This window comes from Loktanella sp. F6476L (assembly GCF_023015725.1).
Lineage (GTDB): Bacteria > Pseudomonadota > Alphaproteobacteria > Rhodobacterales > Rhodobacteraceae > Yoonia.
Genome location: NZ_JALKAR010000001.1, coordinates 908,251 through 965,044, shown reverse-complemented (window position 1 = coordinate 965,044; position 56,794 = coordinate 908,251). Strand labels below are relative to the sequence as shown.

59 protein-coding genes, 2 tRNA genes and 1 other RNA gene (2 of these 62 running past the window's edge) are annotated in these 56,794 nt (G+C 53.8%); 25 read left to right on the top strand and 37 right to left on the bottom strand.

Going from position 1 to position 56,794, the window contains the following annotated elements; genetic code table 11:
- The 5 genes in view from MWU61_RS04865 to MWU61_RS04845 are tightly spaced (at most 51 nt apart) and all read right to left on the bottom strand, a layout consistent with a single transcriptional unit that may run on beyond the window.
- A protein-coding gene (locus MWU61_RS04865; RefSeq protein ID WP_247127114.1) for a DUF3772 domain-containing protein crosses the window boundary here: on the bottom strand, window positions 1–490 show its beginning. Its footprint begins 1,985 nt before the window's first position; the window shows 490 of its 2,475 coding nt (coding positions 1–490); its start codon is at window positions 488–490; the stop codon falls past the left edge of the window.
- Window positions 487–1,536 (bottom strand): cysteine synthase A, encoded by a 1,050-nt coding sequence (locus tag MWU61_RS04860; protein ID WP_247127113.1) that lies wholly within the window; start codon window positions 1,534–1,536, stop codon window positions 487–489. The genes MWU61_RS04865 and MWU61_RS04860 overlap by 4 nt, the downstream gene beginning before the upstream one ends.
- A gap of 51 nt (window positions 1,537–1,587) precedes the next feature.
- On the bottom strand, window positions 1,588–2,706 hold the full coding sequence (locus MWU61_RS19850; RefSeq protein WP_247127112.1) for an NUDIX domain-containing protein: 1,119 nt from the start codon (window positions 2,704–2,706) through the stop codon (window positions 1,588–1,590).
- Window position 2,707: 1 nt separating this feature from the next.
- Entirely contained in the window at window positions 2,708–3,148 is a 441-nt protein-coding gene (locus MWU61_RS04850; protein WP_247127111.1) for a TrgA family protein, read from the bottom strand.
- 42 nt (window positions 3,149–3,190) lie between these two features.
- Window positions 3,191–4,402 carry a cyclopropane-fatty-acyl-phospholipid synthase family protein gene (locus MWU61_RS04845; RefSeq protein WP_247127110.1) on the bottom strand — a complete coding sequence of 404 codons (1,212 nt, stop codon included), beginning with the start codon at window positions 4,400–4,402 and terminating at the stop codon, window positions 3,191–3,193.
- A gap of 252 nt (window positions 4,403–4,654) precedes the next feature.
- On the opposite strand from MWU61_RS04845, the gene MWU61_RS04840 reads away from it, so the two are divergent.
- Window positions 4,655–5,788, top strand: a complete 1,134-nt coding sequence (locus tag MWU61_RS04840) for a hypothetical protein (protein ID WP_247127109.1) — start codon at window positions 4,655–4,657, stop codon at window positions 5,786–5,788.
- Here the strand turns inward: MWU61_RS04840 and MWU61_RS04835 are convergent.
- The 7 genes from MWU61_RS04835 to MWU61_RS04805 form a co-directional block, all read right to left on the bottom strand.
- Window positions 5,785–7,206 (bottom strand): deoxyribodipyrimidine photo-lyase, encoded by a 1,422-nt coding sequence (locus MWU61_RS04835; protein WP_247127108.1) that lies wholly within the window; start codon window positions 7,204–7,206, stop codon window positions 5,785–5,787. The genes MWU61_RS04840 and MWU61_RS04835 overlap by 4 nt on opposite strands.
- 167 nt (window positions 7,207–7,373) lie before the next feature.
- On the bottom strand, window positions 7,374–9,053 hold the full coding sequence (locus MWU61_RS04830) for a BCCT family transporter (RefSeq protein WP_247127107.1): 1,680 nt from the start codon (window positions 9,051–9,053) through the stop codon (window positions 7,374–7,376).
- A gap of 280 nt (window positions 9,054–9,333) precedes the next feature.
- Window positions 9,334–10,317, bottom strand: a complete 984-nt coding sequence (acuI, locus tag MWU61_RS04825) for an acryloyl-CoA reductase (RefSeq protein WP_247127106.1) — start codon at window positions 10,315–10,317, stop codon at window positions 9,334–9,336.
- Between the two features lie 75 nt (window positions 10,318–10,392).
- The gene (locus MWU61_RS04820; RefSeq protein WP_247127105.1) at window positions 10,393–11,493 is read right to left on the bottom strand and encodes a dimethylsulfoniopropionate demethylase; all 1,101 of its coding nucleotides are present in this window, start codon (window positions 11,491–11,493) and stop codon (window positions 10,393–10,395) included.
- A 4-nt stretch (window positions 11,494–11,497) separates the two neighbouring features.
- Entirely contained in the window at window positions 11,498–12,001 is a 504-nt protein-coding gene (locus MWU61_RS04815; RefSeq protein WP_247127104.1) for a DinB family protein, read from the bottom strand.
- Window positions 11,998–12,705: a DUF1326 domain-containing protein gene (locus MWU61_RS04810; protein WP_247127103.1), complete on the bottom strand. Its 708-nt coding sequence runs from the start codon at window positions 12,703–12,705 to the stop codon at window positions 11,998–12,000. Before MWU61_RS04810 ends, MWU61_RS04815 begins: the two co-directional genes overlap by 4 nt.
- Window positions 12,706–12,718: 13 nt before the next feature.
- The gene (locus tag MWU61_RS04805; RefSeq protein ID WP_247127102.1) at window positions 12,719–13,468 is read right to left on the bottom strand and encodes a DUF2182 domain-containing protein; all 750 of its coding nucleotides are present in this window, start codon (window positions 13,466–13,468) and stop codon (window positions 12,719–12,721) included.
- A gap of 63 nt (window positions 13,469–13,531) precedes the next feature.
- Between MWU61_RS04805 and MWU61_RS04800 the strand changes: the two genes are divergently transcribed.
- Together MWU61_RS04800 and MWU61_RS04795 are read left to right on the top strand one after the other, a co-directional pair.
- On the top strand, window positions 13,532–14,284 hold the full coding sequence (locus tag MWU61_RS04800) for an FCD domain-containing protein (protein WP_247127101.1): 753 nt from the start codon (window positions 13,532–13,534) through the stop codon (window positions 14,282–14,284).
- Window positions 14,285–14,335: 51 nt separating this feature from the next.
- Window positions 14,336–14,680, top strand: coding sequence for a DUF4345 family protein (locus tag MWU61_RS04795; RefSeq protein ID WP_247127100.1), 345 nt, complete (start codon window positions 14,336–14,338; stop codon window positions 14,678–14,680).
- 6 nt (window positions 14,681–14,686) lie between these two features.
- Here the strand turns inward: MWU61_RS04795 and ssrA are convergent.
- Window positions 14,687–15,040: a transfer-messenger RNA gene (ssrA, locus tag MWU61_RS04790) on the bottom strand.
- A gap of 279 nt (window positions 15,041–15,319) precedes the next feature.
- Between ssrA and MWU61_RS04785 the strand changes: the two genes are divergently transcribed.
- On the top strand, window positions 15,320–16,003 hold the full coding sequence (locus MWU61_RS04785) for a Crp/Fnr family transcriptional regulator (protein WP_247127099.1): 684 nt from the start codon (window positions 15,320–15,322) through the stop codon (window positions 16,001–16,003).
- 14 nt (window positions 16,004–16,017) lie between these two features.
- Here the strand turns inward: MWU61_RS04785 and MWU61_RS04780 are convergent.
- The 10 genes from MWU61_RS04780 to MWU61_RS04735 form a co-directional block, all read right to left on the bottom strand.
- Window positions 16,018–16,094 (bottom strand) — tRNA-Arg (locus MWU61_RS04780).
- Between the two features lie 82 nt (window positions 16,095–16,176).
- Window positions 16,177–17,400 carry a cysteine desulfurase gene (locus tag MWU61_RS04775; protein ID WP_247127098.1) on the bottom strand — a complete coding sequence of 408 codons (1,224 nt, stop codon included), beginning with the start codon at window positions 17,398–17,400 and terminating at the stop codon, window positions 16,177–16,179.
- Window positions 17,397–17,990, bottom strand: coding sequence for a Yip1 family protein (locus MWU61_RS04770; protein WP_247127097.1), 594 nt, complete (start codon window positions 17,988–17,990; stop codon window positions 17,397–17,399). The genes MWU61_RS04775 and MWU61_RS04770 overlap by 4 nt, the downstream gene beginning before the upstream one ends.
- Window positions 17,980–18,489: a hypothetical protein gene (locus tag MWU61_RS04765; RefSeq protein WP_247127096.1), complete on the bottom strand. Its 510-nt coding sequence runs from the start codon at window positions 18,487–18,489 to the stop codon at window positions 17,980–17,982. Before MWU61_RS04765 ends, MWU61_RS04770 begins: the two co-directional genes overlap by 11 nt.
- Complete coding sequence (locus MWU61_RS04760) at window positions 18,489–19,778, bottom strand: SufD family Fe-S cluster assembly protein (RefSeq protein WP_247127095.1); 1,290 nt, start codon at window positions 19,776–19,778, stop codon at window positions 18,489–18,491. Before MWU61_RS04760 ends, MWU61_RS04765 begins: the two co-directional genes overlap by 1 nt.
- The gene (gene sufC / locus MWU61_RS04755) at window positions 19,778–20,533 is read right to left on the bottom strand and encodes a Fe-S cluster assembly ATPase SufC (protein ID WP_247127094.1); all 756 of its coding nucleotides are present in this window, start codon (window positions 20,531–20,533) and stop codon (window positions 19,778–19,780) included. The genes MWU61_RS04760 and sufC overlap by 1 nt, the downstream gene beginning before the upstream one ends.
- Window positions 20,534–20,623: 90 nt before the next feature.
- Complete coding sequence (locus MWU61_RS04750) at window positions 20,624–21,136, bottom strand: hypothetical protein (RefSeq protein ID WP_247127093.1); 513 nt, start codon at window positions 21,134–21,136, stop codon at window positions 20,624–20,626.
- Window positions 21,137–21,254: 118 nt separating this feature from the next.
- Complete coding sequence (gene sufB, locus MWU61_RS04745) at window positions 21,255–22,778, bottom strand: Fe-S cluster assembly protein SufB (RefSeq protein WP_247127092.1); 1,524 nt, start codon at window positions 22,776–22,778, stop codon at window positions 21,255–21,257.
- Between the two features lie 14 nt (window positions 22,779–22,792).
- Window positions 22,793–23,833, bottom strand: coding sequence for an aminotransferase class V-fold PLP-dependent enzyme (locus tag MWU61_RS04740; RefSeq protein ID WP_247127091.1), 1,041 nt, complete (start codon window positions 23,831–23,833; stop codon window positions 22,793–22,795).
- Window positions 23,834–23,927: 94 nt separating this feature from the next.
- On the bottom strand, window positions 23,928–24,386 hold the full coding sequence (locus MWU61_RS04735; RefSeq protein WP_247127090.1) for an Rrf2 family transcriptional regulator: 459 nt from the start codon (window positions 24,384–24,386) through the stop codon (window positions 23,928–23,930).
- 175 nt (window positions 24,387–24,561) lie between these two features.
- Here MWU61_RS04735 and MWU61_RS04730 point away from each other — a divergent pair, with 175 nt between their 5' ends.
- The 8 genes from MWU61_RS04730 (at window position 24,562) to MWU61_RS04695 (ending at window position 31,220) form a co-directional block, all read left to right on the top strand.
- A complete protein-coding gene (locus MWU61_RS04730; RefSeq protein WP_247127089.1) occupies window positions 24,562–25,215 on the top strand; it encodes an alpha/beta hydrolase in 654 nt (217 codons plus the stop codon).
- A gap of 3 nt (window positions 25,216–25,218) precedes the next feature.
- On the top strand, window positions 25,219–25,494 hold the full coding sequence (locus MWU61_RS04725) for a hypothetical protein (RefSeq protein WP_247127088.1): 276 nt from the start codon (window positions 25,219–25,221) through the stop codon (window positions 25,492–25,494).
- Window positions 25,491–25,925 (top strand): hypothetical protein, encoded by a 435-nt coding sequence (locus tag MWU61_RS04720; protein ID WP_247127087.1) that lies wholly within the window; start codon window positions 25,491–25,493, stop codon window positions 25,923–25,925. The genes MWU61_RS04725 and MWU61_RS04720 overlap by 4 nt, the downstream gene beginning before the upstream one ends.
- A gap of 9 nt (window positions 25,926–25,934) precedes the next feature.
- Window positions 25,935–26,531 (top strand): HD domain-containing protein, encoded by a 597-nt coding sequence (locus MWU61_RS04715; RefSeq protein ID WP_247127086.1) that lies wholly within the window; start codon window positions 25,935–25,937, stop codon window positions 26,529–26,531.
- The gene (locus MWU61_RS04710) at window positions 26,528–27,337 is read left to right on the top strand and encodes a methyltransferase (RefSeq protein WP_247127085.1); all 810 of its coding nucleotides are present in this window, start codon (window positions 26,528–26,530) and stop codon (window positions 27,335–27,337) included. The genes MWU61_RS04715 and MWU61_RS04710 overlap by 4 nt, the downstream gene beginning before the upstream one ends.
- A 30-nt stretch (window positions 27,338–27,367) precedes the next feature.
- Window positions 27,368–28,228 carry a CPBP family intramembrane glutamic endopeptidase gene (locus MWU61_RS04705; RefSeq protein ID WP_247127084.1) on the top strand — a complete coding sequence of 287 codons (861 nt, stop codon included), beginning with the start codon at window positions 27,368–27,370 and terminating at the stop codon, window positions 28,226–28,228.
- An 85-nt stretch (window positions 28,229–28,313) separates the two neighbouring features.
- The gene (locus MWU61_RS04700; RefSeq protein WP_247127083.1) at window positions 28,314–30,470 is read left to right on the top strand and encodes a DEAD/DEAH box helicase; all 2,157 of its coding nucleotides are present in this window, start codon (window positions 28,314–28,316) and stop codon (window positions 30,468–30,470) included.
- Window positions 30,471–30,896: 426 nt separating this feature from the next.
- Window positions 30,897–31,220 carry a TfoX/Sxy family protein gene (locus MWU61_RS04695; protein WP_247127082.1) on the top strand — a complete coding sequence of 108 codons (324 nt, stop codon included), beginning with the start codon at window positions 30,897–30,899 and terminating at the stop codon, window positions 31,218–31,220.
- On the opposite strand, the gene MWU61_RS04690 is transcribed toward MWU61_RS04695, so the two are convergent.
- Window positions 31,196–31,783 (bottom strand): hypothetical protein, encoded by a 588-nt coding sequence (locus MWU61_RS04690; RefSeq protein ID WP_247127081.1) that lies wholly within the window; start codon window positions 31,781–31,783, stop codon window positions 31,196–31,198. The two genes, MWU61_RS04695 and MWU61_RS04690, sit on opposite strands and share 25 nt — an antisense overlap.
- Window positions 31,784–31,872: 89 nt before the next feature.
- Between MWU61_RS04690 and MWU61_RS04685 the strand changes: the two genes are divergently transcribed.
- Together MWU61_RS04685 and MWU61_RS04680 are read left to right on the top strand one after the other, a co-directional pair.
- Window positions 31,873–32,280 (top strand): DUF4112 domain-containing protein, encoded by a 408-nt coding sequence (locus tag MWU61_RS04685; protein ID WP_281501937.1) that lies wholly within the window; start codon window positions 31,873–31,875, stop codon window positions 32,278–32,280.
- Complete coding sequence (locus MWU61_RS04680; RefSeq protein WP_247127079.1) at window positions 32,281–32,457, top strand: YqaE/Pmp3 family membrane protein; 177 nt, start codon at window positions 32,281–32,283, stop codon at window positions 32,455–32,457. It abuts the gene before it with no gap.
- 51 nt (window positions 32,458–32,508) lie between these two features.
- On the opposite strand, the gene ndk is transcribed toward MWU61_RS04680, so the two are convergent.
- Entirely contained in the window at window positions 32,509–32,931 is a 423-nt protein-coding gene (gene ndk, locus MWU61_RS04675) for a nucleoside-diphosphate kinase (protein WP_073141126.1), read from the bottom strand.
- 126 nt (window positions 32,932–33,057) lie between these two features.
- On the opposite strand from ndk, the gene abc-f reads away from it, so the two are divergent.
- The 3 genes from abc-f to MWU61_RS04660 all read left to right on the top strand — a co-directional run bounded on the left by abc-f (window position 33,058) and on the right by MWU61_RS04660 (window position 36,204).
- Window positions 33,058–34,905 carry a ribosomal protection-like ABC-F family protein gene (abc-f, locus tag MWU61_RS04670; protein ID WP_247127078.1) on the top strand — a complete coding sequence of 616 codons (1,848 nt, stop codon included), beginning with the start codon at window positions 33,058–33,060 and terminating at the stop codon, window positions 34,903–34,905.
- A gap of 74 nt (window positions 34,906–34,979) precedes the next feature.
- Complete coding sequence (locus tag MWU61_RS04665; RefSeq protein ID WP_247127077.1) at window positions 34,980–35,612, top strand: MarC family protein; 633 nt, start codon at window positions 34,980–34,982, stop codon at window positions 35,610–35,612.
- A gap of 34 nt (window positions 35,613–35,646) precedes the next feature.
- Window positions 35,647–36,204 carry a TIGR02281 family clan AA aspartic protease gene (locus MWU61_RS04660; RefSeq protein ID WP_247127076.1) on the top strand — a complete coding sequence of 186 codons (558 nt, stop codon included), beginning with the start codon at window positions 35,647–35,649 and terminating at the stop codon, window positions 36,202–36,204.
- Between the two features lie 104 nt (window positions 36,205–36,308).
- Here MWU61_RS04660 and MWU61_RS04655 read toward each other — a convergent pair whose 3' ends face one another.
- Entirely contained in the window at window positions 36,309–37,073 is a 765-nt protein-coding gene (locus MWU61_RS04655) for an HpcH/HpaI aldolase/citrate lyase family protein (protein ID WP_247127075.1), read from the bottom strand.
- Window positions 37,074–37,246: 173 nt separating this feature from the next.
- Here MWU61_RS04655 and MWU61_RS04650 point away from each other — a divergent pair, with 173 nt between their 5' ends.
- Complete coding sequence (locus MWU61_RS04650; protein WP_247127074.1) at window positions 37,247–38,578, top strand: GH1 family beta-glucosidase; 1,332 nt, start codon at window positions 37,247–37,249, stop codon at window positions 38,576–38,578.
- Window positions 38,579–38,586: 8 nt separating this feature from the next.
- Window positions 38,587–39,558: an ROK family protein gene (locus MWU61_RS04645; protein ID WP_247127073.1), complete on the top strand. Its 972-nt coding sequence runs from the start codon at window positions 38,587–38,589 to the stop codon at window positions 39,556–39,558.
- On the opposite strand, the gene MWU61_RS04640 is transcribed toward MWU61_RS04645, so the two are convergent.
- From MWU61_RS04640 to guaB, 3 genes are all read right to left on the bottom strand, one after another.
- Window positions 39,555–41,696: an ATP-binding protein gene (locus tag MWU61_RS04640; RefSeq protein WP_247127072.1), complete on the bottom strand. Its 2,142-nt coding sequence runs from the start codon at window positions 41,694–41,696 to the stop codon at window positions 39,555–39,557. The two genes, MWU61_RS04645 and MWU61_RS04640, sit on opposite strands and share 4 nt — an antisense overlap.
- Window positions 41,697–41,965: 269 nt before the next feature.
- Window positions 41,966–43,141, bottom strand: coding sequence for an RsmB/NOP family class I SAM-dependent RNA methyltransferase (locus MWU61_RS04635; protein WP_247127071.1), 1,176 nt, complete (start codon window positions 43,139–43,141; stop codon window positions 41,966–41,968).
- Between the two features lie 57 nt (window positions 43,142–43,198).
- Complete coding sequence (gene guaB, locus MWU61_RS04630; RefSeq protein WP_247127219.1) at window positions 43,199–44,647, bottom strand: IMP dehydrogenase; 1,449 nt, start codon at window positions 44,645–44,647, stop codon at window positions 43,199–43,201.
- A gap of 80 nt (window positions 44,648–44,727) precedes the next feature.
- On the opposite strand from guaB, the gene MWU61_RS04625 reads away from it, so the two are divergent.
- From MWU61_RS04625 to MWU61_RS04600, 6 genes are all read left to right on the top strand, one after another.
- Entirely contained in the window at window positions 44,728–45,465 is a 738-nt protein-coding gene (locus tag MWU61_RS04625; RefSeq protein ID WP_247127070.1) for a hypothetical protein, read from the top strand.
- Window positions 45,466–45,569: 104 nt separating this feature from the next.
- On the top strand, window positions 45,570–47,609 hold the full coding sequence (locus MWU61_RS04620) for an ASKHA domain-containing protein (protein ID WP_247127069.1): 2,040 nt from the start codon (window positions 45,570–45,572) through the stop codon (window positions 47,607–47,609).
- Window positions 47,610–47,752: 143 nt separating this feature from the next.
- A tRNA-Gly gene (locus MWU61_RS04615) sits at window positions 47,753–47,826 on the top strand.
- Between the two features lie 196 nt (window positions 47,827–48,022).
- Complete coding sequence (locus tag MWU61_RS04610) at window positions 48,023–49,072, top strand: hypothetical protein (RefSeq protein ID WP_247127068.1); 1,050 nt, start codon at window positions 48,023–48,025, stop codon at window positions 49,070–49,072.
- A gap of 127 nt (window positions 49,073–49,199) precedes the next feature.
- Window positions 49,200–49,553, top strand: a complete 354-nt coding sequence (locus MWU61_RS04605; protein WP_247127067.1) for a RidA family protein — start codon at window positions 49,200–49,202, stop codon at window positions 49,551–49,553.
- 1 nt (window position 49,554) lies between these two features.
- Window positions 49,555–50,025 carry a thioesterase family protein gene (locus MWU61_RS04600; RefSeq protein WP_247127066.1) on the top strand — a complete coding sequence of 157 codons (471 nt, stop codon included), beginning with the start codon at window positions 49,555–49,557 and terminating at the stop codon, window positions 50,023–50,025.
- Here MWU61_RS04600 and pgi read toward each other — a convergent pair whose 3' ends face one another.
- The 8 genes from pgi to MWU61_RS04560 form a co-directional block, all read right to left on the bottom strand.
- Complete coding sequence (pgi, locus tag MWU61_RS04595) at window positions 50,026–51,624, bottom strand: glucose-6-phosphate isomerase (RefSeq protein ID WP_247127065.1); 1,599 nt, start codon at window positions 51,622–51,624, stop codon at window positions 50,026–50,028.
- Between the two features lie 4 nt (window positions 51,625–51,628).
- Window positions 51,629–52,300 (bottom strand): 6-phosphogluconolactonase, encoded by a 672-nt coding sequence (pgl, locus tag MWU61_RS04590; RefSeq protein ID WP_247127064.1) that lies wholly within the window; start codon window positions 52,298–52,300, stop codon window positions 51,629–51,631.
- Window positions 52,301–52,304: 4 nt separating this feature from the next.
- Window positions 52,305–53,756, bottom strand: a complete 1,452-nt coding sequence (gene zwf / locus MWU61_RS04585; RefSeq protein WP_247127063.1) for a glucose-6-phosphate dehydrogenase — start codon at window positions 53,754–53,756, stop codon at window positions 52,305–52,307.
- A 91-nt stretch (window positions 53,757–53,847) separates the two neighbouring features.
- The gene (locus MWU61_RS04580; RefSeq protein WP_247127218.1) at window positions 53,848–54,432 is read right to left on the bottom strand and encodes an HNH endonuclease; all 585 of its coding nucleotides are present in this window, start codon (window positions 54,430–54,432) and stop codon (window positions 53,848–53,850) included.
- A gap of 162 nt (window positions 54,433–54,594) precedes the next feature.
- Complete coding sequence (locus tag MWU61_RS04575) at window positions 54,595–55,182, bottom strand: GGDEF domain-containing protein (RefSeq protein WP_247127062.1); 588 nt, start codon at window positions 55,180–55,182, stop codon at window positions 54,595–54,597.
- A 230-nt stretch (window positions 55,183–55,412) separates the two neighbouring features.
- On the bottom strand, window positions 55,413–56,081 hold the full coding sequence (locus tag MWU61_RS04570; protein ID WP_247127061.1) for an alpha/beta fold hydrolase: 669 nt from the start codon (window positions 56,079–56,081) through the stop codon (window positions 55,413–55,415).
- Window positions 56,078–56,704 (bottom strand): DNA-3-methyladenine glycosylase 2 family protein, encoded by a 627-nt coding sequence (locus MWU61_RS04565; protein ID WP_247127060.1) that lies wholly within the window; start codon window positions 56,702–56,704, stop codon window positions 56,078–56,080. The genes MWU61_RS04570 and MWU61_RS04565 overlap by 4 nt, the downstream gene beginning before the upstream one ends.
- Window positions 56,697–56,794: the end of a cobalt-precorrin-6A reductase gene (locus tag MWU61_RS04560; protein WP_247127059.1), read on the bottom strand. Its footprint extends 634 nt past the window's final position; only the last 98 of its 732 coding nucleotides appear in the window; the start codon falls outside the window, past its right edge — the gene reads right to left on this strand; it ends in the stop codon at window positions 56,697–56,699. The genes MWU61_RS04565 and MWU61_RS04560 overlap by 8 nt, the downstream gene beginning before the upstream one ends.

The following is a 56,794-nucleotide window of genomic DNA, read 5'->3' as shown; positions in this document are numbered from 1 at the left end:
CGCTCATCATACCGACCGCGCGTGCGTGCGCCTCAGCGGCAAGCAATCCGGGTGCCGCGAGTTCATCGCGGAAAGCAATCAATTCTGTCCTGCGCGCGGTCACAGCCGCTGCTTCGGTTTCATCCTCGGCAGGTACTGTGCCCAATGCCGCGATCTGACTTTCAACAGTCGCGAGACGCGCTGCGTTTTTTTCCTTGGCATCAGCGAACACGTCGCGCCAAGTTGTCAGTTCCGTACGGACACGATCCAAACCAAACGCAGACGTGTTGTTTCGCAGCAATATACCTTCAGTACGCGTCGCGACCTTTGACCAAGATTCAATGTCGATCCCTAACAGGTCACCAATCGTTTGATGTCCGGCGTCCGCAATCGATGTCTCGGTATCATCTAACGTTTGGCCGAACGAAACAGAGCCAATCCAAACGCATAGAATAAAGGCTACAATTGCCCAAATCAGCCGCCTGTCTGACTGTTTTGGTGGTGTGCTCATACGTCTTCAAACACCGACGGGATATCTGCGGGCGCGCGTTCCAGCCAAGATGGGACTGGCAGGCCCTTTTCTTTCAAAAACGCCGGATTGTAGAGCTTGGATTGATACCGCGTTCCATAATCACACAGGATCGTTACAATCGTATGTCCCGGCCCCATGTCGCGGGCCATACGCATTGCGCCAGCGACGTTCACACCAGATGACCCGCCGAGACATAAGCCTTCGTTTTCCATGATGTCAAAGACAACAGGTAGCGCTTCAGCGTCGTGAATATTGTAGTTGAAATCGGGTTTCAGACCTTCGAGATTCTTGGTGATCCGCACCTGACCGATGCCTTCATTGATGGACGACCCTTCGGTCATCGTCAGTTCACCCTTGGTGTAATAATTATAAAGCGCTGCACCATCCGGATCGGCCAAACCGATCTTCACGCCTTTCGGCTGCAACGCTTCGGCCACGCCCGCAAGCGTCCCACCGGAACCTACCGCACAGATAAAACCATCTACCTTCCCGTCAGTTTGATCCCAAATCTCGGGACCTGTGGTTTCAATGTGGGCTTGGCGATTAGCGACGTTATCGAATTGGTTTGCCCAAATGACGCCTTCGTTCGTCGTCCGCTCCAACGCCTTGGCCAGACGTTCGGAATAGCGCACAAAGTTGTTGGGATTGCGATACGGCGCTGCTGGCACCTGAACAAGTTCCGCGCCGGCCAGCCGCAACATGTCTTTCTTTTCTTCGGACTGAGTTTCTGGGATCACGATAACCGTTTTGAACCCCATAGACGCGCCAACCAAAGCCAGCCCAATTCCGGTATTGCCAGCCGTGCCTTCAACAATCGTGCCGCCTGGCTTTAAAAGCCCTTTTGCAACGGCGTCTTGGATGATGAACAAAGCCGCGCGATCCTTGACGGATTGACCAGGGTTCATGAACTCAGCCTTGCCAAGGATGGTGCAACCAGTTGCCTCTGAGGCGCCGCGCAATTTGATCAGTGGCGTGTTGCCTACAGCAGCGGCAAGATCGGACTTAATGGGCGCGAATGAGGACATGTCAAAGCTTTCGATTGTGTTGTCCCTAAGTAGGCCTGTCAGGGCGCAAACTCAAGCGGTGCCGCGCAAACGGCTGCGATTCTGCGCAAGCCACAAAAGCATCGAAACAATGGCGGCGTTTTCGGCCTCTCCGGTTTCGATTAACGAGAACGCCGTATCGAATGGGATCACATGCAGCCGCAGATCTTCAGCCTCAGTTGCCAAGCCACCGGTATAGGTCGTGGGTTCCGGCAAATCGCACAGTCCCAGATAGCAATAGAAGTAATCTGTGGAGCTACCAGTCGACGGATAATAGGAAAACATCTTCTGCAGTGCGACGCCCTGCAATCCCGCCTCTTCTTCGCTTTCGCGTTGCGCGGCTTCTTCCGGTGTCTCGCCTGCGTCGATCATCCCCGCGATGGGTTCAAGCGCCCATGGGTTTGCAGCCCCGCGCAACATCGGTCCCATCCGGATTTGTTCGACCAGAAGGACGTGATCGGTCACCGGATCATAGGGCAAGAGAAGCGCAGCATCCGTCCCAATGAAAACTTCGCGTGGCAATGGACCAGCGGTGTCGTCCTGAAATGTGCGATGGGTCACTTGCAACTGCGCCAGTCGGAAGAAATCACCAGAGAGCGGGCCGCTGTGTTCCGCTGCAAAATCAGAGGGTTGCGCAGCAGTTCTCACCCTTGTCGGAGCGTCTTGTTCTTGTGCCCGCAAGCGTACCGATGCCCGCAAAGCAATCATGTTCCACTGCCTACGCAACGCATCACCAGCCAAGGGCGGATCGTAGCTGCCAATCTCGACGGCCATTTCACGGCTTAGTCCACCTGATTGATCCTGCCAACGTTCCAAAGACCATTCGCGATCCGAGATGTCGACAGACGGTCCGGGAAGATAGACCTGCGCCTCAACGCTCAGACCTTCTACATTAATCGCCGCCGGTATGGGGTTGTAATCAAATGGCAATTCATAGGCGTCTAGTTTCGCAACTTCCTGCGCTGTGAGATCGTCCAACAAGAGACCGGAAATGATAGTGCCAAATTGAGCAACGATAGCAGGCAGCGGGGCTGACTTTTGTTCGCGCAAAACATAACCCGACAGCGTCGCCGCTTTTGCGGATACATTCCGCCCCAGCAAACGACATCGCAGTGTCGCGTCTAGCAGCGTTCCGTAGATGAAAACGCTCACGTTAAGACCAACGCGCGGCGACGAATTCGATAATCAAACCAGAAACGACCGACCCAACAAGCATCAATACCCCAAGATCCACTTGTGCGAACTGAACGGCATAGTCACCGATCAATTCAAAAATCCCAACGACCGCTTCGACTGGCCCATCATAAGCGTTGCGCATTGATTTTTGGATCATGTCGACGAATGAGACGAAGAAGAAAACCCAGAACAGCAATGCGACACCGGCCGTGATGCCGTTTCCGATACCTGCCCCTGTTCCATTGCCGGCGCGCGTTCCCGCAATAACCCAGCCAACAATTAGGCCAATTCCGCCGTTTAATGGGAACCAGTAACTGGGTTGTCGGGCCTCTGCGAAGTACGTTGTGGCTGCGTAAGCGAATGCAAGTCCAAGTGCGCCAAAGCAAATGGCGGCAATTAGGCGGGCGGCGGTTGGCATATCATAGCTCCCTCTGCGCACCCTGCCATGTTTGTCGCGGTCTTAGGCCGCCTTGGTCAGGGTAATCTGCGTCACGTCACAGTTTCCGCTATCAAAGGTCGCAGCACAAGAGGTCAGATAAAAGTTCCACATCCGCCGGAACCGATCATCAAAGCCCATTGCAGCGACCTGATCCCACTTTGCGTTAAAATCATCGTACCAACGGCGTAACGTGATCGAATAGCTGTCACCAAATTCGATCGACTGTTTCACGCCTAAACCGTGTTTTGTGGCAACGTCGCGCAAGATCTTCGGACTTGGCAGCATGCCGCCCGGGAAGATGTATTTCTGGATAAAGTCTGGGCGGCTGCGATATATCTCCCAACGCCTGTCAGCGACCGTGATAATTTGCAGCGTCGCGTTTTTACCGGGCTTCAACCGTTCACGCACAGTGTCAAAGTACACGGGCCAATATTGTTCACCGACGGCTTCGAACATCTCGATACTCGCAATCCCGTCGTAGGTGCCTTTTTCATCGCGATAGTCCTGCAGCTTGAACGTCACTAAATCCGAAAGACCTGCTTTTTCAATACGATCCACAGCGTACCTAAACTGTTCCTCACTGATCGTCAGGCAGGTCACCTTCAATCCGCGTTCCTTGGCAGCGTATTCGGCGAAACCGCCCCAACCGCAGCCAATTTCAAGAACATGATCGCCAGGTTGGACACCCATTTCGTCAACCATGGATTTGTATTTTTCGGTCTGCGCCGCTTCCATGCTTTCCTGACCCGTCAGAAATTTCGCTGACGAATAGGTCATGGTATCGTCCAACCACAGTCCGTAAAAATCGTTTCCAAGATCATAATGGTAGGAGATGTTTTTGCGGGCCTGGGACTTTGAGTTCCGCTGCATCCAGAACCGCATGCGTTCGTATGCTCGCACAAAGAATTGGCCCGGAAAACCATCGTAGATATCTTCCGCGTCGTCGTCGTGGATCAGATCCATGAAAGCCATCAGATCAGGTGTGGACCACCACCCATCCATGTAAGCTTCGCAGAAACCCATATCACCTTCGCGGATCGTCCGCGCAAAAGTATCGGGATTATGAATGGTGACCTCGGCAACGTGCCCCGGTTCTTCGCCTTCGATCCGAAAAACCCGACCGTCCGGCAATGTAATATCCACACGACCCCGCTTCATTTTTCCCATCACATCAAAGATGGACGCAAAGTAGCGCGGTAAGTCTTTTTGGCCTTGGGTCGTCGTCAGGATCATCGTGCAGGGTCCGTTTCTTGTCATGATGCGCAAGGCTGTCCCCGACGCTGTTGAAAAGATTAGTGTTTTGTTAACAAGAGTCACGCACGTCGAAGAAATTAGTTTCAGCGCTGGCTAGTCATATCAGACCCAGCAGCTCTCAAACGTTGATTGCAACTAAAATTGATGCTTCACTACCGCATAGGCTTAGTTGAAAAATCTTAATCCCCTTTGCCGAGCAATCCATTTCTGAGTTCAAACAAGGCCATTTTCATGACAATCAAATTACACGACTTCCTGAAAGCGACACCTTACACGCAGAAAAATATAGCCGGTTTTTTAGACGGCGATGTGTTCCACTATTGGGAATCCTCAAACCCGCGTCTTCCAGCTTACATCAACTGTAGCCAATCATGCCCGATGACTGTTCGGAAGATCTACACAAACTACACCAATTCAAAAACGTCTTGGGTGCGGTTTGGATCGCCTAGCGTCAAAGGATTGACGTCATTGCAATCTGAAACTGGGGATGGCGCAAAACTAGTGACACTTGAAAAACATGATCCACGTATCTGGCCGCTGAGTATGCGTGCCAACGGTGGCAGCGCCCCGTTCCCTGAGGGCGGATTACATGCAGCCGCTGTTGAAGTCGCATCCCGCGATCCCGACACTTACGTGCGGGGGGGTGCCAAGGACGGGTCGCACAAGACCGGTGTTACACGATCATTGCGTTATTATATGCTGGCTGCTTACGGCCTGCTTGATAAAAGTTCAGGGGACGCGTTTGCGGGTCTTGGAAATTATGTCGCGACTTTACTAGTCAGCGACACGGGCACCATCTTGGCTGCGGGCATCAACACAGGCTCTTACCGTCACGCCGAAGTAAGCATGTTGATCTCATACTTCCGGCAAAACCCCACGGCCCAGCAACTACCAGCAAAGTCTGTTGTCTTTTCAACACTTACGCCGTGCGAACAATGCACGGCCTATCTCAAGGAAGCACGCGCACCCGATACGCAAATCTATTTTGGACAATTCGACAGCGGCAAATTCGGCAAAGCAGGTGCCGAGATCTCAAAACGGTTGGCGGATCAGATGGATGGCCCCAAGGCGATATTGGACAAGGCCATCGATGAAGCTGCGGGAGGTGTGGCGTCCGATGCTGGTGCCGGTGCTGTATACAAGACGGTTATCGCAAATGGGTTAACGAGCTGTATGGGTAGTGGGTCAATTGCTAGTCAAATCTCGGATTCAGAAGAAGCCCGTAGGATCCTGAAAGGTGCAAACGCTGCGCTTATGGAAAAGGCGACCAGAGTTCGTTCCGACATCGCTGAAGAACAGGCAAAGGGCGCAGCACTGACTTATCTGACAACTTGGTTAAGCCGCGCGTCGCAATCCTACCTTTAGAAATCCCGCGACTGATAGGCATCTAATGCACGCTTGCGTCCCACATCTGGGGCAACGATGGCGTCGGGATATGGATCATCTGCGGACATGTTCCATTGCTTAGGGATCGCATCGAAGTAGGATAAAGCGGTGTCAGGTGGATCATTTTGCCCCTCCGCAATCCAGCGGTTCGGGTAACGGTGATCCTTGTCGAACTTGTCCAGTTGGGACACCGGATTAAACACGCGGAAATAGGGAGTGGCGTCCGGGCCCGAGCCTGCTGACCACTGCCAGCCCATTGCATTTGACGCAGGATCCCAATCAATCAAACAATCGGCGAACCAATCACTTCCGATTTTCCAATGACACATCAGATGTTTCGTCAGGTAAGACGCCACGATCATGCGACCACGGTTATGCATCGTCCCGGTCACATACATTTCCCGCATCGCCGCATCGACAAACGGTAGACCTGTGCGCCCCTGCTTCCATGCCTTCACTTCCGCCCGCCGTTCATCCGTATTCCATGGGAATGCGTCCCAATCCTCTTTCCAATTATCCGTCTCGATACGGGGCGTGTGATGGGACAGGTGGTAAGCAAATTCGCGCCAGACGAGTTCTTTCAAGAAAATCTCTGCATCGGATTTACCATCGTGTAGCGCCTGCCATCCTGCATGCCAGCAAACAAGCGGGGAAATCTCGCCATAGGTCAGATTTTCAGATAGCCCTGATGTTCCTTTGACGGCGGGCAGATCCCGGTTCTTTTGATAAGTCTCGACACGCTCCGCAATAAAGGTGTCCAAACGGTCCCGCGCGGCCGCTTCACCAACCGTGCAATGTGGAAGCAACACGTGGTAGGCACGGTTCATGTCGCCCCCCATGTTCCAGTCATCAAGCGCGACAGACTTTGGCCAATTGTCAGGCTGGGCGAGCTTCGATGGTCGGGCCGACGGAGTATCGAGTTCACGTCCCCGCACGGTTTTCCACATGGGCGTGAAAACCTTGTAGAAGCCGCCGGTCTTGGTTTCCACGGTCCATGGTTCGAACAGCAAATGCCCCGGAAAGCTTTGCACGGTGTGTCCATCCGCTTTCAGCGCGGATTTGACATCTGTGTCGCGCGCTTTGGCTGCAACGTCATATTGCCGTGACCAAAGGACCGTGTCCGCGCCTGTTTCCGCAATAACGTCCCGCAAGACAGTCAGAGCATCCCCGCGCCGCAAGATCAGTTTGCTTCCAATCCCTTCAAGGTCATCAGCCAAAGCTTTGACCGAAAGCCCCAGCCGCATGCGTGGGGCCGCACCCTGTTTTTCGGTCACCTGATCGTAAATAAAAAGCGGAATGACCGGCCGTCCCAATTTGCAGGCATCCGTCAATGCGGGGTGATCGCCGAGGCGTAAATCTCGGCGGAACCAAACAATAATCGGGCTGGTATCGGTCACAGCAGTTGTCCTTCTTTTAATCAGACATAGCCCTACGTCGCAGAGGTCAACAACCGTTCGTAGCCAATTTGCCTGATACTATAAGTATCAGCCAACATCACAGCGGGCCGAAACGAAAAAGGGCCACGGCGTTACCGCCGAGGCCCTCTTCATTCAATCGAATTTGCTTATTCAGCAGGCATCGCATCCGGAATGTCGTCAGACAATGTCGGAATGCCTGCAGCTTCGCGACGTCCATCGTTGTAGATCGCCTTGATCAGCGCGATACACATCAACACCATCACGATCGAGAACGGTAAGGCCCCGATCACCATCGCTGTTTGGATGGCTCCTGTCCCGCCAGAGATCAGCAAGCCCCCCACAACAAGCGCAAGCGCGGCCCCCCAGAACAGGATGTGTGGGCGTGCCTTTGGACCCTCGTCACCAGCTGCGTTGATCGTATTTACGATCAACACTGCGGAGTCAGCGGACGTCACCAAGAATGTCATCAACAAGACCACAATCATAACAGCCATGGCCCACGACAGAACCTGACTGATCGGTTCGAGCATATACGCAGTCATCGCGAAGATTTTGTCGCCATTCGCCGCGCCCAAGATCACGCCATCCGCGCCGCCATTTAGTTCTAGGTCAATGGCAGTACCACCAGCCCAAGCGAACCAAACAAAGCACATCAATGATGGAACGATCATCGCGCCCAACACGAATTCGCGGATCGTCCGGCCACGTGAAATACGCGCAAGGAACAAACCTACGAACGGCGCAAAAGCGATCCACCACGCCCAGTAGAACACAGGCCACCAGCCCTGCCACTGCGCCAGTTTGAATGCTTCGGATCCTTCAACGCCGTCAGATGCGTAAACATTGATGCTTAGCCATGGCAACGCAACGAGATAGTCAAAGATCCCCACAAAGAACGCGGTCGCACCAAAGAACGTCGCACCAAACAGGATGAAGAAGCCGAGCAGAACAATCGACAAAACCATGTTGATGTTCGACAGCCATTTGATCCCTTTACCAACACCGGACAATGCAGACAGTGTCGATGCCCCCATGATCACCAGCAAGGCAACGACGATACCCAGCGATGTGGCAGAACCATCTTCTAGCGCAAGTCCGCTGATTCCAATGCGCGACAGACCCGCCACGAATTGCTCTACGCCGAACCCAAGTGTCTGCGCCACGCCCAAAATGGTGGCAACAACAGCGACGATATCAATGATATGCCCCAACACACCGGACAAGGATTTCCCAAACAATGGTGTTAGTGACGACCGGATCGTCAGCGGCAAGCCGCGTCTGTAGCTAAAGAAGGCAAGTGCGAGACCCGCAATTGCATAGCACGCCCATGCACCCAGTCCCCAGTGCAGGAATGACCACACATATGCGGTCCGCACGTTGTCTGCTTCAAGTGCAGTTGTGACGCCTTGGATAACAGACGGGTTGTTTTGGAAATGCGCGACAGGTTCGGCAACCGCCCAGGTCAACATCCCCACACCGATACCGGCACCAAACATCATCGAGAACCACGAGAAATTCGAGAACTCCGGTTTTTCACCGTCTTGGCCCAAATTCAGCCGGCCAGCGGTCGGCCACAGCGCAAGGCCAAGGCAGACGACGACAAACAATGTCACTGTCCAAATGTACCACGCAGCAAAATTGCGCAGGATCACCTGGTTCCAAGCCCCAAGCACTTCGCCAGCCCATTCGGGCCAGACGATCGCCCAAACGACGAGCACGCTGATGATGATCTTCGAAATAATCGTAACGTTTAAGCTAAAGCCCCGATAAAAACCGCTGTCTGCGGTATTAATCGGGAGATCCGATAATGGTGGTTTAAGCGCCATTGTAGTTCCCCTGTTCCCTGTTCTTTTGTGTCGATCAGTATGTGGGTAAAACGCAGGCCAGATAACCCCAATTTGCGTCATTCTGTCGCATATGAGAGACCGAAACGACAGTTTGTTAAGCAAATTTAGCCCGAACGGCGTCGTAAGTCCTTTCAACTGCGAATTGAGCCGAAATTCACATCAAAGGTGTAGTGCTTCGACTCGGTACAATCATCGCAATAAAAACGGGCTCACGCGTGCAAACGCGTAAGCCCGGATTTTTAGTTGTGACTGGTCCCATTTAGCCGTTCACATCAACGACGACGCGCCCTTTGACCTGACCTTTCAAAATGTCGCGCCCCAACGCGGGCAGGTCAGACAATGTGGCTGGCTGAACCATGGCTTCTAGCTTATCCATCGGCAGGTCATTTGCGATCCGTTCCCAAGCCCGTACCCGGTTGTCATAGGGCTGCATCACACTGTCGATCCCCAACAGGTTTACGCCGCGCAACAGAAACGGAATAACAGTTGCAGGAAGACCCGCCCCACCCGCAAGACCGACAGCACTGACCGACGCGCCGTATTTCATTTGGCCAAGAACACGTGCGAGCATTTCACCGCCAACTGCATCAACGCAGCCGGCCCATGTTTCAGCTTCAAGCGGGCGTTTGGTCGTTTCGTTCAGGTCCTCACGAGGGACAATCTGTGTGGCGCCCAATGATGTTAGATAATCAGCCGTTTCAGGGCGCCCGGTTACTGCTGCAACGTCATGGCCGAGCTTTGCCAGAATTGCGGTCGCAACTGATCCAACACCACCGGCAGCACCGGTCACCAGTACAGGTCCATCCTTGATGCCATGATCTTCAAGCGCCATGATAGCCAACATCGCTGTGAAACCAGCAGTCCCCACGGCCATTGCCTGACGTGTGTCCAATCCCGCAGGCAAAGGGACAAGCCAGTCCGCCTTCACACGAGCCTTTTGGGAATAGCCACCCCAGTGCGCTTCACCCACGCGCCAGCCAGTCAGAACAACTTTGTCGCCTGCTTTGTAGCGCGGATCATCGGATGCCTCGACCGTGCCTGCAAAATCGATCCCCGGAATATGTGGATAGTTCCGCACAAGACCGCCACCCGGCCCAATGCAAAGCCCGTCTTTGTAGTTCACAGTCGAATATTCAACGGCGACAGTCACTTCACCTGCAGGCAAATCAACCAAACCCAACTGCTTGACCGCAGCGGATGTTTTTCCTTCATCGTTTTTGTCGACTACTAATGCGTTAAACATCTTCTCTTCCTTTCAAGCTGGGCGAACCGCCCACATTCTTTTGGTTATAAATATCTCCGCCGACAGCCCAACGCGCTAAATCCAGAAATTTTCGCGTACTATTGCGTCAAGCATCCCATCCGGTGTTTGAACTTGCAGCACCGTCTCAGGGTCCCAATGCGTCATCTTCACCATCCCGATACCAACACCGGTGCCAAAATCAGGGCTGTTAGCCGCAGACGTCATGCGCCCGACCTGCTTTCCATTGGCCAAGATCGGCCAGACGCGGTCACATGCAGGGACTTTACCCGCGATCTCAATCGGGCGGAGCTGCTGTGTCGGGCCTTCCTTCGCCACCCGCAGCAGGGCATCACGCCCAACGCACCCGATGGCTGTTTGCGTCGAACAAAACCGCCCCAGCCCGCATTCATGTGGTGTATTTTCGCGGTTCATGTCGTTCCCGTAGGACAACAGACCACCTTCGATCCGTTCGATCAGATTGGGGCACCCTGCCCGCACGTCCAGATCGGCACCAGCTTCCATGAGCGTGTTCCACAACGGCATCCCTAGCGCTGATCCTTCGACGTAAATCTCGTAGCCACCTTGTTTAGAATAACCAGATCGCGCCACGACAAGGCTTTGTCCTTGGAAATCAAACCACCCGAAACGGAAGAATTTGACGTTCCTTACCGCTTCACCAAAGACGCGCGCCATCAAATCTTCTGCTTGCGGACCTTGAACGGCTAAGGGCGACACATCCGGTTCATCTACCAGAACGTCCAAGCGGTAACCGTATGCGAGCCCCTTCACCCAGAATAGCAAATCGCTGTCAGCGATCGATATCCACCAGCGATCCTCGGATAGCTTCAAAGCCACAGGATCGTTCAACATGCCGCCCGTTTCATCAACGATCGGCACGTAGTAACATTGCCCCGCTGTCATTCCGCGCAGATCACGCGGCGTCAGCATCTGCATCAAGCGTGCTGCATCCGGACCGCGTAATTCAACTTGGCGTTCCACAGAGACATCCCAAATCTGCACATGGTTTTTCAGATGGTGGTAGTCATCTTCCACACTCTCAAACACCGTCGGCAGCAACATATGATTGTAAATCGTATAGGCTTTGACGCCTGCCGCTTCGACACCATCGCTAAATGGTGTGCGGCGCAGGCGCCGAGATTGAGAGATCATCGCCATTTCGTCAGGTCTCCGGCATGAAAACAAGATCAGTTGGCTGTGGATTTGCGCCCGCAGCGGTGAGCATCGCGTGAATTTGACCGCGATGGTGGGTTTGATGGTTAAAGAAATGCGTGATGCACATCGCCCGTGGGCGGCTGACCTCGGCTTGGATTGAACCTGAAAACCACGTCACATCGCCAGTCAGGTCCACGCTTTTCAGACTTTCGGCCCATAACTGAATGCGCCCGTCCATGCGAAACCGCTGTGTGGCCCATTCGGCTGGCGTTGGCGTTAGGTTTTCGCTACCTTCAATCACGTTCTCAGGACTTTCACCGCCATCGAAACGAGACATCCAGATCATGTCGCCCCAGAGCAAATGGTTCAACGTACCAAAAATTGAGTCGAAGAAAGCACCGCGATCCTGTCGCAGTGTATCTTCGTCCATTTCCGCGACAACCTTGCGCAATCCGTCGTTTTGCCACGCGTTGTAGCACGCCATTGTACGGCAGAACTCTGGCGTGATCACGGACGTGGACCTTTCCAGTCGATCGGACAGATCTCTGCAGATTTCCCACCAAAGTCCCAAACACGACCGTAGTCACGGACACGCGATTTGGTGCCTTGAGCAGCAATAATTTCGGAACCCATCCAGTATTTCGAATTGGTGACCATCACCGGTTCTTCTTTGTTTTTGCCGGTGATCATTTCGATTTCACCTTGGATTTTGCGTCCAATGTAGATGCCGCGTTTGGTCCCATCGCGCACGATTTCGACCTTTTCACGTTCGGCCCCGATAATGTCAGACACCAACATCGTGAACAGGCCTGTCGTGCCGCCAGCTTGGCCGGAGAAAATCTTGAGCAAGCCGTTGTAGGCCTTTTGCGTTGCACGTTCGTCAACATAGGCGGCAACGCGCCAGCCGCCTTCGGCCATGCGTCCCGGAATATCAACAAGCAGACCAATATTCAGACCCGCAAGATCTTCGCCCTCGAAATGCCCTTCATCAATCGCAATCGCCATCCATGCGTGGCAATGCCCTTCAGTTGGCGGATGCGCACCAAGCGACACAACGCATGGACAGAAGGTCGTGCAAGAGCAGTTCAAGAACAATTCCCCCTTGATCGCCCAATCCGTCGGGGACATTTTGCGTCTGCCGGGATTTGGCATTCGCTGGTCAATCCGCTGCGAAATCGCAATCTGATCCGCTGGAAGTCTCGTCTTTTCCGCCATGTCCATCCCTTTCCTAAAGTACGGCGAGCAAAAGGCCCGCACCAATCAAGACCACACCCGCCGGTTTCGTCAGCCGGTGCCCGATCTGCGGTAGTTTTTCAAAAATCATAAAGAGTGTCGCCAGTCCCATCCAAAGCAGGCTCATCACGCCACCCACGAACCCCAAGGCCATAAAGCCCCAGCAGCAGCCAACGCAGAACGCGCCAAGGCCAAGGCCCATTCGCAGCCCGCCGCCAAATCCGGTTTTCCAATGTCCAAGGAAATAGGTCATCGGGCTGTGGCAAACACCGTGGCAAATCTCCTTCGCGCGGGTGAATTGGAACGCCCCAACAACGATCAACAAACCGGCCGCGAACCAACCGGTTGTCGAAATGCCAAGGCTGTCAACGACATTCCACTGGATCAAAAGGACCTGCACGATGCTGATGAGCGCCGCAAAACCGACCCAAGTGATGAAATAACCGATTAGAACACCGATCCACCCTGCCCGTGTGCCATCCGCGCTTTTCATCAAGGCTTCGTAGTTGCGCAATGTCGGCACCATCGTAGGCAACATCATCGCTGCCATCATGATCGCCCACATCGGGAACAAGGCACCGAAGCTGGTCATCGGCATCATATTCATGCCCACAGCCCGCCCGATCACATCCACGCCAGACATCCGCGCCATCATGAACATGAATGCCCACGCGCCTAGAATGGCCGCAAAGAACAGCACCCACAGGATCGACCGCAATGGAAATTGAACGGGTGAAGTTGTCACGTCTTACGCCTCCCAACGCAAACACTTGCCAAATCATATGTCAGACGTTTAATTGTCTGACAAATGAAAATTGATCCAGATAGCAAAATTGATCTCTCTGCCCAGATCGCAAAAGCAATCCGCGACGGGATTATTGCAGGTAGCTTACCTGTCGACGAACGCCTGCCGTCCGAAGCGGAACTAGCTGATCAGTTCGACGTGTCGCGGCCCACGGTCCGTGAAGCATTAAAACGATTGGCCGCGCAAAGTCTTATCCGGACGCAACGCGGCGCAACAGGCGGCGCTTTTGTTAACCGGTTGCGGTTCGAAGACGCCTATGGACAGCACGTGACTACGTCGACGCTACTATTGTCGATGAACTCGGTCAGTTTTCAGACCGCCTGCGAAGCCCGCTATGCGCTTGAACGGGCCTGTGCGCCCCTATCGGCGCAGCGCAGGACCGCAGATCATTTGGCCACCATGCGCGCAGAGACACACCGCCAAGCCCAGCCGGGTCTCAGCGATGAAGCGTTCTGCGCATCTGACGTCGCCTTCCATCGTGCGTTGGTTGATGCGGCTGGCAATCCGGTTCTATCGTACCAACTGGCCGGTGCCGTTGAAGCCATGCAACCGCTGATGAACATGATCACATTTACGGCCCGCAACCGCGAAACAATTGTACAAATTCATACCGACATCGCAGATGCCGTCGCTGCGAACAACGCAACGGCCGCAGATGCACTGCTTTGTAAACTGGCCGAATATACGGAAACCCTTGCGCAAAGCGTGTTCGCGAAACGAGATGCGCAGAAGGCTGGTACCGTGCCGCAGAGTTGACTTTGTCCGGAACGCGGCCATGTCTTGTGGCACGCAATAAGGACAGATCACATGGACATTCTTAATATTATCTTCGCCTTTGCCAGCATCGGTCTTGGTGCGTTTGGCTGGCTTGCACCGCGTTACACGATGGATGTGCTGAATCTGTCCGGCCACACCGATACGATGGGCATGTCTGAAGTCCGCGCGAGTGCTGGCTGTTTGTTCATCGGGATGGGGCTTGGTGCGCTGCTGATTGGCAGTCCTGACTCATATCTTATGCTGGGCTGCTGTTGGACAGGTGCTGCAGTTGGCCGCCTGACATCGCTATTACGCGATGGGCGAACATCCAAGAAATGGGGATACTTCGCCGTTGAAGCCGCCGTCGGCGTTCCAGCCATTCTGATCAATCTGTAGGGTGTAAGTGCAGGTTTCTGTTGCCAGGTACCTGCGAACCCCGCCCTAAGACGCTAATCCTAGGGAGTTAAGTTTCGATAGTTAGGGCTGCTTACGCAGCCATCGCCATCGGAGCACGATTGTCATTTGCAATTGTACAGTTTGTACCGATATCGGTGGTAACTCACCGAGATAAAGACACGCCCGTTCACAGTCCGTCGATCCTAATTCAGCCCCATAGTCCTTCAAATGAAAGGATTTTTGGTGGAGCTGCGGGGAGTCGCACCCCGGTCCGGCCCAGCTAATAACACGCTCGTTTATATCCATAGTCCCCGAAGAGACATCTTAGATATGGGGCTTTGATCCACCAAGCGCAAGATCAACAGGCGGAATTACTGTATCATTCTGTGACCGTGAGATTGGAAAATGTTGCCCAAACACCCGACAACGCACGCAAAACATGACAAAACCGACCAACTGTCAGTTAAGCGACAGTTCATAGGGGAATCGGTGACTATGGATAATGCACGTGAGTGAGAAAGACTTTATACCATTGGTAGTATCGTCGGGTGCCCACCTGTATTTTTTAGTTTCAAAACATTTTAAATTCCGTCCCCAATGGCGCAGGTACGGCCCCGACACCCTCACACGGATCATTTAATGAAAAACACCATTCGGTTCCCGCATTTGTTAGACTGTGAAATCGTCAACGACATGTCTGACGACCAAAAGGCCGATTTCGTGAACCAGTTTGCGGTGCGAAACTTTTCATCCCGCACCCCCATCCTGCACCAAGGTGAACGGCCCGACGGGATGTTCATCGTGTCGCATGGATCAGTTGAAGTCAGCTACATGAGCGAAGAAGGCTTTCAGACGATCATTTTTCATGCTGGCCCGCAGGCAACTCTTGGCGTGATCGAAGCCTTGGCGGCAAAGCCTTGTGCAGCGACTTGTATCGCCATGCCGAACACCTGTGTTCTGTTCTGCCCGACACCGCTGCTTTATCAGCAGCTACAATCGCCGGTCCTTATCCGTAACATTGCAACGCTCGCGTTCAATACGTTGGAACGGGATAACAGCGGCAAATCGATTGATCAGCACTACACGGTCGAACAACGTATCTGTAGTCATCTGTGGCAGCTATCGGCGCAAGGTGCAGAAATCAGGCAAAGCCAAAGCTATCTGGCGACAATGGTTGGTTGTTCGCGGCAGACGGTCAACAAGGAACTTGGCATCCTACGTGACCACGAGATTATCATGCTCAGCAAAGGCAAAATCACGGTTCTAAGCCGCGACGCACTTGCCAAACGCATTGCCGATATGACGCAAGACCCAAATGCATAATAAGTTTCGAAAAATGGCGCACCCGAGAGGATTCGAACCTCTGGCCTCTGCCTTCGGAGGGCAGCGCTCTATCCAGCTGAGCTACGGGTGCGTCTAGCGGTGCTATAACTGTCCGTCGATCGGCTCGCAACCAACAAAGATCAGGTCCCCAAATTTTCGTAAGAAAAAACAGGTCAGGCGAACAAATCGTGGCACAATTCCAGCGCGTCAACCAAGGCATCCACATCTTGCGTGGTGTTGTACATGCCCATCGACGCCCGACATGTGGCTGACACGCCCATATGGTCCATCAGTGGCATCGCACAATGGCTACCAGCCCGGACTGCAACGCCTTTCTTATCAAGCACTGTCGAAATATCATGGGCATGCGCAGCCCCATCAAGCGTGAACGAAAAAATTGCCCCTTTGGTCGCTGATGTGCCCTGCACCTGAAGCCAGTTCAATCCGCCAAGCTTTGCGTTCGTGTAATCCCGCAACGCCATTTCATGTGCTGCGATCTGCGCCATGCCTACGTCCATCATGTAATCAAGCGCGACACCTAAACCAATCGTCTGGACGATCCCCGGCGTACCTGCCTCGAACTTCATTGGTGCGTCGTTGTAATCAACCCCATCGCGGCGCACGTCTTTGATCATGTCCCCGCCGCCCATGAACGGACGCATCTCAGCCATTCGTTCCTTGGTCACGTAGATTCCACCGGACCCAGATGGTCCGTACAGTTTGTGCCCTGTGATCGCATAGAAATCGCAACCAATATCTTGCACATCAACCACGCTGTGGCAGGCCGCCTGCGATCCGTCGATCAGTACTGGGACGCCTTTCGCTTTTGCGCCCGCGCAAATCGCTTTGACATCAACCATAGTCCCGAGAACGTTGGACATATGCGTGACGGCAACTAGTTTTGTCTTCGGTCCGATCGCGTCGATCACCGCTTGTGGATCAAGATCACCTTTGGCGTCCACATCGACCCATTTGATCACAATGCCCTGACGTTCACGCAGAAAATGCCACGGTACGATGTTCGCGTGGTGCTCCATGATCGACAGAACAATTTCATCGCCTGCTTGCAAACGGGGCGCGGCCCAACCGTAGGCCACCATATTGATGCCTTCAGTCGTGCCTGAATTGAAGATGATTTCGTCTTCGGATCCAGCATTCAGAAACGTCGCTATCTTACCGCGGACACCTTCATATTTGTCAGTGGCAAGGTTGCTGAGGTAATGCAAACCACGGTGCACGTTTGCGTATTCTTCGGCATACCCTTTGGTGATTGCATCAATCACAACCTGCGGCTTCTGCGCGGAAGCACCGTTATCAAGGTAGACCAGCGGTTTGCCGTTCACTTCCCGCGACAGGATCGGGAAATCGGCACGGATGGCATTTATGTCGTAGGTCATACTGGACCTCCCACAAGGGCGGCACCGCCGACCATTAGAAGAATAAAGCTTAGCCCGAAAACAAAGCCAATGATAGAAAGTGCAAACAAACCAAACGCTTTGCCCAAGCTATTAAAGTCATGCAGCACGTTCAGGAAGTGCATCAAGCACCAAAGTTGCAGACCAAAACCAGCCAAACTAACCAGCGTCGCGATACTCGGAACCAGAAGCACGGCAAGCATTTGCACGATCACAAGTACAAGAACGATGGTTTGAAACCACGTCATGATTAAGAGGGTCGCGCCAAACGTCCCCTTACCGCCCATCGCAAGGCCTGCATAATAAAGAACGAAGATGAAAACGACCGTCATAGCCCCGAGAAACAGCGCATCGAAGAACGGATTTCCGCCCAAGTCCGATATCATTTCAGGACGGCCAGGGATCAGGCGTTCAATTGAAATGATGATCACTGTCGCAATGGTCACGACGCCAAGCGCCATCCAACCCACCGCGTGAGGAAGGCGAAGTTTCACGATTTCGGACGCAACCGCTGCGGGCTGACGGAAGGTCTGGCCAATGAGACCAGTCAGCGTCGCGACATCAAAGTGCATGGGTTTCCCCTTCGGCGACACGGATGCACTGCGACCAAATCCAAGCGAAAGCGGTCGCCCAGACGAACCCCACGAGGTTCGCTGCAGGCCCTGCCCCGATTAGCCCCATAGTCAGGCCAAACAAGAGACCGACGGGTGTTGTCGCCAAAAACGCCCAGAACAACGCTAGGCGCGCCGAATAATGCGTGCCTATCGCGCCAAACATCTTCGCAATCAGATGCGCGATTGCTGCCACGATATACAGCATCAAGGGCCATACAATCATCATCGAAAAGAAAGCGATGCCTGCGTTCATCTGAAAATCTGACGCGCCGTCGGGGCCGAACAGTTCAAACTGTTCAGCCCGTTTCAAGCGCGGCCATTGTGCGACGTATAAGATCAGACAGGCGGCCATCACATAAGCGATGGCCCTGTCTTCCCGTTGGCCGTGCGACAGCAGTTCACGCATCACAACGCGCGGACTACGCCATGTGCGCACAATGTCGGTCGTGACTGCCATCAGCCGTGCCGTGCCAACCAGCTTTCCAGCCGGTCCCGCAGGTCATCTGCCAAATCGTCGTTGTCAATCTCGTCCAAGGCTTCTGCCAAGAACGCAAGCGTCAACAAATCAGTTGCCTGCCTACGCGGCACACCGCGTGATTGAAGATAGAACAACGCCGTTTCATCAATCGCGCCAGACGTGGACCCGTGCGAACAGGCTACGTCATCTGCGTAGATTTCAAGTTCAGGTTTGGCCAGAAATTGGCTGTCGTCGTCCAACAGAAGCGATTGGCTGATCTGATAACCATCGGTTTTCTGCGCGCCTGCTTTCACAAGAATTTTCCCTTGGAAAACCCCTGTTGCACCGTTGCGCAGCACCTTTTTGAAAACCTGACGGCTTTCGCAATTTACCGCGTCATGCGTGATAAAGATCGTGTCGTCGTGATGGAAGTCTTTGCCATCGCCAACGCAAGCACCCGCAACATGTGCAATCGCATCACCGCCGTTGATTTCGATGATGCATTCATTGCGTGTCAGTGCACCATTCACTGTCAACGTAAAAGACTTGAACGTGCTTTCTGTTGAAATCCTTGCGAAGCAATGCGTTACAGCACGACGTTCATGGTCGCGGCCTTGCGAACGAACGTGATGGAACGCGCCCGTTGCGGCCACATCGACTTCAAGTACGGATGACAAACGGGCCGCCGCTGGTCCGGTTTCCAGAACCGTTACTGCCGCGCCTTCTTCAACCTTTACGACGTGATGCACCATGGCGTCAGACGCTGTTGTGTCGCCACGCTTGTAAATCAGGTTAACTGGTTTCGTGGCTTTGGCAGTCGCACGAATAACAACACCGTTTTCGGCAAACGCTGTGTTCAAAGCGGCCAAAGGACGTTCGACCGGTGACTGACCGTTAGTTTCCAAAGCACCGTACAGGTCCTTTGCCCAATGGATATCCGTAGACATCGCATCTGAAAGCATCTCGATCTCGATACCATCAGCGGACAAGTCGTCCGATGCGCCAGCGTCATAAACACCGTCCACGAAGACGACCTTCACGCGATCGATAGCATCGAACAAAGGCGCTTCGTCGTTATCGAACGTGGCTGCTTCGTCTAAGTCGGCTGTGACAAAGTTCACCGGATCAGTGTAGCGCCAGTATTCGTCACGTTTGTGCGGCAGCCCCATCTGGGTCACCCGCGACAGGGCGTCTTTGCGTGCAGCCGTGGCCCATGCAGCGCCTTCCGGCAATGCCAGACCATCTAGCCGGGCGACGGTTGCGTCATTTTTCAGTTGCGGCAAAGCCATTAGGCAACCTCCGCCAGAATGTCAGCGTAACCGTTGTTTTCAACTTCCAGAGCCAGCTCTGGACCGCCTGTTTTCACGATACGGCCGTTGGCCATGATGTGCACGACGTCCGGTTTAATGTGGTCCAGAAGACGCTGGTAGTGCGTGATCACAAGGAATGAACGACCTTCGGAGCGCAGCGCATTCACGCCTTCGGACACCAGTTTCATCGCATCGACGTCCAGACCGGAATCTGTTTCGTCCAGCACGCACATCTTTGGCTCAAGCATCGCCATTTGCAGGATTTCGTTGCGCTTTTTCTCACCACCAGAGAAGCCCACGTTGACCGGACGCTTCAACATATCCGCGTCGATTTTCAGGTCTTTGGCTTTCGCGCGGACTTCTTTAAGGAAATCACCAGCGGACAGTTCTTCTTCACCGCGTGCTTTGCGCTGTGCGTTCACAGCTGTGCGCAGGAACGTCATGTTACCAACGCCCGGAATTTCCACAGGGTACTGGAATGCAAGGAACAGACCAGCAGCTGCGCGGTCTTCCGGTTCCATATCCAGCAGGTCTTCGCCCTCCAGCGCCGCCGCGCCGTCAGTGACTTCGTAACCGTCTTTACCAGACAGCACGTAGGACAATGTTGATTTACCAGAGCCGTTTGGACCCATGATCGCGTGAACTTCGCCTGCACCAATCTTCAGATCGACACCTTTGAGGATTTGCTTGTCCTCTTCTTCGAGCTGGACGTGCAGGTTTTTGATCTCAAGCATAGTATTCTCCTTGGAAAACGTGGAAAGGCCGCGTCAGGACGGTATCCTGCGCGGCGTATATGGATGATGACGACGGTATGTCGTCAGATGTTAGATTGTGATGCTGTTGCCCGCGATGTTCAGTGACATCGGATCGGTTGCAGCCAAGATTTCGTTGACGAACTCCTGCGAAAAGACCATCGCAAATTGATCCGGCGCGATCCAAACAGCGTTGTGCATCGTTACTGCGGCGAACGCGGCGCCCGCCAAATGACAAACCATGTGTTTGAACGTCTTCTGACGAATGAACCCGCCCAACGTGAAGGCCATCGCCGCTGCCATGCCCAATTCGTAGGCAAGTGCGTGCGGTACGCTTGGTTGGATATCCAAGAACGTGATTTGGAAATAGCGTGCCACGATCAGACACATCGCACCCACGATCATCGACATGATCATGCCGGTTGTCGTTGCGGGCGGTGTTTTGCCGTTGGCCAAGATCTGATCGCGACCAACCCGCTTCGGTACCTTCATGCCCGTTTCCGGATCGTGATAGTACGTATTGCGCGGGTTGTTGATGCTCTTCACACGAGCCTGAAAAATAGCAGCTTGATCTTGAGTCGCCATGATAATGCGCACCTGTCCCGTTACATCCCCACGTCTGACTAGCAGACGAAGTGGGGCGAAAACGGGGCAGCGCGGTGACCCTGTTGCGGCTATATGTCGGGCAGACGACAGTCATTTGTTAGCCAACAGACCCTTCAAGACTGATTGCAACAAGCGCTTGAGCTTCCATCGCGAACTCCATCGGGAGCGCTTGCAGCACTTCCTTACAGAACCCATTAACCACCAAAGCGACGGCTTCTTCTTCGTCCATCCCGCGCGAGCGGCAGTAGAACAACTGGTCGTCATCCACTTTGGATGTCGTCGCTTCATGCTCAACGCGAGACGAGTTATTCTTGACCTCGATATAAGGAACGGTATGCGCGCCGCACTTGTCGCCGATCAGAAGCGAGTCACATTGCGTGTAGTTCCGGCTGTCTTTCGCTTTCGGGTGCATCGACACCAGACCACGGTATGTGTTCTGGGCCACGCCCGCGGAAATCCCTTTCGACACAATCCGTGACTTGGTGTTCTTGCCCAAGTGCACCATCTTTGTGCCTGTGTCCGCTTGCTGGTGGTTGTTGGCGATGGCGATTGAATAGAATTCACCTTGACTGTCATCACCACGCAGGATGCAAGACGGGTATTTCCACGTCACAGCAGAGCCGGTTTCAACTTGGGTCCACATCACTTTGGACCGGTCGCCACGGCAATCCGCGCGTTTGGTCACGAAGTTGTAGATGCCGCCCTTCCCGTCTTCATCGCCGGGATACCAGTTCTGAACAGTGGAATATTTCACTTCGGCGTCTTCTTCGACGATGATCTCAACCACAGCGGCGTGCAGCTGGGCGGTGTCGCGTTTCGGCGCAGTACAGCCTTCAAGGTAGGAGACGTACGATCCCTTGTCTGCGATGATCAACGTGCGTTCAAACTGGCCTGTGTTTTCCGCGTTGATACGGAAGTAGGTGGACAGTTCCATAGGGCAACGTGTGTTCGGCGGGATGTAGACGAATGACCCATCTGAAAAAACGGCAGAATTCAGCGTCGCGTAGAAGTTGTCGGATGGTGGAACCACCGTGCCAAGGTATTTCTTGACCAGCCCAGGGTGCTTTTCAATCGCCTCAGAGATCGAACAGAAGATCACGCCAGCTTTTTCCAGTTCTTTCTGGAACGTCGTGCCCACAGATACGGAATCAAACACCGCATCCACAGCGACCTTGCGGCCTTCCGCTGGAATATCTTCGGCACCTTCGACGCCCGCAAGGATCATCTGCTCTTTCAGTGGGATACCAAGCTTTTCATAAGTCGCGAGCAGTTTGGGATCGACTTCGTCCAAAGACTTCGGCTTTTCTTCCATGCTCTTTGGGCGGGCATAGTAGTAGATGTCTTGGAAATCGATGTCAGGGTAGTTGACCATCGCCCATGTGGGTTCTTCAAGATTTTCCCAACGCGCAAACGCCTCAAGACGCCATTCGGTCATCCACTCGGGTTCGTTGTTTTTACCGGAAATCAGTTTCACGATATCGGTGTTCACGCCCTTTGGCGCATACTCCATCTCGATCTCTGTTTCCCAGCCGTATTTGTAGTTGCCTGACAGCGCCGAAACCGCATCCACGGTTTCCTGATCTACACCATCTTTGACTTGAACTTCGTCCAAAGCTGTCATCGCATTTTCCTCTCTTACGCAGCGGCTGCTGCGCTGATCTTCTTTCGTTTCCGCACCCATGCATCCGCAAAGCGCAGTACATCATCTTCCGTCGTATCCAACCCGAGCGACACCCGGAGCGCACACGACGCCAATTCATCTGAATAGCCAAGAGCCGGCAGCACGCCGCCAATCTTGACCTTGCCGCTCGAACAGGCAGACCCCGCCGAAACCGCAAATCCCGCGAGGTCCATCGCCATCACCTGCGTTTCACCTTTCCAGCCGGAGCTGAGGAAACAACTGGTATTGGGCAACCGCGCGCCGTCCTGTCCTACAAAAATAGTGTCGGGGATCGCGTCCTCAATGGCCTTTTCTAGAATATTTCTAAATTGCGCAACCTGCTCCCAGCGGCCTTCGGTCAAATCTTTTTGTGCAGCCTTCGCAGCCGCCGCAAAACCGGCAATCAGGATCAGGTTTTCGGTCCCTGACCGACGCCCCATTTCCTGCCCGCCGCCCTTGATCTGCGCCGCTACATCAGCGCCAGCGGGCACAATCAATGCACCAACACCTTTCGGGCCACCAAACTTATGCGCCGACAAGATTGCAGCCCCGACACCGGACCAATCAAAAGCAAACGGCACACGGCCGAACCCTTGCGTAATGTCAGTCACGGCCACGCCGTCGACTTTCTGAATCAAACCTGTTTCAGAATTCGCTAGCTGAACAACTGCCCGTGTCGGATCATCAACCTGAACTATGCCATCGACGACTGGCAGAACCGGATCGACCCACGCAGCAACGGCGGCGTGTTCCAAGCCGGATCCCATCAAATCACGATCCGCAAGTATTAGGGCCGCAGATTCTGTCGCACCTGACGTAAACACAATGTCGGCACCAGCGGCCCCCAAGGCGTCCGAGATATCCGCGCGAGATTGCTCAAGTAGTTTTTTCGCAGCACGCCCTTCCGCATGGACGGACGACGGATTGCCGACAATGTCCATGGCAGCGATCATTGCAGCCTTCGCTTCGGCGCGCACAGGCGCTGTCGCGTTATGGTCCAGATAAACACGTGCCATCAGACACACGCCTGCGTTTGATCACAGGTATCGTGCCGGACGACCCCGATTTTTCTGGAAAAATCGATCGAATTTTCTGTAAAATCCGCCATCCCTATTCATCCACGACTTCAAACAGGGCCGGAACAGCCGGACACGGCGCAAGACCGTTTCCGACAACATCGGACAAACGTGCTTGATGCAAGAAGACGTAAACATGGGCGCTCAGCCCTTCCCACAAACGGTTTGTCAAAGATTGGGCCCGCGATCCAGACGCGGCACCTGACGCACCGGCACCTTTGTGCATGGCACTTACGGTCTCATCAACCGCGCTGAGAATATCAACCACCCTGATTTCAGATGCGGGCTGCGCCAAACGATACCCACCGCCCGGTCCACGTACGGACACAACCAGATCGCCACGGCGCAATTTCACGAACAACTGTTCGAGATAGGCCAATGAGATGTCTTGCCGTTTGCTAATCTCGGTCAAATTGACCAACGCCCCGTCAGGCTGCAGCGCCAAGTCAGCCAAAGCGACTACCGCATAACGTCCCTTTGTACTTAGCTTCATCTTACATCCCATCAGGTTAATGACATTGACCTTTGCGTGCAGCGCGATTAGGTCAAATCACCAGTCATTGGACCAATCGGCCCAAGTTTAGAATCTTTCTAAGGTGCCTGAGCGTTTTCGTCAAGAATACACCTGATGAAATGCGCCACCACCGAGAACAAAAAAACGGACGCTCATGCCCGAAGTTATTTTCCCCGGACCAGAAGGTCGCCTTGAAGGCCGCTATCACCCGCAAAAAGACCGCGATGCACCGATTGCGATCGTCCTGCACCCGCATCCACAGTTTGGTGGGACCATGAACAACCGCGTTGTTTATAACCTGCACTACGCTTTCTATAAAATGGGCTTCACTGTTTTGCGGTTCAATTTCCGCGGTGTCGGTCGGTCCCAAGGTGAATACGACCAAGGTGTGGGCGAATTGTCCGATGCGGCTTCCGCGCTCGATTATCTGCAGTCGATGAACAACAACTCCAAGCATTGCTGGGTTGCTGGTTTTTCATTCGGTGCATGGATCGGCATGCAATTGCTGATGCGTCGCCCTGAAATCACGGGTTTTATTTCGATTTCCCCACCGGCGAACATGTATGACTTTAGTTTTCTGGCGCCCTGCCCGTCTTCTGGTCTGATCATGAACGGGTCAAATGACCGCGTGGCACCGCCACAGGATACCGTGAACCTCGTGAACAAACTGCACGAGCAAAAAGGTATCACCATCACGCACAACACGATGGAAGGTGCCGGTCACTTCTTTGAAGATCCGCATATGGATCCGATGATCGATACGGTGACGGACTATGTCCGCCAGCGCTTGACCGAAAACACACGGTAAATCATGTCAGAATATACAGATAACACCGCGAACGAATTGGCTGACCAAGCTTTGGCTGAAGCAGAAGCAAGTGGTGATGAAAAGATCGTTGATCGCATCGGGGAAATCCTTGGTGCGTCATCGCAATCGCTTGAAGAGGCATATCTGACGGCGATCCGTGTACGTCGCGCAGAAAAACGTGCGCGGGCGATGCTGGCGGAAAGTGTTGCAAGACGTGCGGCGGCGGCTGCGGCCCCCGCGGACCAACCGCAGCAGGACGGTCCAACCGAGATCGCATGATCTACGATCAAGCAGATTATTTTCGCATTCCCTTGCTCGACGGCACACTTGGCGTCGGGCAAGTGTTTGAAACATCTGCTGGTTCCGACAACGTTGTGTTCTGCGGAATCTCTTTTCAAAAAACAGATCATAGGGCGTCAGTTGCGCCATTCGTACTGTCCGATTTGATTGCATTGGTACGCTGCGACGATGCATGTTTGCAGTCCGAACAATGGCCACTAGCGGGTTTCAACCAAATCCCGCGTTTTCGATCCGTCTTTGACTATGACGCAGCCGTAACCGCGGGTTTTCCGAACACGCCTGTGCATCATCCAGCCGTGATCGAAGCTTTCGCAAACGCCATCCACGGCCTTTACCCATGGAACGGATTTGGCGATTTGTTCGACCAGATCAAACGCCCCGACATGGACAAGCCTGCCAACGCCACATAGGTTCCGCTTATGCAAGTCTTGGCCCAAACGCGTATCGACGCACAATTCGCATTTCTCACTGAAGCAGACCGGCTCAAATCGGTATTACGCGCCACAAAACTGTGCGACAGTTCCCGCTTTGAAAATACAGGTGAACATTCGTGGCATGTCGCCCTTTATGCCTTAGTCATGGCTGAACATGCAGCAAAACCCGTCGATATCACACGCGTTTTGAAAATGATGTTGATCCATGATCTTGTCGAAATTGATGCGGGCGACACGCCGATCCATAGCACTGCTGCCCGCGATCCTGATGCCCAAGCCGCGGCAGAAAAAGTCGCGGCGGATCGTATTTTTGGCCTGCTTCCGGATGATCAACGGGATGAATTCCGTGCACTTTGGGACGAATTTGAAGCCGCTGAAACAGACGACGCCATCTTCGCAAAATCCATCGACCGTGTGCAGCCAGTGATTTCAAACCTCGAAACCGGCGGGCAATCATGGACAGAATACAATGTGAGCCGCGTGCAGGTCGAAGACCGTGTTGGCGCAAAAGTTAGCCGTGGTGCGCCGGCACTGTGGATCGCACTTCGCGCGAGGCTCGATGATTGGTTCGGGACCGGATGACAAAGCCACCAAGCCCACTTTCCATCAACACCCAAGAACACGTTCTGGAACTGCTAAGCGGTGACCCGACGCCCCAAGAGCTAGAAGCGGCTTTGCGACATCTCGCCAAATGGCGGGCAAAATTGCTGGAAAACACTGTGATCGGGCAAAACGGGACCACCATTCCCGCAGGTCCATTCAAGGACATGATCTACAACGTACCTGCGTCGGAAGGCGGTCGCGTGCCACGACTTCTGGGTATTTACGAGAAAACGCTCGCACCAGTGATCGAGGAGATTATCAAAGCGGCCCCACCGCTCATCATCGATGTGGGGTGCGCTGAAGGGTACTATGCCATCGGTCTCGCCCGCCGATTGCCGAATAGTATTGTCTGGGCCCGCGATACAAATGAAACGGCTCAGGAACGCGCTGTGGAACTGGCCAAAGCCAACTATGTGTCGAACCGCGTGAAAGTGGGCGGAAAGCTCACGCATGCTGATTTCGATATTTGCCGCGCCCAAGACACAACGATCATCTGCGATATCGAAGGGGCAGAAGACGCCCTACTCGATCCCGATCGCGCTAAGGGCTTGCGACGTGCCAACATTCTTGTCGAAGTGCACGAAAATATGATCCCTGGCCTTACAGAACGGATCGCAGGTCGATTTGCGGAAACACATCACATCAAGGAACTTGGTCGCGCGTTTAGCAGCGATGACTTGCCTGACTGGATGGCGGGGCTCGGTGACCTTGACCGCCTGCTTGCGTTATGGGAATGGCGTGATGGCCCGACCCCTTGGTTGTGGATGCAACGCAAAACTGTGTAGTCTCATGCGTACACTCATTGGACATCAAAAATGATCCGCCTTTTTGCCCGCAAGCACCCCCGCACGATTGCGGCGGGACTGCTTTTTGCGCTTACCCTGATCCTTGCGCTTCCCTATGCGATATGGGGCGCTGTGGATGTAACGGACGGCACTGGCGTTATGACATTTGACGCGTTGACCAATGGTGTGGCATGGCAAGCTATCATGGCGATCACTCTTGTATTGATCGTCTGGGGCTTGAAATGGTCGGACATCACAGGGTTTCAGGGCCCATATGATCGTTCGGGCATACGGTCGTTCCTTTGGGTCGGCGCATTTCCGGCCCTTGGCGCGCTCGGGTTTTCCATTGCGCTAATAACAGGCGAAAACGTCGCCGGACCAATTGCGATCATCACAATCGTTTTGGTGTTAAACTTTTTTGTGGGCCTGTCCGAAGAAGTCATGTTCCGCGGTATCGTCTTTGGTGCGCTACGTGAAAAGCACCAGTTGATCACAGCGGTGGCCCTATCGTCCGTTGCATTTGGTTTGCTGCACCTCGTCAACCTCGGCTTGGGGCAAGCGGTTTCGTTGACTGCCTTTCAAGTTCTCAATGCGACTGCACTTGGGGCGTTGTTCTGCGCAATTCGCCTGCAAACCAATAGCATTTGGCCACCAATCTTTCTGCATATGATTTGGAACAGCTATGTGATGCTAGGGCAAGCGTTGTCCGAAACCGAAGCCACTGATACCAAAAATCTCGTCTCGACCGATTTGGACGCCTCAAGCTTTCTTCTTCCCACCATCTTAATCGTGATCACCTACTGGGTATTGCGCAGCTACACGCGACGGACAGGACAATCCCTGTTTCACAAAGCGCCAACACCGACAAATCTGCCGACCATCGGCGCATAGCTGCTGCCCGCACTCCGTTTCCCACTAGACACGCGGGGCCAAGAGGCATAGGCGGCAACACTTATCTATCAGCGGAACGCACCTTATGATCTCGACCCTCGCAGCAGCCCTTGAAAAACAAGGCTATGACACCCTCACACCTGTGCAGGAGTCTGTCATCAACCCTGAGTTGGAAGGCAAAGATCTGCTGGTATCCGCCCAGACCGGTTCTGGTAAAACAGTTGGCTTTGGTTTGGCGATTGGCCCGACTATCCTTTCTGAGGATGGTACCTTTGGCCCCGCAGGCCGTCCATTGGCGCTTTGTATTGCCCCAACCCGCGAACTTGCCTTGCAGGTAAAGCGTGAATTGCAGTGGCTGTATGCAGCAGCAGGTGCCACGATTGCGTCCACCGTTGGTGGCATGGATTTCCGCGACGAACGCCGCGCGCTGGATCGTGGCGCGCATATCGTTGTGTCCACACCGGGTCGTTTGAAAGACCACATCATGCGCGGCACGTTGGATATGTCCGACATGCGTGCAATTGTCTTGGACGAAGCGGACGAAATGCTCGACCTTGGTTTCCGCGAAGACCTTGAATTTATCCTTGGTGAAGCACCAGAAGACCGCCGCACATTGATGTTCTCGGCCACCGTGCCACCGATGATCGCGAAACTTGCGAAATCCTACCTGAAGGATTCTGTTCGCGTTTCCACCGTCACAAAAGAAACGCAGCATTCCGACATCGAATACCGCGCACTGACATGCACCCAGTACGACGCAGATAACGCGATCATCAACGCGCTGCGCTATTACGATGCGCCCAATGCTATTGTCTTTGCGAACACACGCGCGATGGTCACACGCCTAACAACACGCCTGTCGAACCGTGGTTTTGCGACTGTCGCACTGTCGGGTGAGCTGTCTCAGCAAGAACGGACACATGCGCTGCAAGCGATGCGCGACGGTCGTGCAAAGGTTTGCGTCGCGACAGACGTTGCTGCGCGCGGGATCGATTTGCCGAACCTCGAATTGGTGATCCACGCTGAATTGCCAACAAACGCTGAGATTCTGCTGCACCGTTCTGGCCGGACGGGTCGTGCGGGCCGTAAAGGTATTTCCGCACTGATCGTCACGCCAAAGATGCGTCGCCGTGCGGAAAACCTGCTGAAGTGGGGCAAGTTGAAAGCGGAATGGGCATCCCCGCCGTCTGCTGACGAAGTGAAAGCCAAAGACGAAGAACGTCTGTTGAATGATGACGTGTGGTCATCCGATTTTAGCGAAGACGAGACCGCATTCGCCACGAAGCTACTGGCGCAACATGCACCCGAGAAGATCGCGGCTGCCTACCTGCGCCTTTTCCAAGGCAAACAGTCAGCGCCTGAAGAACTTACAATCGTTGATCCGAACGCCCCTGCGGGTGCCCGCGAACCACGTGAACGCAAAGAACGTGCGCCATTTGGTCCGTCGAAATGGTTCAGTGTTGATGTGGGCCGCGAAGGCAAAGCCGAAGCGCGTTGGTTGCTGCCGATGATCTGTAAGGCCGGCGACATCACCAAAAAAGAAATTGGTGCGATCCGCATTCAGCCACAAGAAACCTATGTCGAGATTTCAGCAGCAGCTGTCCCGAACTTCCTCAAAGCAGTTGGCGGCGACATGACCTTGGAAAACCAAGCCAAGCTAACACAGCTTGATGGTGTACCCCAGATTTCAGAGCGCGGCGCACGTCCGAGCAAGAAACAATACCGTGACGACAAACCGCGCGGTGACTACAAAGGGCGCGATGACCGTCCACGGGGTGATCGTCCACGTGGCGACAAAAAGTTCGACAAACCTCGTGACAGTTCAGCCCCGCCGCCATCACGTCAAGACGACATGGCACCTGTTGCACGTCCTGGGTCCGACGACACGGCGCGCAAGTCACGTCACAAGAAGACAGACTTCAGCAAACCAGCACGCAAAGATCACGGCGATGCCGTCGTAGCACGTGGACCAAAACCACCATACAAACCGCGCGATGGCGAACGTCCTGCCTACAAGGGCAAGTCGGACGGCGGCAAACCAGGCGGTTTCAAAGGGAAACCGGGTGGTAAATCAGGCGGGTTCAAGAAATCCGATGATGGACGGACAGCAAAACCACGCGCAAGTGCTGGTGACACGTCGAAACGGTTCACACCTCCGGGTGGAAAACCAGGTGGTCGTAAAGGCCCGGGCGGCAAAGGTGGCGGTCAGCCACCACGGCGCGGCGGTCCTAAATCGCGGTAATCCGACGACGATCTAACAAAAATTAACAAATTGTCCCCAATGCGGGCAAATTTCACATTTCCGCCACATTTCCACCCCGGCGACGCCATGTTGCCGGGTTACCTCTACGTCAACGGCGGTCTTGTTTTCCCGTCGTGATGCTAAGCAAAACATCGCAACAGCAAGGTTAATCAGGAATGTGTTATGTTGAACTCAAAACCTAAGGATACGACACCGGCCCCACCAAAGGGTCAAAGTCATCCTAAGCCCCAAACCCCTGTTTTTCGCGACTACGCAAGTATCTGAGATTTTCGGAAACGCCAGCGCGTCTCCTCCCTTTTCGAAGTGCTGGCATACCGACTAAGATCGGTGGTGTGCGGGGTTCGTTTTCCCCTTCTTTACTCTGTACCCACTGGTCCTTTTTTCCGTTCCATGTAAATTGAAACCATGGCGGCAATCTCAACCATTAAGAATCTCGGTCCCGCGACCCAAACGATGCTCAACGATGTTGGCATTATGACCGCCGAAGATCTGCGCGCGCTCGGTGCCCATGCCGCCTATCAAAAATTGTTAGAGAATGGGACACGGCCCCATTTCATTGGGTATTACGTTCTACACATGGCCCTGCAAGGCAGACCGTGGAACGATTGCAAGGGTGACGAAAAGAAAGCGCTGCGTGTGAAATTCGATAGCCTGAAAAACGACAGTTTCGATGCCGACCGATCCGAACTGGAGACTTTTCTGGATCAGATTGGCGTCGTATCCCGCTGAGGCGGTGGCGCAAGCAGACGTTTTGCTGGGATGGTCGGCAATGGACGCCACGGCCAAAACATCCTCATCCCTAGGCCACCGAAGACGATCAAGACTGCCAGTGGTGCCGCAACTGCGAACACGTCATCGAACCCCATATTGCTGAGAAACATCGCAAACAGGATGCCCGCGGCTACAACAATTGCAAATGCGAATGCTGTGAACAGTGCGAACCTTTGGAACTTGGTTTGACCTAAAGACACACGAAACCCAGGCTGCGCGTCTTCTAACCCCGATCCAATTGCACGGATCAAGGCAACGAATCCATCCGCTTCATCGTCTTTCGGGTTCCTGTCTGAATAGCCAATCGTCACGTTTTTATGGTCTGTCCTGAGGGTTAAGCTGCGTGCCAGCAGTCCACCTACGTTGGTTGTGCTGTAAGTCGCTGCTTCAACGTCAGCCAAAGCAATTTCCCAAATCGCGACGCGATCCGCGTCCCGTTCCGTCAAGCGGCCATCTGATAACGCGTATCGAACGGTGTCCCCTAATGGCGCTTTCAGAAATGTAAATTGTATGTCTTCCATAATGGTATCTTAGGTAGTTCGTATCCCGTCGCAAAAGGAAATATGTAAACACCCTTCACATACCCAATCAAACCTGCTATGTTAACGACATGAACATACAACATGATATTGATGAAGAACTGCGTCGCTTGCGTATTGTAGCAATGCGCATGGACGCTCTATTTTACATTCCTGGCACCAAGATTTCGATTGGTCTGGATAACATCCTTGGTCTTATTCCGGTCATCGGCGATTTGGCATCCGTGGTCCCTGCGGTCTGGATGATCCACCGTGCGCACAAAATTGGAGCGACACCGGGCGCAGTTGCGTACATGTCGTTCAACACGTTGCTCGACCTAATTGTCGGGTCGGTGCCTGTCGTTGGTGACATCTTTGACGTGCTTTATAACGCAAACCTGCGCAATTATCGCGCGCTTGAGGTGAACCTGAATAGACGCGCAGCCCGCGCACGACAGGTCGATACGGGCCGGATCGGTGCGGAAAGTTGGGTGGCGTAAATGTATTGGTTGAAACTTCTCGCCGTGATCATCATCCCGCCGCTTGGTGTTTTTCTGACGGTTGGCTTTCGTGGGGCATTCTGGCTGAACATTCTACTCACGTGTCTGTTCTATATCCCCGGGTTCATCCACGCAGCCTACATTCTGGCGCGATCCCTACCCGCACGTCAGGCATAAAAAAAGGGCGCCACATTAGGCGCCCTTTTCGAATTCTAAGCCGTTGAAGACTTAGCCAACCAGTTCAAGACCGGAGAAGAAGAACGCGATTTCTTCTGCTGCAGTTTCTGGAGCATCGGAGCCGTGAACAGAGTTCTCGCCGATGGACAGTGCGAATTCTTTACGGATTGTGCCGTCAGCGGCGTCTGCTGGGTTTGTTGCGCCCATAACTTCGCGGTTTTTCGCGATTGCGTCTTCGCCTTCGAGAACCTGAACAACAATCGGCTCGGAGATCATGAATTCGCACAGTTCGCCGAAGAACGGACGCTCAGAGTGCACACCGTAGAACTGCTGTGCTTGTGCCAGTGTCAGCTGGATACGCTTGGATGCAACGATGCGCAGGCCAGCTTCTTCGAATTTAGCTGCGATTTTGCCTGTCAGGTTACGCTTTGTTGCGTCTGGCTTGATGATAGAGAATGTACGTTGAATTGCCATGTCGGGCCTCTTTCGGTCTGGGCAGGGCCAAACCCTGCGTTGAATTTCTGGGCGGGCAGTAGCATGCACCGGACCCCTTGAAAAGCGGCGATTGACCCTGCCCTTATGATCAGGCAAAGCAGCCCCATGCTTAAGATTTCAGACATCACCTATTCAGTCTCCGGCCGCACGCTGGTTGAAAACGCAACAGTGACGATTCCGACTGGTCACAAGGTGGGCTTGGTGGGGCGTAACGGCTCTGGCAAAACGACCCTGTTTAAGATCATTCGAGGCGAAATGGTGCTGGATACCGGATCTGTTGATATTCCCAAAGGCTGGAAAATTGGCGGTGTGAGCCAGGAAGTCCCAGGCAACGAAGTCTCACTGATCAACACCGTCCTGCGTGCGGATGTGGAACGTGAAGCATTGTTGGCCGAATCTGAAACGGCCACCGACCCAGCCCGCATTGCCGACATTCAAACACGGTTGGCTGATATTGATGCGTGGTCTGCCGAAGGACGCGCCTCTGCAATCCTCAAGGGTCTTGGGTTTACCGACGAAGAACAACGCCAGCCCTGTTCCGCTTTTTCTGGCGGGTGGCGGATGCGTGTTGCCTTGGCGGCTGTCCTGTTTTCTGAACCTGACTTGTTGCTGCTTGACGAACCGACAAACTATCTCGACCTTGAAGGCGCGCTGTGGCTTGAGGCCTATCTGGTTAAATATCCGCATACAGTTCTGATCGTGTCACACGACCGCGAACTGCTGAACCGATCCGTTGGCGGCATCCTGCATCTCGAAGACAAGGGGCTGATCTACTACACCGGCACCTACGACATGTTCGCCAAGCAACGCGCTGAAAAGCGTGCACTTTTGACTGCGGCAGCGAAAAAGCAGGACGCGAAGCGCGAACATCTGCAGGCTTTCGTGGATAGGTTTAAAGCGAAGGCATCCAAAGCGAAACAGGCGCAATCCCGTGTGAAAGCGCTTGAGAAGATGGAAACGATCCGTGCGCCCGAAGACGTGGCGCGGACCGTGTTCACTTTCCCGAAACCCGAAGAACTGTCACCGCCCATTATCGCGACGGAATCAGCAGCGGTTGGGTATGGCAATACAATCATTCTGCACGAATTGAACCTGCGCATCGACCAAGATGACAGGATCGCCCTACTCGGCCGCAACGGCGAAGGTAAATCCACGCTTTCCAAGATGTTATCCGGCAGACTTAAAGTGGCGCGCGGTAACATGGTGACGTCAAACAAGCTGCGGATCGGTTTCTTTGCGCAGCACCAAGTTGACGAACTTTACGTTGATGAAACGCCGCTTCAGCATCTGCTGCGTGAACGTGCTGAGGAAGGCCAAGCGAAACTGCGGGCACGTCTCGCGGGATTTGGACTGGGCGCTGATCAAGCGGATACAGAGGTTGGTCGCCTGTCAGGTGGTCAAAAAGCCCGCCTTTCGTTGCTGCTGGCAACCCTGCCCGCGCCGCATCTGCTCATCCTCGATGAGCCGACAAACCACCTTGATATCGAATCGCGTGAAGCGCTAGTTGACGCTCTGACCGCCTATACGGGCGCCGTCATCCTCGTCAGCCACGACATGCACCTGTTGTCGATGGTCGCGGATCGCCTGTGGCTCGTGAAAAACGGGCATGTAAAACCTTACGAGGAAGACCTCGAAACCTACCGCAAGATGCTGATCACCCCTGAAAAGCCCAAGGTTGCGGAAAATCCGAAGCCAAAACCAAAGGCAATCAGCCGCGACGAACTGCTCGCCTTGAAGGCTGAGGTTCGCAAGTCGGAAGAGCGTGTCAAAAAAATTAACGACATGCGCGATAAACTCGCGAAAAAACTTGCGGATCCGGTGCTTTACGAAGACGGTCGTAAGGGCGAGTTGGAAACGTGGAACAAGAAATACGCAGAGGTCATGAATGGGCTCGAACGGGCTGAAACCATGTGGATGCAAGCTCTCGAAAATCTCGAGAAAGCCCAGAAATAAGCACTAACACCTCATTTCTTTTGGCTCGTAAATATCCCCGCCGGAGGCTCCCGCATTATCCGTAAGGCACTGACATGACAGAATTACCCGCATTGATCGCCGCATTTACAACGTTGTTTGTGATCATCGACCCACCGGGCCTCACGCCGTTATTCTTAGCGTTGACCCAAGGGATGTCTCCGTCCCAACGGCGCGTCATCGCGATCCGGTCGGTTGTCATCGCTTTCTGTTTAATGGTGGCATTCATTTTGTTGGGCGAGGCTTTGTTGGGCTTTATCGGCATTTCAATGCCTGCATTCCGCATCGCGGGGGGCGTTTTGCTGTTCCTGACCGCGCTAGAGATGTTGTTCCAAAAACGTCAGGCCCGCCGTGAAGACAACGCAACCGAAGGCGGCGAAGAACATACCGAAGACCCATCTGTCTTCCCGCTGGCGCTGCCATTGATCGTTGGCCCCGGTGCCATCACAACCCTGATCCTGTTGGCAGGCCAGTCAGAAAGTGTCGTAGATGTGCTGGCGATCATCGGTGTTGTCGTCGCCGTATTGCTGATTTTGCTAGCCTTTTTGTTCGCCTCGAACCCTGTCGAACGCGTGCTTGGCAAGACTGGATTGAACATTGTCACACGGGTTCTGGGCATGCTTTTGGCCGCACTTGCAATCCAGTTTGTGCTTGATGGGATTTCCCAGACCTTTGGAATTGGTGCGTAGCACCTATATTAAGCGCATGAACACAGATCAGAAGATGCAACTGACCTATCTTGTGCTGCTTGGTGCGGCCATTGCTGGGTCTTATATTTTCGCTAACAAAAACAACCTTGGTAAGGTCGCACAGCAAGCTGCCATCTGGGGCATGATTTTTGTGGGTACGATCGCAGCCATTGGTCTATGGAATGACATTAGTCGCGACATCGCACCCCGCCAAGCGGTCAGCGGCACAGACATCGTTTTGCCGCGCGCACCGGACGGTCATTATTATATTACATTGGATATCAACGACGTACCCGTCGACTTTGTCGTCGACACTGGTGCGACGCAAGTCGTTTTGACACAGCAAGATGCGCAAAACGTGGGTCTTGATCCGGATAACCTGCGCTATCTGGGCATTGCGCGCACTGCCAACGGCGAAGTCCGCACCGCGTCTGTTGTACTCGATCAGGTCAGTGTTGGCCCATACACCGACGCACGTCTGCGCGCGACGGTGAACGGCGGCGAGATGGATCAGTCTCTGCTTGGGATGACCTATCTCGGTCTTTACGACAGTATCTCAATCACCGATGGTGAACTTATCTTGTCGCGTTAAGGAAAAACCATGTTGCGCCTATTGATTATTTGCACATTGCTGGGCCTCACGGCCTGCGCCAGCCCGAATGCGCTACCAGAGGATTTCAACGCGGACTTCGAATTCTAGCGTACAGCCGCCAAGACCGCCTTTAGTGCGCGCCCGAAAATTGCAACATCGGCGCCGATGCCAACAAATCCGACACCGCGTTCAGCGTAATATTTGCTGCGTTCCGGTGCAAAGGTCAGAATGCCAGAAATCTTGCCAGCCGCGTGAATGCGGTCGATCATATGATCAATGGCGGCCAACACATCGGGATGATCCGGATTGCCCGTGAAACCCATGTCAGCGGATAGATCGGCCGGACCGATGAATACGCCATCAACCCCTTCGGCGGCCGCAATGGCATCGATATTCTCAAGGGCGGCTGCGCTTTCAGCCTGCACAAGCAGACAAACTTGATCACCGGCGTCCCGCAAATATCCCGTCATATTACCAAAAGCAGAAGCCCGCGCGATCGCCGCGCCCATGCCACGGTTACCATGCGGTGGATAAAGCATCGCACGCCCCATTTCCGCCGCCTGGTCCCCTGTGTCGACCATCGGCACAAGTACCGTTTGCGCACCGATATCCAGAACCTGTTTGATCATCCAGGCCTGTGGATCTGCAATCCGCACGACAGCGTGCGTTGGGGTCGTGGCCAGCGCTTGCAACTGCGGGACCATTTCGCTCAACGTCAGGGGCCCATGTTCACCGTCGATCAAACACCAGTCAAAACCGCAGTGACCCGCCATTTCAGCCACAACGTGCGATCCAGTGTTCAGCCAAACACCATATTGCGGCTTGCCTGAAAGCATCGCCGTCTTGAGACCATTAATTGGAACGTCCATCGGGTACCTCATATTCAATTTTGCCATCTGGTCACACAGTCGGACCCGAAGCAAGAGGTCAGGAGATTCAGTTGGAAAACTCTCTATGCAGGACATACGCAATGGCTTATGTAATCGTTTACGTATTACGAATCTGACATCTAAATCGTCGTAGAGCATCAAGGACCACCATTATGAACTTCACCCGCGCTGACTTCCCTGATGGTTTCGTCTTTGGTGCCGCAACAGCCGCCTACCAGATTGAAGGCCATTCTTTCGGCGGCGCCGGTTCAACACATTGGGACACCTTCGCCGCGACCCAAGGCAATGTTTTCAAGGCGCAGGACGGTGCAATTGCATGCGACCATTATCATAAGTTCGAGGACGATCTCGATCTTTTGAAAGATGCCAATATGGACGCATACCGCTTTTCGACAAGTTGGGCGCGTGTTCTGCCGGAAGGCCGCGGTCAAGTGAACCAAGAAGGTCTGGATTTCTACGACCGGTTGGTGGACGCAATTCTGGCGCGCGGCCTGAAACCTTTCCAGACCTTGTATCACTGGGAAATGCCATCAGCGCTTGCGGATCTTGGCGGTTGGACAAACCCTAATGTTGGTAAATGGTTCGGTGATTTTACAGACGTCATCATGGGGCGCATTGGTGATCGTGTTGAAGCAGTAGCAACACTGAACGAGCCATGGTGCGTCGCATTTCTGTCCCATTACCTCGGGCATCATGCCCCTGGTCAGCGCGATATCCGTGCTACCGCGCGTGCCATGCACCACGTCAATCTCGCGCATGGCGTCGCCATGGAACGCCTTCGCGCGCGTGGCCAGAAAAATTGCGGCATTGTTCTCAACTTTGACTATGCCCAACCGGCAAATGATAGCGACAGCGCCCGCGCCGCAGCCGATCTGCAAGACGGAATCTTTAATCGTTGGTTTATCGAAGCGATCACCAAAGGCACCTACCCCGAAGTTGTTCTTCAGGGTTTCGAAGGACACATGCCGAAAGGCTGGGAAGATGACATGGCCGTCATCAATCAACCCATCGATTGGCTTGGCGTGAACTATTACACGCGACACTTGATGTCCGAAGACGTCAGCGCGGTTTGGCCTGCGGTAAAATCAGAAGACGACCCATTGCCAAAAACAGGCATGGATTGGGCGATTTATCCTGATGGTCTGAAACATTTTTTGACGCGTCTCTCAAAAGACTACGTTGGAGATATGCCACTTTATGTCACCGAAAACGGCATGGCATGGGATGATGATGTCGTTGATGGCGCGGTCGCTGATCCTGTGCGCGAAAGCTTTGTGAACGATCATATTCTTGCAGCCAAAGACGCAATTTCGGAAGGCGCAAACGTCAAAGGGTTTTTCTACTGGTCTTTGCTCGATAATTACGAATGGGCCTTTGGTTATGACAAACGATTTGGTATTGTTCATGTAGATTATGAAACACAGGTGCGGACGCCAAAAGCATCCTACCACGCGCTCGCTACGGCATTGCGTAGCAACCGCTGAGACAAGATATGACACATCCCAAGAACAATTACGCGCTTGTCGCTGATATTGGCGGCACAAATACGCGCGTCGCTCTCGCAAATGGCAGTCGGGTTCTTGAAAACACGATCCGTCGGTACGAAAACCGGAACTACAGCGGTCTTGAACCCGTGCTCCAGCAATATCTGGAAGATGAAGGTGGGGTCGATCCGATTGCGACCTGCGTTGCAGTCGCGGGCCCCGTTCAAGACGGTCAGGCGCGGATGACAAACCTTGATTGGGCGATGACAGAAGCGTCTCTTGGTGCCGCGACAAAGGCTGAAACGGTCGCGATTTTGAACGATTTGCAGGCGCAAGGGTATGCGATTGGGCATGTGTCTGAGGCAAACCTTGATTCCGTGCTGTCAGGAACGTCCGCGAAAGCATCGGCGGCGAAACTGGTGGTTGGGGTCGGAACCGGTTTCAACACTGCACCCGTTATCGAAAGTCCCGGAGGCCGTGTCGTGCCCGCGTCTGAAAGTGGGCATGCGACGTTGCCAACCCTGACCGCCGAAGATCACGCACTTGCGGATTTCGTCAGCCAAGCGCATGGATTTCCATCCATCGAAGATGTGTTGTCAGGTCGTGGCATTGAAAACGTTTATCGTTTCGTTGCCGAAAAGCATGGTGTTGCTGAGACCCTGCAAGCCTATGAAATCATGGCGGCGTGTGACGATGATGCGCCATTGGCAGTCGAAACAGTCGCTATTTGTGTCCGCTTGCTTGGGGCCGTTTGCGGGAACCTAGCGCTGACATTGTTACCCTTTGGAGGCATTTTCCTTGTTGGGGGTGTATCTCGCGCTTTTGCACCACATTTGGAAAAAGCCGGTTTTGCCGATGCCTTTTGCGACAAAGGGCGTTTTGGACCCTTCATGAAGAAATTTCCGATTTCTGTCGTCAAAGATGACTATGCAGCCTTAACCGGCTGCGCTGCATATCTCGCCCAGGTTAAAACAATCTAGTGCAATTGTCCCTGAACGGTGTTTGTTAAGTCGTTCAATGAGAACGGTTTTGGCAAGAATACCGAATTTGGTATCCTGGATTTGTCGTCGCTAAATGCATCTTCAGCATAGCCAGAGACGAACACGACCTTGGTGTCTGGACGATCGCACAATGCCTCGCGCACCCACGTCGGACCATCCATGCCCGGCATAATGACATCGGTCACAAAGATATCTACGCTTAGTTCTGGGTCCGACAACAACTGCAGCGCTGCTTCGGCGCAATCGGCTTCTAGCACCGTGTACCCCCGCAGTCGCAACGCCCGTGACGCAAATGCACGTACAGGCGCTTCGTCTTCGACCAGCAAAATTACGCCATCAGTGGCCAAGCTGAGTGGCGCAGGAACGGGAGTTTCGGGCTGCACCACTTCTGTAACAGGAACATCATGATGTGGGAAAAGTAGTGAAAACTGCGTGCCACGCCCGACTTCGCTGTCTGCAAAAATGTAGCCGCCGGTTTGCTTGACGATGCCGTAGGCGGTTGAAAGGCCAAGTCCCGTGCCTTCGCCCAGACGTTTTGTCGTGTAAAACGGCACAAATATTTTGGACATGATTTCCGGCGGAATACCCTGCCCTTCGTCAATAACTTTTACTACGACATATTCACCGGCAGGAACAAACGCACGATCGCGTTCAATCTCTTTCTCCAAAACGAGATTTTCGGTCACAACCTGAATTGTACCGCCATCAGGCATCGCATCACGCGCATTGACGACAAGATTCATAAGAACTTGTTCTAGCTGGCGTTTGTCCGCCTTGATTGGCGATAAATTGGGGTCGTGATTCAGCGTGAGCGTTACCTTTTCACCGACCAAGCGGTTAAGCAAATGTGTCAGATCCGACAGCGTATCGCGTAGATCAACAATTTCAGGCTGAAGATTCTGTTTCCGTGAAAAAGCGAGCAACTGCCCAACAAGACTGGCCGCGCGATTGGCGTTTTGATGGATCTGGACCAAGTCACCATAATCTTGATCGCCCTGATCATGTCGCAACAACAACAAGTCGCAATGCCCTGATATTGCAGTCAAAAGGTTGTTAAAATCGTGGGCCACACCGCCTGCGAGTTGTCCGATCGCGTGCATTTTTTGGCTTTGCACAAACTGCGCTTCCAGCGATTTTAGCTCGGTGACATCGTTCATGACGGCGATGAGATGGGCCTCCGCGCCGACACCTGCGACATTCAGTGTGACCTGCACGACCATGTCTTGACGTTCGCCCTTTCCTTCCAAAAACTGCGAAGCTTGCCCCACGCGTTTTTCGAAGGTTTCTTTGATCCAGTCACTGACCGGACGGCCCAAACCATCCAGCACTTCGGTGATCCGACGATTATCCGTTGATTTCACACCCAGCAACAAACGCGCTTCGCGATTTGAATCCAAAATATCGCCAGAACCCGAAATTTTCATGAGCGGGACGGGTAGATCCTCAATCGCGCTCCAATTCGATATCGTCTCTTCGTCAGCACGGGTGCCCGTCGCACCTGCCGGTGCCGGCAACGCATACACTTCACGTCGCCCCGGCCCGCCAGACACTTCTGCAACAATGCAGTCCACGGTACCATCAACAGTCTTAATGCGGTGCAAGTCACCGGATTTGATCGGCACAGGTCCAAACACTTCTGCTATCGATCGTGGCCTCTGTTCCAGCAACCGCCGAAATGCATCATTTAAGAACAAGATAGCGCCGCTTTTTCCCACGGTCATCATTGGCAAGGACAGCGACGCCGACGCCCGTTCGTTCTTTTGGCTGGCCTCGACCAAATCATCAAAGCGCCATAGGAACATCATCGGCCCGACCCGCGCCACCGAAAGCCTGTACTGCCCTGCCCGGGTCACGATATCTTCACGCGCGGATGCCATCGTGATTGCCCGCGATTGCAACCGATACAAAACGGCATCCGGGTTCGCGATCACAGTCGCAAGTCGTGCGCCCAACGAATTGTCCGACGTTTCGGCAAACCGTTCATCTGCGGCTTCATTTGCGTACGCAATCACGCCATCCGCGTCGGTCAGAAATGCGGGGTTCAAGTCGTTGCTAACCAACAATGGAACAGCTTCGCTTAATAGGCGCTGTTTGGCATGGACTTGGCGTCGTGCCATTGTCCCCTTTGCAGCAAGAATTCCGAGAGTTACCGCCGAGATCACAAGACCGAGCGATATCGTCAACGGCGTCACAATAATTGCTGCGACAAGTAAGAGTGGTATTGGCAAGGCCAAAAGGCCCGGATGCACTGAACGCGCCCAAAACCCTTCCGTTCCCGGTGGCCGTTTCGCAATAGCCCGCACGCGTTTCCCTTCCTGATCTAGTCCAATTGCGGATACTAAAATCCGCTTAACCAAAGGTTAACAGAACAAGATCAGAGCCGCGCCTACCCAGATTTAGTGAGTTTACACAGATAGAAACCGTCGGATTGGTCGTTTGGGTAAAGCTGCAAGATCGGTTCAGCGGACCAGCCTTCGTGATCACGTAAGAACCTGTCAACGACGCGCTGGTTTTCCTCCATAAGTACCGAGCAGGTCATGTAGTACAAATTGCCGCCGGTACGCACATGTTGAGACGCAGCCAAGATAACTTCAGATTGCAACGCACTGAAAGCAGATAGTTTCGCGGATGAAAAAGTCCACTTAGCTTCTGGATTTCGCCGCCATGTCCCGCTGCCGCTGCAAGGTGCGTCTGCGACAACCACATCGTAGCTGCTGTGGCGATCAAGCTCATCGGTATTCAGGACGTCAATCTGCACGCCCGCGCGATCTGCACGCGGCGCAATGTCCGCGGTTCTTTGAATGGCAACATCGTGGGCCGTCACGGCACAGTCGAACATGTCCGCAATCGCCAGCGCCTTACCACCGCCACCTGCACAATAATCCAAAACCGTCGCGCCGTCCGCAATGTCCAAGGCAGAAACAGCCATTTGGGACGCGGCGTCCTGGATTTCGATCAATCCAGTCGTGTAGGCCGTAGACAGTTTCACACGACGCGGATTGCTCATCACCCGCAGGCAACCCGCTTGGGTATCGTGTTCAACGACGTCCACGCCATCCTCCGATAACGACTGAATAGCCGCCTTTGTCGGACTACGTCGGGTGTTGACGCGTAAAAACAATGGCGCACGTTCCCTAAGGGTTAATGCGGTCTCTTCAGAGATTTCCCCAAGATCCGTTTGCCACTGATCCCAAAGCCATTCCGGCAAATCAACGGCATCGTGTTTTGACAAAGACTGTGCTGCATCCAAATGATCGTTTTCTTCTGCGGTAAGCGGAGACGGCGCATGCCCTTCGCCGGAAAACATTGTGGTCAGATCAACACCATCTTGATGCAGCGACCCAATCATCAACCCACGGCCTGTTAATGCACCACCAATCGCAGCGCTGGACGCGCGTTTGCGTAATGCATCAAAAACCAGATCGCGGAGTGCTGCGCGGTCTTTCGATCCGGCAAAACGGCTTCCCCTTGCCCAGTCAGACAAGGCTTTTTCCGCCGTCCGTCCAGCAAGAATGTCATCAAGAACGGTGATTGCAGCAGCAACACGGGCAGCGGGTGTCATGATCTATCCTTCGTAAGACGGATACACACCGTCGTTGCCTGTCGTTGCTGCCAGAAATCAACCGATCCGGTAATTCGGGCTTTCGCGCGTGATTTGCACGTCATGCACGTGGCTTTCCTTTAGCCCCGCGCCCGTGATCTTCACAAAGTTACAGCCTTTGCGCATTTCAGCCACAGTCGCATTGCCCGTGTAGCCCATAGCTGCCCGCAAGCCGCCCACCAACTGGTGAACAACAGCATTGGCAGACCCCTTATACGGAACCTGACCTTCGATACCTTCCGGCACCAGCTTGTCGCTCGCCGCGTCTTTCTGGAAATACCGATCAGCTGAACCGCGCGCCATCGCACCAAGCGATCCCATGCCACGATAGGATTTGAATGAACGCCCTTGGTAAAGGATAACCTCGCCCGGGCTTTCATCTGTGCCTGCGATCATTGATCCGACCATCGCACAGGACGCACCGGCCGCAATTGCCTTCGCAAAATCGCCAGAAAACTTGATGCCGCCGTCGGCAATCACTGGCGTGTCGCCTGCCGCCTTCGCGCAATCCATAATCGCTGTCAGCTGTGGAACACCAACGCCCGCAACCATGCGTGTCGTACATATAGACCCCGGTCCGATCCCGACTTTAACAGCATCTGCACCTGATCCAATCAGCGCCTTGGCCGCTTCGCCAGTTGCGATGTTACCCGCGACGATTTGCACGCCGCTGTTCAGCGCTTTGACCCGTTCAACCGCTTGTGCAACGCCTTCAGAATGGCCATGGGCCGTATCAACGACAATCATATCAACACCCGCGTCAATAAGCGCTTGCGACCGTTCAAACCCGCTGTCACCTACACCGGTTGCAGCGGCAACGCGCAAACGGCCAAGATCGTCTTTACAGGCAATCGGGTTCAAAACTGCTTGTTCGCTGTCTTTCAGTGTCAACAGACCTGTCAGTTTGCCAGCACCATCCGTGATCAGAAGTTTTTCGATCCGGCGTGCCTGCATGAGCGACCGCGCTTCATCCAGATCGGCAGGTTCTTGCAGGACCGCCAAGTCATTGGACGTCATCATTACCGAAACAGGTGTGTTTTCATCTTGCGCAAAGCGCATGTCGCGGTTGGTCACGATACCAACGACGCGGCCTTCAGGGCCAACAACAGGAAAACCTGTGATCCGGTAGCGTTCCATCAATGCCCGCGCATCTGCAAGCGTCTGATCGGGTGTCAGCGTTACGGGGTTGTAGACGGTGCCGGACACAAACCGCTTCACACGACGGATTTCCTTGGCCTGTTCATCAACCGTTAGGTTTTTGTGAACAACCCCCATGCCGCCAGCCTGCGCCATGGCAATCGCCATCTTGGCTTCGGTCACTGTATCCATCGCAGAGGACAACAGCGGAATGTTCATCGAAATGGATTTGGTAACCTGTGTGCGGGTATCCGCAGTTGACGGCATCACGCTAGATGCCCCCGGCACAAGCAACACGTCATCAAAGGTCAGCGCCTCGCGAATCTCCATCGTCATCTCCTTGGACAGTGGCATCGTTTGACACGGCCCTATCGCATGGTTGTGATCCAATCAAAAGGGCAAAACAGGCAATGTCGCTTGTAGTGGGATCATTTCCCGCCCATCGTCGCGAAATGCAGTCCGACTTACCCCCTAAAGCACCGTCATTGACCAAACCCGCGTGGTTCAGGGCTGTGATCTGGTTTGCCATGTTCACAGGCATTGTCATCGGTTTGCATACGTTCCTGAGCTGGGCGCAAAATTTCATCGGCGAAATGAATTCGATCTCGGGCACCATGACGATGGCAGGTATCATCGCCATCAGCCTGCTCATCTACGCCATCCTGATTGCGACGCCCTTTATGCCGGGTATCGAAGTCGGCATCGCATTGCTGCTGTTGCAGGGCGCTGCGGTCGCACCATTCGTCTACATTGCGACTGTGACCGGACTAATAGTCGCTTACCTCATTGGGCGCACCATTCCGTTGCCTTGGCTGCGTAAAATTTTCTGCGACCTTGGGCTACAAACAATCTGCACGTACCTTGATCGCATTGCAGAATCCAATCCTGCTGAACGCCTGGCCTCCCAACGCAAACTACTACCACGCTGGCTGTCGCGGCTGACCGTCGATTATCGATACGCAACGCTCGGCCTGCTTCTAAACGTGCCGGGGACGTTTGCCATTGGCGGTGGTGGCGGCATAATGATGGTTGCAGGTCTGTCGCGCTTATTTCGAGGCTGGGTCGTTTTGATCACCGTGATGATTGCGACGCTGCCGATCCCATTGATCGTTTGGATCGTCGGTGTTTCCGTCTTTGAAGGACGCTAAAACCAGTCACGATGCCGTTCTGCATAATCATTATGACGGTAATGGCCATTCCAGAAATCATCACGGCGGGATAGCCTATGGCTAACAACGAACAGGCCACACTTATGACGACTGATCCCCTCGTAATTTTTACGCCCTCCGGCAAACGCGGCAACTTTCCAGTTGGGACCCCGATCCTGACGGCAGCACGCCAGTTGGGGGTCGATCTCGATTCCGTTTGTGGCGGACGCGGAATTTGTTCGAAATGCCAGATTACGCCGTCTTATGGTGAATTTTCCAAACATGGCGTGACCGTGCATGAAAACGCGCTGTCAGAGTGGAACGCTGTCGAACAGCGCTATGACGATATTCGCGGACTGGCAAGAGGCCGCCGTCTTGGCTGCCAAGCCACTGTGCAAAACGATGTTGTCATCGACGTGCCAGAGACCAGCCAAGTCCATAAACAAGTTGTGCGCAAACGTGCGGAAGCCTGTGATATCACGCTCAACCCCACAACACGGCTTTACTACGTCGAAGTGGCAGAGCCAGACATGCACGACCCGTCAGGCGATCTGGAGAGGTTGATTACGGCATTGCGTCGGGATTGGGACCTGCCCGCACTCGAAGCTGATTTGACTGTTCTCAAGGCCCTGCAACCGGCGCTGCGCAAAGGCGAATGGAAAGTCACATGTGCGGTGCATCTGGGTGACGATACCTTTGCACCACGCATCATGCAGGTCTGGCCCGGATATTTTGACGGCGCGATCTACGGACTGGCCGTCGATTTGGGGTCAACGACAATCGCAGCACACCTATGTGATCTACATACAGGCGACGTCGTCGCATCATCCGGCATCATGAATCCGCAAATTCGTTTCGGTGAAGACCTGATGAGCCGCGTCAGTTATTCCATGATGAACGCCTCTGGTGCGGATGAAATGACCACTGCGGTCCAAGAAGGCATGAACGCGCTGTTTACACAGATTGCCGCAGAAGCGGAAATCGACCGTAACCAAATCATGGATGCGGTGTTTGTCTGTAATCCAGTCATGCACCACCTGTTCCTCGGCATTGATCCGTTTGAACTGGGACAAGCACCATTCGCGTTGGCAACGTCTGAATCGCTATCGCTGCGGGCGATTGAACTGAACCTGAACATCCACCCCGCTGCCCGTATCTACATCCTACCTTGCATCGCGGGCCATGTAGGTGCTGACGCGGCAGCTGTGGCTTTGTCTGAAGCTCCGAATAAATCCGACGATCTCGTGCTGGTTGTGGACGTGGGTACAAACGCCGAAATCCTGCTGGGTAACAAAGACAAAGTGCTCGCCTGTTCATCCCCCACGGGACCCGCCTTTGAAGGGGCGCAGATCAGCAGTGGCCAACGTGCGGCACCTGGTGCGATTGAAAGGGTCGAGATTGATCCGACCACAAAGACCCCACGTTTCAAGGTCATCGGATCTAATCTGTGGTCTGACAACCCCAAATTCGCAGAAGAAACCGCCAAAACAGGCGTCACAGGCATCTGCGGGTCCGGTATCATCGAAATGGTCGCAGAAATGCGCTTGGCAGGCATCGTCGATGCACCCGGCCTGATCGGATCGGCGGAACAAACCGGATCCCCCAATTGTTTTGAGGACGGACGGACTCAGTCGTATCTGGTGCATGACGGTACAGCCACAGGCGGACCGAAAATCACGGTGACAAACCGCGATATCCGCGAAATTCAGATGGCGAAGGCAGCGCTCTATTCCGGCGCGCGGCTGTTGATGGATAAGTTCGACGTTGATCAGGTCGACCGTGTCGTTCTTGCGGGGGCATTTGGGGCGCATATCTCGCCCAAACACGCGATGGTTTTGGGGATGATCCCTGATGCACCGTTAGACAAAGTGACTTCAGCCGGAAACGCAGCTGGTACGGGGGCGCGGATCGCGCTGCTTAATCGCAACGCACGTGCAGAAATTGAAGAAACGGTTCATAATATCCATAAGATCGAGACCGCCATTGAGCCGCGCTTCCAAGAGCATTTCGTGAATGCGTCTGCCATTCCCAACGCAGTTGAACCATTCCCGATCCTGAATTCGATCGTCACCCTCCCGACCGTTACGCATAACACAGGAGGTGCGGATACCGGCGGCGGACGTCGACGCAGACGACGCGGCTGAGATCGCTAACCGCTTGGGGGCCAGCCCCCAAACCCCCGGGATATTTGGGGCCAAAAGAAGGGCATGTTGCGCGTCATTTCGCGGGTGTTGCTCCGATTATGCGTTGACGGCCCCGAACCGCTTGGCTATCCCGACGACAGCGCGCGGGTATGGTGAAAAGGTATCACGAAAGCTTCCCAAGCTTCAGTTACGAGTTCGATTCTCGTTACCCGCTCCAAAAACAAATCATACCCAAAATAAGCATTTGATTTCAAAAGATTTTACAAAAAAAATCCCGCAACACTCTATTTCCATCAAAATCCCGCAACATTTACCGCAACAAATCCCGCACTAAAGTTCGGAATTGATGTTCTTGGGGTTGTGTTAAGCCATCTAACTGGCACAAGCTAGAATTGTATTTTTTAGGAATTGTTATGCCAATTAAGATAGGTTCAGAAAACGAAGCTTGGGACGTTCTTTCACAATTAATTGATGGTGCGTTAGACATTCATTCAATTGAAGAGTTGGAGTTCGGCGACTGGGTAAAATCAAGCGTATACATTCCAGAAGAGCGATACGACTCCGCCTTAAACACATATATGATGCAGGGGTGGCAAGATGCCCAAAGAGCCCTCTATCGAAGCTATGCAATAGCCGCTAAAGGTGCGGACGATGCGCGGTCTCTGACTGATTTAGAGCGCGAAAAACTCGAACTGGTCGTTAAAGTCAAAAGTGGAAGTTCTGATCAAGAAGCCGATTTAGGCGATATTTTAAAGGAAGCTGTTATTGCAGCGGTAGGTAAAATGGAACCAAAACAAATCGCGATTGTATTGATTGTTGCTATACTAGCTTGGACCGGCGTGACCGTAACTCGTCACTGGCTAACCAAGCGGGCAGAAACCAAACTCGCAGAGATCAATGCAGGGTCTAAACGTGACACGGATCAACTCATAGCAAAAGCATTTGAAACAGTTCAGAAAGTTGCAGTCGATCAGGGCCGCGCAGATTTGATCGCCAAGGCAACTAGAGCTAACCCCACGCTTCAAATATTCACAGAAGAAGCGGAAGTCGCTCGCCATTCGATGGTAAAACACTCTTCACAATCTGACGCGGTAGTTAACGGGGTCAATATTCCGGCAGACGTTGGTAGAAACGTTACGCGGGAAAAGCGAACCGAGTCTGTAGACGAGCGCCGCGATGGTACCTATCGCATCCAAAAAGTTGACACCACTGTTGCAGACGGATTCCGTGTTTTCGTCGTGAATAGTGATACTGCTGAATCCTTTGCGGCAGACGTACAAGAAGTGATGTCCTCCCTAAAGGATCGCGACGTCATAAAAGAAGCGGAATGGAGTAAAGCGCCTGTCAGTTTGCAAATCAACGCAAAGGTAAAGAAGGGTGTTGTTCAAGAGGCTGTCATCCTTCGAGCAGAGCGTTTGGAAGTCGAAGACGATCCCGCAACAAATCCCGCAACAATGGAATAGGGTGGAGCATTGCAAGCGCCTGCAAGATACTGTTATAAATCAATATAATCGCGGGTATGAGCTTGGTACCAAAGTCGTTACCCGCTCCACTCTCTTCCCGCATCATTTTTGATCAAAGGAAGACCCTATGTCCGACACCATCACCCGTATCGATTCCGGCCCGCGTATGAGCCAAGCTGTTGTCCACGGCGGCGTTGCCTATCTTGCTGGCCAAGTGGGTGCCGAAGGCGGGACTGTAACCGAGCAAACCCAAGCTGTGCTTGAAAAAGTGGACGCATTGCTGGCCAAAGTCGGATCAGACAAAACCAAGTTGCTGACGGCACAAATCTGGGTTGCCAACATTGCGACGGACTTTGCCGACATGAACGCCGTTTGGGACGCGTGGGTTGCCCCAAGACATGCACCAGCGCGTTGGACTGGCGAAGCGAAACTGGCGACAACTGGCTACAAAGTTGAAATCATCGTCACGGCCGCGGTCTAAGATGACCGCGCCATTTTTGACGCCTCTGTTGTCCGATGATCTTCGGTCGTTAGGGATTCCGGAGCCATGGTCATATGGCATGGCGGATCGGGTACGATTTGGTGAGATCGACGCATTGGGCCACGTGAACAACGTGGTCTATTTGCGGTGGTATGAAACGTTGCGCGTGAATTACCTGAAGGATTATGGGGTCTACGACCTTGCGGGTCCCGATCCAAAAATCGTTGTGAAAACAGTCGGCTTAGACTTCAAAGCTGAAGTTAAAGCTGACGATGGCTACATCAATTTGGCGCGAACTGTCGAAATGCGGAACACCAGCTTTACGATGCAATACGCGACGCTTGTGAACGGTCAGATCACGACAACAGGCCATGCCGTCGTCGTGTTGCTCAATGCTGATAACACAAAACGTGCGTTACCGGATGCGCTGCGGGCCACATTCGCAGCCCGCGACGGTGTGCTTCAAATCTGATCAGACGCCGTTTGTCTGTAGAAAACCAACAAGGGCGGCAGTGGAGCCGTCCTTCGCATCTGTGCCTTGGGTGCCTTCAACAACGGGTTGCAAAGCCGTGGCCAGTTCTTTGCCAAGCTCAACGCCCCACTGGTCGTAAGAATTAATGCCAAGCACAACGCCTTCGACAAAAACCCGATGTTCGTACAGCGCGATGATCTGGCCCAGCACAAACGGGGTCAATTGCGGATAGGCCAGCGTGACTGACGGGCGGTTGCCTGGGAACACACGATGTTTCGCTTGGCGTTCGAGTTCTTCACCTTCGAACTTGTCGGCGACTTTTTCCCGCGCTTCGCCCAATGTGCGACCTTTCATCAAGGCTTCGGATTGGGCAAGGCAATTGGCCACCAAGAGCTGGTGTTGATGATGCAGATCGTCTTCGTGACCACGCGCAGCAACAAGGAATTCGCAAGGCACAACCCGAGTGCCTTGGTGGATCAATTGATAGAACGCATGCTGTCCGTTGGTACCCGGTTCGCCCCAGACAACGGGACCGGATGGAACATCCAAATCAACGCCTGCCATGTCGACGCCCTTGCCATTGCTTTCCATCTCCAATTGTTGAAGATAGGCTGGTAACCGCATGAGATTGTTATCATAAGGCAGCACAGCGCGCGTTGTGTAACCGCAAATCTGGTTGTGCCAAATCCCGACAGCCGCGAGCATGGCGGGTACATTTTCCGACCAATCGGCGGATTTGAAATGCACGTCCATCGCCTGACCGCCACGCAGAAACGCTTTAAACGCATCCGGACCAATTGCGATCATCAGAGACAGGCCAATCGGGCCCCACAATGAATAACGCCCCCCGACCCAATCTTCAAAACCAAAGACCCGTTCAGACGCGATGCCAAAGGCCGCTGTCTTGTCTTCGGCTGTCGAAAGCGCTGCGAATTGCGCACCCGTGTCCGACACCGTTCCGGCCATCCAAGCCTGCGCAGTGCGTGCATTTGTCATCGTCTCGATCGTCGTGAACGTCTTGGACGCAACGATCACCAACGTCGTCGCTGGATCGCATGTTCGCAAGACAGACGCGATATCCGCCGGATCGACGTTCGACACGAAATGGCAGCGGGGTCCATCATGATACGGGGCCAAGGCCTTCACCGCCATCGCAGGACCAAGGTCGGACCCCCCAATACCGATATTCACCACATCTGTGATCTGGCCACCCTCCCCTTTGAACGTGCCGTCGCGGACAGAAGTCGAAAAGTCGGACATAGCATCCAGTGTGCCAAGAACGCCGGGCATGACGTCTTCCCCGTCAACCATTACGGGTCCACCATCAAGGTTCCGCAGGGCCGTATGCAGAACGGCACGCCCTTCGGTTTCGTTGATCGCTATCCCTGCAAACATCGCATCGCGCTTTGCAGCGACACCTGCTTCGTTAAGCAAATCAATCAGTAATGCGCGGCCAGTCGCGTCGATATTCGTCTTCGCATAGTCAAAGCGCATATCACCAGCGGCTGCGCTAAAATCATTAGCACGGTGCGCGTCGACCAAATCAATGAAACGACGCTCTGCGACCTCAGCGTGGTGTTTTTTCAGTGCGTTCCACATCGTCTTATGCCTTTGCCCAGTGAACTGTTGAGCCCTGCAAGATCGCCGATACCGGTGCATCCTCTGGCAACATTGTTGCCGCTTTTTCCAAGGCTTCGCGCTTTTCATCGCCGATGATGACAATGTGACGGCTCATCGCACCATTCAACACGGATGCCGACAATGTGACGCGTGGTTCCGGCGCACCTGGGGCCCGCATCGGCACCAATGTTGCGTCAGTGGTTAACGCTTCTTGAAGTTTGTCTGCGCCTGGGAAAATGCTGGCGGTGTGCATATCCGCGCCCATGCCCAGCAACATCACGGAAATCGGCAGGTTTGGTGCGATGGCATCTGTTAAACTCGGAATACCCTCTTCGGGCGTTTCAACAGGCGCATAGAGCGGTAGATACGTCGCTTCACCCGCCTTTTCGATCAAAAGCCGTTCGCGCAGCAGTCGTGTGTTCGACCGTTCAGACGTTTCAGGCACCCAGCGTTCATCTGTCAGCATGACACTAACCCGCGACCAATCAAGATCAACGGCACAAAGAGCGTCAAAAATCGGACCCGGCGTCGTACCACCCGGTACAGCAAATGACGCACGGTCGTGTGTCAGCAGCGCGTTCTTCAATTCGCCCGCCAGAACGTTGGCAAGGTCAATCATCATCATTTCAGCGTCAGGGTATTCCGTGAACTTCATCGTCTTATCCTTTGATATCACGCCATTTACGGCCATCGCGATGGAGCAGCATCAGCGCATCATCAGGACCGCTAGACCCAGCGTCGTATGTCTTTGGCACATCGTTGCGCGCTTCCCAACCCGCTATAATGGGATCGGTCCATGACCATGCGGCCTCTACTTCGTCACCGCGCATAAACAGTGTTTGGTTGCCGCGGATGACGTCCATGATCAGACGCTCGTAGGCATCTGTGACCTCAACATCGGTATCACCCAAAGCTTCGGCAAATGTCATATCCAAAGGCACGTTCACCAGACGCATCCCGCCCGGACCCGGTTCTTTGATCGTGACCTGCAGGTCCATACCTTCGTTTGGCTGCAACCGAATGGACAGAATGTTCTGTTGTTCATCCTGACCCTCAAAGATGGAGTGCCCCAGCGGTTTGAAAACCACAGCAATTTCGGACGCACGTGCCTTCATACGCTTGCCTGTACGCAGATAGAACGGCACACCAGACCACCGCCAGTTCGAGATATGACACTTCATCGCGATGAAGCTTTCAGTAAAGCTGCGCGGGTTTTCCGCGTCTTCACGATAGCTTGGGCCGTCAGCGTTTGCATCATATTGTCCACGGACCAGATGATGCGGCTCAATCGGTTCTAACGCGCGGATAACTTTGAGTTTTTCGTCACGCACTTCATCTGCACCAAACTGCGACGGTGGTTCCATCGCGATCAGGCACAGCAGCTGCATCAAGTGGTTTTGAACCATATCACGCATTGCGCCAGATTTATCGTAGTACGCACCACGCCCGCCAACGCTGACCGTTTCAGCAACAGTGATCTGAATGTGGTCGACGTAGTGATTGTTCCAAAGCGGTTCAAACAATACATTGCCAAAACGGACAGCCATGAGGTTTTGAACCGTTTCTTTACCGAGGTAATGATCGATCCGGTAAATCTGGCTTTCATCAAAATGCAGCGCCAGAACGGCATTCAATTTGCGTGCGGTCTCAAGATCACGACCAAATGGCTTTTCAACGACAATACGGCTGTTGCTTTTCGCAATCTCATGGCGATGCAGGCGTTCGGCAAGGTCACCGAACAAAGACGGCGCCACGGAAAAGTAAAACGCCTGAACCACGTCACTACGCACAAGTTTAGCAAGATCGGCCCAGCCGCCTTCGCCTTTTGCATCAATCGGCACATATTCAAGCTGCGCCAAAAACGCCTCTAGGCCCTTCAAATCTTTTGACTCTTCGCCACCGAATTCTTTGATGGCATCACGGATCATGTCCCGGAATCCCTGAGAATTGATATCAGAACGCGCAGCCCCAATAATCCGAGATTGCGAAGGCATCTGTGAAGATAAGAAACGCCGGAACAATCCAGGCAAAATTTTGCGGCGGGCAAGGTCCCCAGTGCCACCAAAAATAACGAGATCAAAATCCTCGACCGGAATCACGCGCGCGACCATAGTATGCCCTCTTCAATTTCCGTTAGCGCTAACGCGTTCCGTTTAGCGGGCGCATCTTGTGAAGTCTAGCAAACAGTTGAAGCCAGACACATTATGCTTCCAGTTCAGCATCCCAATATAGAAAATCGACCCAACTTTTATGCAGATGGTTCGGCGGGAATTTGCGCCCGTTGTTTTGCAGTTGTGATGCATCCGGCTGGCGTGGTGGTTTGCGCAGGTGCATACCACTTTGACGCAGGCTTTTCGATCCCTTTCGTAGATTGCACGGACTACAGGCCGCCACTACGTTGATCCACGACGTAATCCCGCCACTAGCGCGCGGGACAACGTGATCGAACGTCAGATCACCCTTGCTCCCGCAATACTGACACCGAAATTCGTCCCGCAAAAAAAGGTTAAACCGCGTAAATGCGACTGTCCGCTGTGGTTTGACGTAATCGCGCAAAACTACCACCGACGGAATTTTAATTTCTGTAGACGGGCTATGCACGATTTCATCATATTCAGCGATAATGTCGACGCGATCCAGCCACGCGGCTTTCACAGCATCCTGCCAAGGCCATAAGGATAATGGGTAGTAAGACAAAGGCCGATAATCTGCATTAAGCACCAATGCTGGAAAATGCTTCAAATCCGCCGCGTCGCGTACAAAGTTAGTTCGAAAGTCACCGTTCATGGTCAAAAACATCCCTGCTCTGTCGCCCGGAGGTGCAGAGCGGGAGCCCCGCTCCGGCCGCTTGACAAAACTATATCTTGTGTATTTCAAAGGGCAACGGCCAATTGAGATCACACATATGGGACAGATGACCGCATCACATGACAAGGGTGTGACGGTTTGTTAAGCGATTGCATCACGCACGCCCGCATGGCGCGGACGCGATACGTTGACGTCACCGATATGGGCCATAGCGAACCGACTGCGCCCCGCTGCTTTTGCATCATACATCGCAGCGTCGGCCAACTGGAACGCACGGCGCATTGTGACACCACCATCGACCGCCAAAATACCGGCCGATACCGTTACGGCGACTTTTTCGTCACCTCCGACCGAGACCTGAACCCCCTGGCAAATCTTTCCAATCCAATCCTGCACCTGCGGAAGCGATGTCTGCTTGAACAAAATGCCAAATTCTTCGCCACCCAGACGCGCGCATTGGGTGTCTTCGGGCAGAACCGCCCGAAAATGATCAGAAATTGCTATTAGGCATGCATCACCAGTATCGTGGCCATGGGTATCATTGATCGCCTTGAAGTGATCCAAATCCAGAAGAACCATGATCATGCCTTGCCGCAGCTCTGGCGGGCATTGCTCGAGGAACCACCTGCGATTGGGCAATTGCGTAAGCTGGTCAGTGGTGGCCTGCGTATAAAGTTTTTCCTGCAATGCGTTTAGGTGCTGGATGAGCAGCAGCGCCAACGTGCTCATCGGCAGGGCCGTAAAGGCCGCCGCCTGTAGGTTGTAAGCGAACGTATTCGCGTCCGCCTAGCCATGTGACAGCACGGCACGGGTATGGTTCAACATCCCCGAAAGAAGGACAAAAATAACTAGCTTGAACAAAAAGTCCAACCTATTTGTTGGCGCAATTAATCTTACAAATCGTTCCATGACGCACCCCGATACCGCGCGAACCATGGCGAACAATTCTTACGATTGTTTTAACTTACGCCCAAACGTTCTTGCATAAAGGCCAATGCGACTTGCAGCCCGTCCGGTGCGATCCCATGCCCTGTCCCTTTCATCACGTGCGCATACACTTCTTTCCAACCGGCTTCTTGCAATGCTTCGGCCGCAAGCGGCAGCGATTGAGGTGGCACAACGTCGTCCTGATCACCGTGAATCAACAGCACGGGCGGTTTGCATTGCACTTCGTCAGCCAGCAATTCCGGTTCGAGCAATCGACCAGAGAACGCCGTGATACCTGCAACTGCATCTTCGCGCCGTGGCAGCACATGCAACGCCATCATCGTGCCTTGGCTAAACCCGAGCACCATGACCTGTTCCGGCAGCAGGTCTTCGTCAACCATCACACCGTCCAGAAAAGCGTTCAGATCATCCGCAGCGCGGTCTAGCCCTGCTTTTGATTCTTCCTCAGAAGACCCATCAATCCACGGGATCGGAAACCATTGGAAACCCATCGGCGATCCGGCACAATCCTCTGGTGCGTCAGGCGACAAAAACAACGTGTCCGGCAGGTGTTCAGCCAACGGGTCAGCCAAGCCCAACAAGTCTGCCCCGTTGGCACCGTAACCGTGCAGGAAAACCACCGCAGATCTGATCTCGCCTGATACCGGCTCACGCCGTCCTGCTGTAAGTGCCCGTGTCATCTGATACCGTCCCTTTGTTTCATTTCAGCGTAGTACGCCCATAAAAGCCGTGCCGCAACCGACCGCCAAGGCGACCATGTGACTGCCATTTGGCGCAGTTCTTTTTCTTTTGGCCGTTCCGGTAAATCGAACAGGTCCTGGGCTGCAATCTGAATCGCAAGATCACCGGCGGCCAACACATCGGGTCGCCCAAGCGAGAATTTCGTGTAAATCTCCGCAGTCCAAAGCCCGATCCCTTTGACGGCAGTCAGTGTTTCGATCACCTCTTGATCCGGTAAGTTCCGCAAAGCGTCGTAGTCAATCTGCGCGTTCGCAAGCGCGTGAGCATAAAGCGCCTTTTGGCGGCTCAGCCCCAACGCCCGCAGATCCTCTGGTGTTGCGGCGAGAACCGCATCCGGCTGATCCATGCCCGCAGCGACCATCTGCGCCCATGTCGCTTCAGCAGAAGCCACACTGACCTGTTGCCCCAAGATCACCGACATCACCTGCCCAAACCCTTCGGGCTGCAACCGTAGCGGCAAAGGCGACAATCGCGGCGCAACGGCAGCAAACTTTGGTTCGATTTTGCAAAGCGCATGTAGTCCCAGCGCAACGTCAGCATCTGATAGAATGATGTCAGACATGGGCTTTGGCCCAAACAAGCGCGTCTTCCACTTTGTCCAGTTTTACGCCGTCTGGCATCAGCGGTCGCTTTATCATCAAGACGGGTATCC

Coding starts and splice junctions, on each gene's coding strand:
- MWU61_RS04660 (WP_247127076.1), top strand. CDS start 35,647: ATGCAACTGACCTATCTTGTGCTGCTTGGTGCGGCCATTGCTGGGTCT.
- MWU61_RS04820 (WP_247127105.1), bottom strand. CDS start 11,493: ATGGCGATGATCTCTCAATCTCGGCGCCTGCGCCGCACACCATTTAGC.
- MWU61_RS04705 (WP_247127084.1), top strand. CDS start 27,368: ATGATCCGCCTTTTTGCCCGCAAGCACCCCCGCACGATTGCGGCGGGA.
- MWU61_RS04570 (WP_247127061.1), bottom strand. CDS start 56,081: ATGACACGGGCACTTACAGCAGGACGGCGTGAGCCGGTATCAGGCGAG.
- MWU61_RS04665 (WP_247127077.1), top strand. CDS start 34,980: ATGACAGAATTACCCGCATTGATCGCCGCATTTACAACGTTGTTTGTG.
- MWU61_RS04650 (WP_247127074.1), top strand. CDS start 37,247: ATGAACTTCACCCGCGCTGACTTCCCTGATGGTTTCGTCTTTGGTGCC.
- sufC (WP_247127094.1), bottom strand. CDS start 20,533: ATGCTTGAGATCAAAAACCTGCACGTCCAGCTCGAAGAAGAGGACAAG.
- MWU61_RS04580 (WP_247127218.1), bottom strand. CDS start 54,432: ATGAACGGTGACTTTCGAACTAACTTTGTACGCGACGCGGCGGATTTG.
- pgl (WP_247127064.1), bottom strand. CDS start 52,300: ATGAAGTTCACGGAATACCCTGACGCTGAAATGATGATGATTGACCTT.
- MWU61_RS04850 (WP_247127111.1), bottom strand. CDS start 3,148: ATGCCAACCGCCGCCCGCCTAATTGCCGCCATTTGCTTTGGCGCACTT.
- MWU61_RS04720 (WP_247127087.1), top strand. CDS start 25,491: ATGATCTACGATCAAGCAGATTATTTTCGCATTCCCTTGCTCGACGGC.
- guaB (WP_247127219.1), bottom strand. CDS start 44,647: ATGGAGATTCGCGAGGCGCTGACCTTTGATGACGTGTTGCTTGTGCCG.
- MWU61_RS04635 (WP_247127071.1), bottom strand. CDS start 43,141: ATGACACCCGCTGCCCGTGTTGCTGCTGCAATCACCGTTCTTGATGAC.
- MWU61_RS04860 (WP_247127113.1), bottom strand. CDS start 1,536: ATGTCCTCATTCGCGCCCATTAAGTCCGATCTTGCCGCTGCTGTAGGC.
- MWU61_RS04685 (WP_281501937.1), top strand. CDS start 31,873: ATGAACATACAACATGATATTGATGAAGAACTGCGTCGCTTGCGTATT.
- MWU61_RS04640 (WP_247127072.1), bottom strand. CDS start 41,696: ATGGCACGACGCCAAGTCCATGCCAAACAGCGCCTATTAAGCGAAGCT.
- MWU61_RS04785 (WP_247127099.1), top strand. CDS start 15,320: ATGAAAAACACCATTCGGTTCCCGCATTTGTTAGACTGTGAAATCGTC.
- MWU61_RS04715 (WP_247127086.1), top strand. CDS start 25,935: ATGCAAGTCTTGGCCCAAACGCGTATCGACGCACAATTCGCATTTCTC.
- MWU61_RS04690 (WP_247127081.1), bottom strand. CDS start 31,783: ATGGAAGACATACAATTTACATTTCTGAAAGCGCCATTAGGGGACACC.
- MWU61_RS04800 (WP_247127101.1), top strand. CDS start 13,532: ATGAAAATTGATCCAGATAGCAAAATTGATCTCTCTGCCCAGATCGCA.
- MWU61_RS04840 (WP_247127109.1), top strand. CDS start 4,655: ATGACAATCAAATTACACGACTTCCTGAAAGCGACACCTTACACGCAG.
- MWU61_RS04765 (WP_247127096.1), bottom strand. CDS start 18,489: ATGGCAGTCACGACCGACATTGTGCGCACATGGCGTAGTCCGCGCGTT.
- MWU61_RS04810 (WP_247127103.1), bottom strand. CDS start 12,705: ATGGCGGAAAAGACGAGACTTCCAGCGGATCAGATTGCGATTTCGCAG.
- MWU61_RS04575 (WP_247127062.1), bottom strand. CDS start 55,182: ATGAGCACGTTGGCGCTGCTGCTCATCCAGCACCTAAACGCATTGCAG.
- MWU61_RS04750 (WP_247127093.1), bottom strand. CDS start 21,136: ATGGCGACTCAAGATCAAGCTGCTATTTTTCAGGCTCGTGTGAAGAGC.
- acuI (WP_247127106.1), bottom strand. CDS start 10,317: ATGTTTAACGCATTAGTAGTCGACAAAAACGATGAAGGAAAAACATCC.
- MWU61_RS04845 (WP_247127110.1), bottom strand. CDS start 4,402: ATGATCCTGACGACGACCCAAGGCCAAAAAGACTTACCGCGCTACTTT.
- zwf (WP_247127063.1), bottom strand. CDS start 53,756: ATGGTCGCGCGCGTGATTCCGGTCGAGGATTTTGATCTCGTTATTTTT.
- MWU61_RS04565 (WP_247127060.1), bottom strand. CDS start 56,704: ATGTCTGACATCATTCTATCAGATGCTGACGTTGCGCTGGGACTACAT.
- pgi (WP_247127065.1), bottom strand. CDS start 51,624: ATGTGGAACGCACTGAAAAAACACCACGCTGAGGTCGCAGAGCGTCGT.
- MWU61_RS04770 (WP_247127097.1), bottom strand. CDS start 17,990: ATGCACTTTGATGTCGCGACGCTGACTGGTCTCATTGGCCAGACCTTC.
- MWU61_RS04730 (WP_247127089.1), top strand. CDS start 24,562: ATGCCCGAAGTTATTTTCCCCGGACCAGAAGGTCGCCTTGAAGGCCGC.
- MWU61_RS04620 (WP_247127069.1), top strand. CDS start 45,570: ATGACGACTGATCCCCTCGTAATTTTTACGCCCTCCGGCAAACGCGGC.
- MWU61_RS04680 (WP_247127079.1), top strand. CDS start 32,281: ATGTATTGGTTGAAACTTCTCGCCGTGATCATCATCCCGCCGCTTGGT.
- MWU61_RS04625 (WP_247127070.1), top strand. CDS start 44,728: ATGTCGCTTGTAGTGGGATCATTTCCCGCCCATCGTCGCGAAATGCAG.
- abc-f (WP_247127078.1), top strand. CDS start 33,058: ATGCTTAAGATTTCAGACATCACCTATTCAGTCTCCGGCCGCACGCTG.
- ndk (WP_073141126.1), bottom strand. CDS start 32,931: ATGGCAATTCAACGTACATTCTCTATCATCAAGCCAGACGCAACAAAG.
- MWU61_RS04655 (WP_247127075.1), bottom strand. CDS start 37,073: ATGGACGTTCCAATTAATGGTCTCAAGACGGCGATGCTTTCAGGCAAG.
- MWU61_RS04735 (WP_247127090.1), bottom strand. CDS start 24,386: ATGAAGCTAAGTACAAAGGGACGTTATGCGGTAGTCGCTTTGGCTGAC.
- MWU61_RS04710 (WP_247127085.1), top strand. CDS start 26,528: ATGACAAAGCCACCAAGCCCACTTTCCATCAACACCCAAGAACACGTT.
- MWU61_RS04695 (WP_247127082.1), top strand. CDS start 30,897: ATGGCGGCAATCTCAACCATTAAGAATCTCGGTCCCGCGACCCAAACG.
- sufB (WP_247127092.1), bottom strand. CDS start 22,778: ATGACAGCTTTGGACGAAGTTCAAGTCAAAGATGGTGTAGATCAGGAA.
- MWU61_RS04725 (WP_247127088.1), top strand. CDS start 25,219: ATGTCAGAATATACAGATAACACCGCGAACGAATTGGCTGACCAAGCT.
- MWU61_RS04830 (WP_247127107.1), bottom strand. CDS start 9,053: ATGGCGCTTAAACCACCATTATCGGATCTCCCGATTAATACCGCAGAC.
- MWU61_RS04645 (WP_247127073.1), top strand. CDS start 38,587: ATGACACATCCCAAGAACAATTACGCGCTTGTCGCTGATATTGGCGGC.
- MWU61_RS04740 (WP_247127091.1), bottom strand. CDS start 23,833: ATGGCACGTGTTTATCTGGACCATAACGCGACAGCGCCTGTGCGCGCC.
- MWU61_RS04775 (WP_247127098.1), bottom strand. CDS start 17,400: ATGACCTACGACATAAATGCCATCCGTGCCGATTTCCCGATCCTGTCG.
- MWU61_RS04760 (WP_247127095.1), bottom strand. CDS start 19,778: ATGGCTTTGCCGCAACTGAAAAATGACGCAACCGTCGCCCGGCTAGAT.
- MWU61_RS04605 (WP_247127067.1), top strand. CDS start 49,200: ATGTCCGACACCATCACCCGTATCGATTCCGGCCCGCGTATGAGCCAA.
- MWU61_RS04700 (WP_247127083.1), top strand. CDS start 28,314: ATGATCTCGACCCTCGCAGCAGCCCTTGAAAAACAAGGCTATGACACC.
- MWU61_RS04795 (WP_247127100.1), top strand. CDS start 14,336: ATGGACATTCTTAATATTATCTTCGCCTTTGCCAGCATCGGTCTTGGT.
- MWU61_RS04610 (WP_247127068.1), top strand. CDS start 48,023: ATGCCAATTAAGATAGGTTCAGAAAACGAAGCTTGGGACGTTCTTTCA.
- MWU61_RS04600 (WP_247127066.1), top strand. CDS start 49,555: ATGACCGCGCCATTTTTGACGCCTCTGTTGTCCGATGATCTTCGGTCG.